The following is a 57,671-nucleotide window of genomic DNA, read 5'->3' as shown; positions in this document are numbered from 1 at the left end:
GAATGGTTCACCTGGCGCTACATCGCCCTGCTCGCGCTTACCGGTCGCGGCCGCCGCCTCAAGGGATGGATTCTCGAGCCAGCCGAAGGGGTCGCCGCGTGCAGATACGGCGAACTCCCCAACTTCACGGCCACCAGGACGGAGACCCCGCAATGAACGCGCTGTCCGGATTGCAGGAATACGAGGAGGTTCTCGCCAGAACGCAGTTTCCGAAGGCGGCGATACAGCGCGCCTTCCGCACGCTGATGCAGAGGCAGTTCATCTTCGGCAACGATTACGGCTCCAGGGACATCTACGAACTGCTGATCGACGATCAGGTCCGGCCGTTCGCGGAGCGGTTGTTCGACGTCTTCGGATGGCGGCTTCAGTTCAACACCTCGGGCAACATCAAGATGGTTTGCTTGATGCCGCCCATGGCCGAGTCTCCCGATACGCCGCGCGACAAACGGCTCGCCCATCAGGCGCCGCCGCTTCAGGTAGACCAAGCCATCGCCATCCTGCTGCTGCGGGCATTCTACGACAACGCGATCCAGACCACCGGGCTCGTGAACGGCCACGCCGAATGGCATACCGACGGTCTCCACGACCTCTGGAAGGAGAAGACCAGGAAGGATCCGCCCGGCAAGGGCAGGATGCTCGACATCCTGCGCTTCCTGAAGAACCACAGCCTCATCCAGGCGTCGCTGCCGCCCACCTTCCACGAAGGGATGCCCTTCACCGTGAGGCCGTCGATCAGCCTCGTGGCGGTGTCAGAGCCGCTCGAGGCGCTGAAACGCTACGCGAGGGAAGCACGGCCCGAGGGCGGCGAATCCGCCGGTGAGGAAAAGGCCGACGCATGACCGAGCCAGAACTCCAGGCACCGCAGATCGTCCGCCTTTCCCTGATCAATTTCTACCTGATCGAACGGGAAGACATCGAGCTTTCCGGCAACACCGTCTTTCTCGGCCCGAACCGCAGCGGCAAGAGTTCGTGCATCGACGCGATCCAGACCGGACTGACGGGAGGCTCGGGCGACCTCGTGGTGTACAACGCCGCGGCGGTGCGCCAGAACCGGCCGGACGCCCACAGGTCGCTGCAGGAATACTGCCTCGGCGTCGTCCGTCACGACGAGAACGAGAAGGCCAAGGTGGTCCGCAAGAACTCCATCACCTGGATCGGATTGTCGTTCCGCACTCGCGAGGGCGTCGAGGTCGCGGGCGTCGTGCACGTCGTGGCGCACGAACACCGCGAAAGGCCCAACAGCCGCTTCATGATCGTGACCGGGGGAAGCGTGACGACCGACGATCTCGTATTCCCGACCGACGAGGGCGAGATGGCGAAGGGCTTCGACCAGGCCATTGACGGTCTGCGGTCGATCGGCAGGAAGGTCGAGGAATGCGACAGCGCCTCTGACTACTCCACCTACCTCCTCAACCTGCTCACCTACGGGTCATGGCACGCCGACGCCCACTCCTACTACAAGGCGGTGAAGCGCGCCCTGGTGTTCCAGCCGGTCGGCGACATCACGGCCTTCATGCGCGCCCACGTCCTCGAGACCGAGTTCATCGACATCGGCCGAATGCGCGAGCGTCTGGCGTTCTATCGCGAGATCGTGCGCACCATCGAAAGCATCAACAAGCAGATCACGTCGCTCGGCGTCGTCGTCGGTCACTACTCGAAAGCCGCCGAGGACGATCGCGAGGCCCGCGGTCGCGTAGCCGCGGCGACGGAGGCAGCCGTCGGCCAACGCCGGTCCGAGATCGACGGCATCGAAGAGAAGCTGGTCAGCCTGCGGACCAAGGTCGAGGCCGCCGAGGAAGAAGAGAAAAAGGCGGACGAGCGCAAGAAGGAGGCTGCCCGGCGCGTCGAGGAGGCGCGCAGCTCCGGCGGTACCCAGGCGTTGGAAACTCGCATCCGAAATGCCGAGCGGGACCTTTCCGGCGACGACACCAAGCTGCGCGACATCCGCAAGGAGCTCAAGCGCCGCGCGGAGGCCATCGATGCGATACGCACCGCCGTGGGCTACATGAAGGACGCCGAGAGCCGCAACGTCCGCCGCGTCGCGGACGCCGGTGCCGACTTCCGTCGGGCCCAGGACGACGTCGAGATCGAATCCATGGCTTCCGATGCCGAGCTGTTGCAACGCGTCATCGACGAGGTCGGAGCGAACGCAGTGCGCGAACTCAATCGCGCCTACAGCGCCGCATCGGCCCGCGCGGAGCGGATCATCCAGACGCGCGAGGACCTCGCAAAAAGGGCGCGTTCGGAAGCCATCGACCAAGCCGTGCTGCGGCCGGAGGCGGACAACCTGCGCAAAGATCTCGCCGACGCCAAGATCGTCGCGACGCCGCTGTGCGATCTGATCGACATCGCAGAAGGAAAGGAGGAATGGAGGAATGCCGTCGAGTCGGTGCTCGGCAACGCGCGCGAGGCCATGATCCTTCACGCCCCACTCCAATACATCGATGCGATCAAGGTGCAGCGGCGCTCGACCCGCAGCGACGGCGTCGAGATCGTCAAGCCGTCGGTGCTGAGCGCGGGCGCGACGGCGCCGGCCGCGGACTCGCTCGCCGCAGTCGTCGAGGCCGAGAACGCCACTGCAGGCGCCTACGTCAATGCTATGCTGGGACGCGTCAAGCGGGTACGAACCGAGTCCGACATCGAGCGCGAGCCGAACGCCGTGACGACCGATCTCATGCGCGCGACCCGCTTTTCTTCCTACAAGATGCGGCCGCCGCGGTATCTCCTGGTCGGACGCCGCGGGCGTGCCCAGGCAGCCCAGAACGCCGTGGCCGAACTTCAGCGATTACATGGGGAACTGAAGGAGGCCGAGACCGACAGGAAGGTACTCGAGACCGCCAAGGACGCTTATCGGACGCTGATAGGGCAGTCGGGCAGCTCGCTGACGACGTTGGGTTCGGTCGTCGACGGCCTGCGACGGGCCAAGACGGCCGTGGACGATAGCCGCAGGGAATTGCAGAAGCTGCGCGGACAGCGGGATCCCGAGAAGGAGCAGCAGATACGCGAACTCGAAGCGCAACAGACGAAGGTCGACAAGGAATGGTCATCCGCGCTCCAAGCCGCCAACGACGTTCGCATCGCGATCACGCGAGCGGAGGAAGAGCTCAAGACCGCCGAGCAGCAGCTCGGCGCCGCGATGCTCGAGCGCGACGCGAAGGCGTTGGGCGAACACGACGCGGCGCAAGAGGTGCGACGTCGCTTTCTCGGCATCCTGACCGAGGCCAGGGACTTCTGGCGCGAGTACAAGCAGACGCTGGAGACGGCCGAAACCCGCGCCGAGGAGAGCCGCGCCGGGATAGCGCGCGGTCACGAATCGTGGGCGGAGCATGTGGCGGCCTTTCCGGAGGTGCCGATGCCGGTTCTGAGCGGGGACGCCTGGCGCGAGCGTCTCGGCGAGGCGCGGGCGATGCGCGATCTGTTGCAGAACTCGACGCTGCTCGACAAGACCGCGGAAGCGGAGGAAGCCGGCCGCCAGCTCTCGGATGCTTTCCGCAACGAGTTCGTCAGCCTGCTCGTCCATGCTTTCTCGAAGATCCGCGATACCCGCGACGACCTCAATCGCGAGATGGAGCGGCACGAGTTCTACGGCGAGAAGTACGAGTTCAGGATGAACCACGTCGAAAAGTTCGCGGCGATCGTGGATCTGGTCGAACGCGCGACGGAGGATCCGAACTGGGCCATGCCCGCGCTCCACGCGCTCGACGCCGACACCGAGCAGGCGCGCGCCGTCCGCTCCATCGCCGACATGATCGAGAGCGACGATCAAAGCGCGCTGAATGATCTGCGCGATCCGAAGGCGTACTGGACGTTCGATGTGCTGGTGAGGGACGCCGCTTCCGGCGACGTCGTCTCGACGCTGCGCCAGCGCATGAAGAAGGGCTCGATCGGAGAAGGCGTGGTCCCGCAGTACATCGCCATGGCGGCCGCGGTGTCGGCCAAGTCGTCGTCGCCGGACCGTAGGAACGGGTCGCTCGGCATCATCCTGCTCGACGACGCGCTCGACGGATTGGACACCGAGCACACCGTGAAGATGCTGAAGTTCATGAGCGACACGAATCTGCAGATCGTCGCCGCGGCTCCCGACACGAAATCCCGGGTGCTGGCGCACGGGATGGAGACGTTCATCAACGTCGCGCGGGACGGAGAGTACATCCACATCGTCCCGGAAAAGGTGTCCGAGGCACTTCGCGAAGATCTCGCCGACGAGGACCCGCGGGTCAAAGGGTACGATGCCTATCGCGAGCGCACCGTATCCGCGGACGAAGCTGCCGCGCTAGAGGCGGCGCAATGACGGTTTCCGGAGCCGAGTCCGCGCGCAAGGCGCTCGTGAGGCTGCTGGAATCCGCCGACCGCAACGCGACCGCGACCCGCACGCTGTCCGTCGCCGCCGGATCGCCGAAGGACCCGTCGCCGGCCGCGCAGCGGGCGTGGCGGGAGAGGCTCGAGGCGGCCGAGCGCTTCGGCGCGGTCGCGCTCGTCCGCGGCGCCGGTAATCGGCGCGAGGTCATCGAGCGCGTGCGCCTGCTCGACGCGGACCGCTTGGCGATCGACCTCGGCATGACGCGAGCCGGAACGCGAACCGCGGCAGCGGTGGCCGCGGCGCGGGAAGCCGCCGCCGGACACGGCGGGCTCGAGCCGGCGATCGACGATGCCGCCGAAAAATGGGCCAAGGGGGCCGAGTGGTATCGACTGCCTGCCGAACCGGAGCTCGTCCGCAGCGTCTTCGGCGCCGCCGCCGGCCTGCTGGACGTGGCGTTCGGGACGCATTTCCGAGTAGCCTCCGCACAGACGGCGGGGTCGTCCAAATTCCTGGAGCGAAATGCCGCGGCGGTTTGCGCCATCCTTCGCCGCGCGCTGGCGCTCCCCGAAGATGCGCGGCAGCACGAGATATGGGAGACGCTGGGACTCGTTAGATTCGGGCATCCGGTCTGTCTGCGTGCGCCGGTGCGTTTCATCGATCCCGCGGGGGTCGGAGTAACAGGACGTGCGGTTCCCTGGAGCGCGGTGAACCCCGACCTGGTCGCAGGCTGTACGGCGGACGGCGACCAGCCCGAATTCATCATCACGGTCGAGAACTGGACCAGCTTCAATGGCCAGTGCCGCGAGGTCGGCCGCGGCGCGGTGATCTACACGCACGGCTTTCCGCCGCCGCCGGTGCGCATGCTGGTGGGCCGCATGGCGGCGTTCTGGCCGCATGTCCCGATCTACCATTGGGGTGACGTCGATGCCGGGGGCCTGCTGATCGCCGACTCGATCCGCGAAGCGGCCGGCCGCCCCGTCAAATTGCACCTCATGACGGCCGCGCTCGCCGAGCGTCACGGCGCCCGGAGCCGATCCCTAGCCCGCGTAGCCGGGATAGCCGCAAGAGACGACGACTTCGGCGAGCTTGCCCGGTATCTTTCCGGCGATTCCTGCCGGACTTTCGAGCAGGAGCTGCTGAGACCGATGGATCCCCTGGAGATGGCGCAGTGAGCAGACAATTCACCGACGGAGAGATCGGAGCGGCGATCAAGGCGCTTGCCGCAGAGGGAGCGCCGCTGTCCCGGGCGAGCGTGCGGGAGCGCCTCGGCGGCGGCGGCTCGACCCGGATCTCCGCGATCCTAAAGGAGTATGCCGCCGGCGCTCACGGTCCACCGGACCGGTCCGGACCAAATGGACCGGTCCGGACCGGTCCGCAGAGGCCGGCGCCCGCAGCCGGAGAGCAAGGCGCCAGCCGCGCCGCGGCCGGTCCCGCCTCTGCGGTGGCGCCGACCACGACCACGGTCCCGGTCGCGGGAGGGGACCGCGAGCCGGAGGGCAACGTCGTCCGGCTGCAGAGTGAGATCCGGGTGCTCAAGATCCTGCTCGAGTCGGAACGCAACGCCCGCCGCGAGGAAGAGGCCAGGCACGCCCGGACAATCGAGGCCTTGCAGCGGGAGATCGAGCTCGCCAGCCGTGGCTGAGCCTGTCGGCCCCAAGGCTGCGTGGTGCTGGGCCTCCCGCTGCAGCCGCCGCCGGTCTGGCACATTCAATTCGATCGGGCCTCGTCTCGTTTGGTATCGTCCGGTGCGCCGACCAAACGGCGCGCGGTTCCCCGCCATGAGCCATTTTTCAAATAAAAATCAATGACTTATCCAAACGATAATCATCTGACAATAGGATGATCCCTACCCGATTCCGGGGCGATCCGGTGCCTTTTGGTCCATTTTCGCGCGATTTGAGCACCTTTGGCGGCTTATTCGAGGTCTGTTTCGGGCCCCTCCACCTACCAACGCGACGTCGGCACAAGCCGTTTTTAAAGGTTGTGGCAAAAAATATCAACAATCTAAAATAGTATTTCCGATCACGGCGCTCGGCCGCCGCCGGCACAACGAAAAAGCCCGCTGGCTGGGGGGCCGGCGGGCTTTGGGGCGGGATGCGGAAGTCTTCTTAGAGGCTGGCTACTTCCTCTTCCGGCGGGGCCGGAGCAGGGTCCTCTTTCGGGGGCGGCCGCGCCGCCGTTTCAGCAGACCGGCCTCCTGCCACCAGCGATGGGCCTGGCCGGATTTGATCCCGCAGCGCTCGGCGATCGCGACGCGCTTCCAGAGAGCGTGGGCGCTCTCGCCGGGCTTGCGGTCGGCGTACGCCGCGATCCAGATCCTCTTCCATTCATGGACCGGGCGCTCGATCGGGTCCGGCACCAGCCGACACAGTTCCCACCCCGTGATCAAGTGCTTGTTCGCCCGGAACAGTTCGACCACTTCGCAGAGCCTGAGCTTGCCCTCCACCTTCAGGCCATGGATGTGCGGGAAGTACTTGTCCCTCAGACCGAGGCGGAACTTCTTCCATTTCTTCTCGCTTTTCGGCCACGCGACGGCGCGCAGCTCGAGCACGACCGGGTCGACGTCGAAGGCCGGCGAGACGACCTTCCATCGGCGCTTGCGGGGCTCCGGCAGGTTCTTCGGCCGCTTCGCGATCCACGCCAGGCCGCGCTTGCCGGTGTAGGTGCTGGCCGCCTCCTTCAGGGGATGGTTGTCCTTCAGGAAACGGCGCAGCTTCGGAAAGGGCACTTCGTACCGGGGCGCGGCCAGCGGCGGCCTGCCGAGCTTGGGCCCGGATAGAGCGAAGATCATCTCGTCGCCGGTGCCCGGCGGAATGGCGAGATCGAAGAAGTCGTGCATGCGCATGAGGATGCTGCTGGTGTCGATGCCCATCCGCTCCCCGATCCTGGTGCAGATGAAGTGCAACGTTACGTGGCGCGACGTCGGCTCCCCGTCGGCGAACAGCAGGTCGCCGTCATTCTTGTCGTAGGCATCGCGGATCCGCCGGAAGGCGAGTCGTGCGATCGGAAGCAGATAGGCCGGCCGCGGTACGCGGTCGTCCGGCACCAGGAGGCGATCCGGCCGTTCGGGCGACCAGTGCTCGCCGATGCGGATCCGGCTCGCCTGTAGAAAGCCGACGCGCGCGCAGGCGGCGGCGGCCAGCAGGCCCGCGATCATCGTGGCGGCGCGCGGATACGGGTAGTTTTCCGGCATGATCAGTCTCGCCACGTCCGCAGCCGTCGGCACCGGGCACGGCGGTCGCTCGTCAGGGGGCGGCGCAGGAAGCGGAAACCGGTCGACGAAGCCCTGCATCATGCCGCCTCCCGTTCCTTCAGGTCCGCGACGAGTTGCACCACCAGTTCCGGTGCGAGCGACGTCGGAGACACGAGTTTGAGGTCCCGCCAGCGAATCTCGTCCTTCGGAATCGGGGCCACCATCTTCGCCACCTTCTCCCAATCGACGTGGGAGTAGTTTTCCTTGATGGTGGTCTCGTCGTTGCCGAAGACCTTGGCGACCTCCTCGAAGGTGACGCCGCAGTAGCCCAGCAGCGTGACGCCGCCGTGCTTGCATTTGTGGGAGGATTTCTTGACCCCGGACCGCGCCAGCGCCGCGACGACCTTCTTCTTGAAGTTCTTGGGCGGCACCCCCTTCTCGTGGATCACCCAGAGAGGCTTGAAGTTGTACTTGGCGCCAAGTCGCACGTCGTCCTCGTGCCATCCGCGCACGATCTCCGTCATCATCGCCAGCAGGTCGCTGCGGCGCTTGGGCTTTTGGCGCGACCTGACCGCCTGGGCACCGTTGCGCCAGATGACTCCGTTGTCGTAGTCGATGCAGCCGACGTGATCGTTGAAGCCCCAGGCCAGCTTGCCGTTGGCGTCGTATCTCGTGCCGGTGAGGAAGTAGAGCAGGAAGAACCTGACGAGCCAGCGCTGGACCTCCCGATCGACGTGCGTCCGCTTCCACCCTTTCGTGGCGTCGAAGCCCAGGCACGCCCACAGCAGGGCCATCATGTCGTCGTAGGTGTAGAACGGCATCTCGCGTTCGATGAAGTCGGGCCACGCGAATTTCGCCGGGTGCACCGGGAGCTTCTTCTTCGCGGCGAACCAGTCGATCGCCCATTCGAGGCAGGACAGCTCGTCGCCGATCGGCGAATCCTTGATGTTCTCGGGGTCGCGCTTGCCCTTCTTCAGTTCCTGCACGATGCGGCGGGCGTAGTAGTTGCGTCCGGTGTCGATGTCGATGTCCCGCAGCGCCGCGCCTTCGAAGATGCCGCACAGATGGTCGACGCAATTGCCCAGCGCCTTCCAGCGGATCATCTTCTTCTTGCGGTTGGGCAGGCCCTTCGCCGGCTTGATCTCTTCGAGCCAGCGCCGGAGCACGTAGGTGATCCGGAAGGACAACGGATCGCGCTGCGCGCCGTCGTCCTCCAGGTACTGACGCGCCGTCTCGTAGGCCCTGTGGTGAACCAGGGCGAGCGCGCTGGTTTCGGGCTTCATGTCGTCGGTTGCGGCATCCACGCCGGTGGATATCGGGTTTCCGCCGTCCATGATGACGATCTTCGGGGCGCGGCCTTTGTGACCTTTCCGGACGTCGAGATACGGTCCCGTCCCCGGCGCCCGCCGGCGCCTCCGGGACAGGTTGGCATGGAGCTTGAGGACGGCCGGGAGTTCGTCGTCCTTCCACCGCATGGTCACCAAGCCGCGCAACAGCTCTTCGATGATCGGCGAAACTTTGGGCAGGAACGCCGAGTTCGCGAGGTCTTCGGCATCAAGCTCCATGGCGCATCTCGCGGTCCTGCTTCGAGATCAGATTCACGATGCGGCCGTGCAGCGTCTCGATCCGGAACTGCAGGGCCATGAAGGATTCCGGATCCTTGGAGTAGACGCCCGATCGGGTAGGCACGGCGAGGCGGTCGCGCAGCTCGCAGCACTTGATCATCGCGTCGACCGCGGCGGCGAGCTCCGAAAGCGGAAGCTTGGCGGCGACGTGCGACGCGAGATCGAGGCCGCGGCGGGCGGCGCGCCCGTCTTCGTAGGCGCGGCGCGCCGGGGACATGGCTTCGATCGCCCTGCCGACGGCCGCGGGATCGACGGGATCGATCGTGCGCATCGCGCGGTTCGCCGGGCGGCCGGCGAAATCGAAATCCTCGCCGAAGTCCTCGGCGACGGCGCACAGGACCCGGCTCTCGCCTTCCGCGGTGGGCGTGACGTCGACCAGCGTCCCGGCCGGGCTGCGACACACCGCATGGAACTCGCTCATGAGAAAGAGCCGGTTCGCCCAGATCGCCCAAACATGGACGAGCGTCCCGCCGTTCCGTCGGATGTGCGCCTTCACATTGCGCTGGCACATGCCGAGCTCGGCGCCGGGGGAGGGCCGCACATCCACGAATTCGGCGTTTGAAACGCCAAGCTCCTTGCAGAAGGCGTCGACGTGGTCGTCGATCGCGTCGGGGGTCGATTGGAAGAACGGGTCGGCGGGCAGATACCCGCGGTAGGCGCCTACTTTGACGAGGGACACGGAACTCTCCTGGGCCGGCCTATCCGGCGCGGGGAGTCTTAAGGGGCCCAAGAAGGAATCGCAATGCGAAAAACGCAATGCTATTAATGTTGCATTGCTTTATTCCGTTGCAATGAGCACGATCCGCCCGATCCTGGCAATGGCGGATCGCTGGATCCGGAATGGCGGCTTGGACGGCCGCGCGGTGACCGAGACGCACTCCATCGAACGTTCGTCCGCATTCAGGCACCGCAGGATAGCGATACGGTTTTCCTCGGGCGACTTGAGCTTGACGTAGACGTCCGCGTTCGCGACCGCCGGCTTGTTCGGATGGACATAGAGCACCTCCCCGGCCCACGCCCTCGGGGCCAGGGAATCGTCCGGCAGGAAGATGCCGAACGCCCCCGTCACGCCGGCGCATTGAGGCGGACAGGGCCGGTATTCCACCGGGGGTCCGTTCGGCAGACGAAAATGATCCGGCCCGTCCGGCACGATCGGTCCCAAGATCGGAATGTCGGCGGAAAGACGCGTACGCGGTATCGGTCCGGGGAGGCCCCTCCTGGTCGTGGTGCCGTTCGCGAGCATGTCCTTCGCGGCGCCGTGCTCCACCTCGTCGAAGAACTTCCTGACCGTGCGGGCTTCTTCGGCCCCGAGCTTGCGGCGCCCGTCGAGCAGGCGACTCACGCCCGACGCGTCGATCCCCAGCACCCGGGCGACGTCCCGCTGGCTCTTGCCGGTGTGCTGGAGCCGGTCCCGGATCCAGGCGGCATCCACCAAATCGTCTTCGCTCAAGGATTTGCTCCGCTGGTCACCGGGACAATGCTTAACGCCCGAATGCGGAAGACGCAATGCGTTAGGCCGCCGATCCGACACTCATTCGCCCTTTAGCATGCGGCGGACGAGCTCCCGGTCCGAAGGCGCCTTGGCAGCCGGTTCCGGAGGCCGCGGCGGGGCCGAAGGCGTCGGCAGGGCGCGCGGGCCGCACACGCACATCCGTTCGATGGCCAGCTTGTTCGTCAGAATCTTACCCGCTATCTCCACCACGTCGAGGCGGCCATCGCGCACCGCAGTCCGCAGACTCGCCGTGGTTAAAAGACCGCTCGGAAAGAACAAGGCGGCAGCCTCGGCCAGGGACATCATTTCGGATTTTCCCCATTGATCCGGATCTTGCCGCGCACGCACTCGCTCTAGGCCGAGCGAATTCCCTGATTTCACCGAAGGGAGCCGGTCTCCCGCCGGATCGCGGACGCCGAGTTTGCTTTTCGAGATCTTAGTTCCAGTTGCCATACACGCACCTCCGTTCGACAGGGTTTCGGCGGACGCCAGGAGAGACCATCGGGCTTCGAGGACGTCAACGCCGGCCGCCGCCGTGCGCCGGCGGCGGGCCGCGCTACCGGGCTCTGAGATTGATTCCCGAAAATCAGGAATTCATGGATTCAATTTCCAAGGATTCGTTTTGGATAATTCGAATCCTTGAGATCGAATCCTTGAAATTGAGTCCTTGAAAAATTCGGATCCTTGAAAACCGAATCCTTGAAAGATGAATCCTTGAAAAAAAATCTCTGGGTGACAAAAAAGTTGTGGAGCCGGCGCGGCCGGAGCCACATGCCGGCGGCTGGGAGATCGGCCCCGCGGCGGCGGCAGGCGGGTGGGACGCCGGGCTAGGCCGGTCTCCGCACGGATCCATCGCTCACGGCGCCAGCCAGACGGCCCTTGGGCTGACGGGTGTCCATTTGCCGGGGGTGTGGGCGCCGCAGACCGTCTTCGCCGCGATCGAAGTCGAGGGAAAGGCCACGGCGACGGTCAGCCGCCGCCGGTCGGCGACGCCGGGGATCTCTGACAGGACCCCCGCGCTGAAGAGCTCCTCGCGGCGCGCCCGGGTGATGGCGTCGACGGAGCCGTTGGTCTGGGACCTGACCTCCGACAACGCGGCCACGATGAAGCGATCGCCGGCCCAGTAGCCGCGCGCCCAGAGACCGAGATACCGCAGTTCGAACTCCCCAGCGCCCAAGGGGGTCGTGGTGACACCGACGGTCATCGGGCCGTTGTCGTCGGCATCAGGGCAATTCTGTCCCGGAGGAGATTGCTCCTGCGGCCCGACGGGCTGTCCGTCGACGGACTGGAAGATGCGGCAACCGGCGTCCTGCAGCAGCCTCAGCGCGTCCGCGTAGATGCGGTCGTGCGTGGATGCGTCGGCCGCCGTCATTTGGGGCTGGACCGGATTTAAGCCCTTGGCGACCGTGACCGCGCCGCAGTCGACGGCCTGTCTCGTAAGCCTGAACTGGAAGTCCAACGCAAGCGACTTGTCGAACATCGATCCGTCGCAGCCGCCCACGACGAAGGCGTCCCGGGCGAAAATCTTCGAAGGATCGGTGGAGTGATCGGCCAGGCGGCGCGAGACGCGGGCGCTTTCGCCGACATAGGCGACCCGGCCGTCCGTCATGATGTAGGTGCCCGGCGCCGCAAGCAGGCCCGAGGCCGAGACGGCGGCGAGCGCGGACATCGGAAAGGCGTGGACCACGACGCGGCTCGCGCGGTCGCAGACCAAGCGGTAGCCCGAAAGGTCGCCATGCGGACGGTGGATGATGGTAGTGCACGGGGGCGAGGATTTTGTCATGTCTCTCCTGTGAGCTCGGTGATGGTTGAACTATCCTTCGGTGCCGCGCGGAAAGGCCCGACCGAGCCGTCACCGCCGGCGGCCCATCGCGGCTAGGGCGAATGCTTGGCGAAGATCCGGCGAACCTCGTCTCCGGACAGATGCCGCCGCTCGACGAGGGCGGTGGCGATGGCGTCGAGCGCCTTGCGATGACGGCGGACGATCTCGACCGCCCTCGCATGCAGCGTTGCGAGATCGCGGTCGACCGCCGCTTTCAGCTTCGGGTCGAACCGAAGCGCTTGCATGGCCGAAGCCGGGTCGCCCAGGTAAGCCAGCCCGTCGCCGAGACCCATCGAAACGCGCAGGGCGGCGACGGCCTCCGTCGATCTAGCCAAATCGCTGGATTCGCCGCCTCCCGCGTTCGCGGAGCAGTCGCCGTCGTAGATGACGACCTCCGCCGCGCGACCGCCGAGCTGGGCGACCACGCGGCTTTCGATGGTCGCGCGCGTCTCGATGAGTGTGTGCTGGCGCATCACCGTGCGCCCCAAAGCGCCGCGGTCGCCCCCGATATCGACGGCGACGACGTCGTCGACCGAGAGCGCGATGGCGGTCACCGCATGTCCGGCTTCGTGCTCGGCGATCCGCCTCAAGGTCCTGGCGTCGAGGTCGACGCGCGGCGCGAGCGCCTCGACGAGATCGTCGTAGGCGATCGCTCGCTTTGCCGCGCGGGCGGCGCTCCTGGCGGTTTTGACGGCGCCGGCGATTTCGGCCGGACTGCACCCGAGACCGAGCTGGCCGATCGGGGCCAGATCGACTCCGGCGAGCTCGCCGGCCAGATGGTGGCGGGCGATCGACACGATACCGTCCGGACCCGGCTCCGCGAAATGAATCACGCGATCGAGCCGCCCGGGCCGGATCAGCGCCGGGTCGACGCGATCCGGATAGTTGGTGGCGCCCCAGACGAACACGCCGGGGCGATCGCCACCGGCGGCGGAATCGAGCAGGGTCAAGAACTCCGCCACGACGGGCGTCCACCACGACGACAAATTGCTATTTCTACCTAAAGTTGCACGAGAAGGCAGCGCGTCGATCTCGTCCCATAGAATCGCGCACGGAGCGCTGGCTTCGGCTTTTGCGAAGGTGTCCCGAACGGCTTTGATGACCGAATCAAGATATCCCGCAGAAGTTGCAAAAGTCTCTGCTATCGATGTAGCGATTAGCGGGATGCCGAGGTGGGCGCATAGGATGCGGCAGTAGTACGTCTTGCCGAGCCCCGGCGCGCCCGCGAACAGCGCGTTTGCCCCGATGTCGCGGAACGCCAATCCCGAATTTTTCTGATATTCAGAAAAATCTTTGCCGAGAGCGAGCCCCCAGTCGCGGGCGCGTCCATATTCGATCGCGTCCGCCAAGAGCGGCAGGCGGTCCGTGCGCGGCGAGGAAAGACGCAGCGCCGTGCGATCGAGGCGTTCGACGATCTCCGCCGGTTTCGAGCCGCCTCGGAAAGCGGAAACGATGTCATGGAGATCGAGGTGGCCGAGCTTTTCGATCCCCTCCGGCGCCGTCGCGACTTCGGTGAACCGCGCAATCGCGCGGCCGACGATATCGGAGGCGATCTTCAGCTCGACGGTGAGGTCGGCGGCGGCGACGAGCGCGCGGGGAAGCATCGCGATCGACGGCGCGATTCCGACCACGGTGCGCCCCCTCGCGAGATGTCCCGCGACCTCGCCGTTGCCGACGTCGGACTTGTGCCCCGATTTGTTGGAGCCGTCGCGGGCGAAGACGCGCGCCCGCGGGTTCAGGCGCTCGATGGCCGTTTCGACGGGTGCCACCCATGCGGCCGCCGGCACGCGGATCACGACGGCGACCGCCTCCGGGCCCGACAGGCGGGTCCGCACGTCATCGGACAGCGCGGCATCCAGCGCTGCGTCCACGATGCAGCGGACGGGCTCAAGCCGCTCGCGCGGCGCGTAGTTCTCCGCTTCCTCGGGGGGCGCGACGACGGAATCCGAGTCCTCGCCCGCGATGTCCCAGTCGTCCGTGCTCCTCGGCTCTTGCGCCGCCGGCGCCCTGACGAGTGCCGCGAAGCCGCGCTTTCCGGACCGACGGGCGCCGTTCACGTTCGAGCCAGGGGGCATTCCGCCGTCTTCCTTCTGCTTGGACATATTGCTCCTGACGTGCCGTGTGGTCGGGATGCCGCCGAACTGGCGTGCAAGGATTCGAACGCAGCCGCCGCCGTAGTTCGGCGAACGTCGAGGCCGCCGAATTGAGAGACATGGCGCAAGGAATAGCGAACTACCCCGCGCGACCCGGTGCCGCGCGGGGTAGTCGGATAAAGGGAAACGTGAGGATTAGGCGCCGTGGGCGCGCAGGCCGGCAGAGGAGCCGGCGTGGCCCGACCGCACGATCGTGAGGTTGTCGAGCCCGTGGCGCAGGTCGAGCTCGACGGCACCTTCGCACGCCAGCGCGTAGACCAGCGCGCGCGCCTCGCCGCGCGTGCAGACCGTCTCGGTGAGCGGCGCCAGTCCGATCGGCCCGCGGCCTTCCAAGGTTTCGACGATTTCCGCGCGGTCGTCCGCGTGAATCCGGACGGCGCGATGGCTCCAGACCTCGCGTGCGGCGGTGCAGCGGGGCTCGGTGCGCACATCGCTCGAGCGGAGCTCGATGATCCCGTGGCACTTGCGCGCGAAGGCGAGCTGCATCAATGCCTCCGCCCGCGGGTCGTTGGCCGGACGCGCCTCGACGATGTCGACCGCATAGCGGCCGTCGAAGCGCTCGACGATGAGGCCGTCGGCGGCCGCGATGCGCCCGTCGATGTTCACGCTGTTCTGATACTCGATGCGATGGACGTCGCCGTCGAGCGTGGCCTGGATCAGAAAGTCCCTGGTGAGGTTGTTGTGAATGGGGATGGCCCGGCTGGCCTTGAACGAGATGAACAAGTTCTTCTGCATCTATCCTCGCTGATGTCGTCGATGAAACGGCGAACAGCGGTCGCCTCGCGCGGAATCGCGCCGGTGCGACCGAGGGGCGGCAAATTCTCCCATGTCAGAGATAAGCGTGTCGGCGGCACGGAAAAGATCACAAAAATCGCCGAAAGTCAAGCTAAAAGATATCTAATAGATATCTATTGGATATCTATTTGGGCCATTCGCTCGGGCGCGGTCAACAGCTTTGTCGGCGCCGCCCCTTAGCATGACTTAACCATGCTGTTATCGTCGGGCCCGATCCAGGAGGGATGCGACGAAGATGGCGAAGGCGGCCAAGACGAGTGTGACCGAGTCGAAGAGGCGCGATGGTCGCAAGGCGATGCTCGTCTACATGCGGCCCGAGCTTATCGAGGCCGTCAAAGACGCGGCTGAGGCTGGCGACGAGAAGGCCTGGCAATTCGTGGAACGAGCGGTCACCAAGGCTCTGAGATCGAAGAAGGCGTGACGATTGGCTTTCTTGAGCGCGCCTCGAATGCCGAGATCGGCACGCGGCTTCTTCCGGCCACCATGGCTCGATGCGCTCGATCATCGCCACGATCGAAGCCGTATCGTTGGACGCCGCCTTCGTGCGGTCTGCCGATCGGCAAAATGCGATTGCGCCTAAACCACAGCTAGATTAGGATTTATACTACAACCATGCTGAGGGGCGGGGGCAGGCGTGTGCAGCGAAACTGAATCGTTTCGACGACGAACGGCTGCGCTGTTTATTGGGGGACTTTCGTTGGCCGGATGCACGGCCATCCCGGAGATGCCGGGCGATTTCCAATTTCCGACTCAAGAGATCCTACGTTACAGCGTCTGCGAACTTCGCGACGCCTACGTCGAACTAAACGACGAGAGGAGCTTTCCGTACTTTCATGCGGAGAACTATTCCATAAAGATCGCCCTTCAGCCGAAAGTTGACCAGGAGGTGGATCTGAAGGCAGGGCTGACCGGAAAAAGCACCTCTCTCACCAAGCGGTACAGCAACTCCTGGATTGGTGGAGCATTCTCCGGGGGCGGCGGCCCCGGTGCGGGCGTAGATGTTCGCGGGCATCAAGATGGTACGGCAAACTTCATCATCAAGTCTCAAAACCTGATCTCGAAGAAGCTGGTCATAAATTGCGATGCCGGTTGGTCACCCGCGAAACATGCCCTCGCGCAGAACCTCGGGATACGTATGTGGCTGTTGAAATCCTCGTCCGCCGCGCAAAACGATCTTGAGAAGGTGACGATCGTGGATTCGCACGCATTTACGGCGGAAATTTACGTGAAATTCGACGCCGCAGGCCAATTCACGTACTTGTTTCCCCTCGGAACTGATTTCGCGTCCGCGGGTGGCCAGTACTATACCGATCAATTCCTGACCATCACCGTCACGAACGACCCTCCCAAGAAGCCGATCACGGTGCGGACCATCCCTGGGGATATTCCGGATGAGGAGGGGCGATTCCATCCCAACCGGGCGCAAGTCTCGGCAGCTTCCCCCTCTCCTAAACAAATATCGGATGAGGCACGAAGCAGATTGGATTTGCTGCAACTCCAACAGACGCTGAGCAACCTGCAAGTACACGTCGCGCAGTAGTGCTCCCGATAGTCGTCAAGATATTAGAGCGAACATGAAATACATCCTGTTCATGATCTTGTTGGTCACCTCCCCGGGCCAGTCCATTCCCAAAAAAGAAAGGGTGTACGCGCTGCAGTCCATGCAGACGGTGGAATTCGATAGCCCGGATGCCTGCAAGACAGCTCAAGGGGAAATCAAGGCGAGTTTGGATATCACCGATACGATAATAATGGTCAGTAGATGTCTCCGAAAAGGCGACGAACCCTCCGCGGACGCTGCGGAGCAGAAGCCGGAGACGAATCTTTTTCAAAAGAATTCCACCGAGCAGACCATAAAGAATTTCCGCGAGCAGTCGACCGAAGGAAAGCCCGAGTCCACCGACAAGAAACCGGAGTCTGGCGAAAAGGCGCCGCCGGCGGCCGCTGCAAAGAAGTCGTATCCTCCGGTCATTCGATTCAGCACCTTCTAGGTCCCGCGTGTGCGCTCGAAAAAAACGGGGACAGATGGCGGAAACGGCTTGAGAATCGCGACGAATGGCCTCAGCTACGGGACCAACCTTGAGGTTGTTGAGGCCGCAGGCGCAGCACCTCGGGCCTGAGCAGGCCGTCGGGCGGGACGTCAAGGGTGCGGCGCGGCCGGCGACGAGAAGGCTTGGTAATTCGTCGAGCACGCCGTGGCCAAGGCCCTGAAGTCGAAAAAGCCTTGGCGCAAATCCACCTGAGGACACGGAAGGTGCGTTCCAAACGGTTCGGTTTGGGATCGTCCGCGGGACCCGAGTAGCTATGCCCGAACGCCAAGACCCGGCGGAAGCCGCCGATCCGACCGTGCTTCCGCCCGGACCCTCATTCAGCGTCATGGCGGCGCGGGAAATTCCGAAGCCGAAGGACTGGCAGGATTTCCAGCGCGGCTGCGTGGTCCTGTTTCAAGCCGAACTGCGCGATCCGCACGCTCAGGAGTACGGACGCCACGGTCAGAAGCAGCGTGGCATCGACATTCTCGGCCGGCGCGACGGAATTCACGACCACTTCGTCGGCATCCAGTGCCGCCGGTACGTCGAACCGCTCAAGAAGGCCGACATACTCAAGGATTGCAGAGACGCGCTCGCGATCAAGGCCGGTCTCAAGGAGATCATCTTCGCCACGACCTGCCCCAGCGACACGAAGGCGACCGACGCGTCTCTCGAAGTCGAAAGCGAGCTCCGGGCCGAAGGGTTCGACTTGAAGGTCATCCTGTATTCCTGGTCCGACCTCGAGCTCAAGATCTGCCGGCATCCGGTTGCGCTCGCCTTCTTCTTTCCCGCCGCCGTCGCATCGACCGCGACGCAGGCCGTGAGGTTGGATCCCGGGTCCGTCTCGGCGATCGCCGAAGCACTGGCGCAAGTCCGGCTGTCCAACCATGCTGTCGTTCCTGCCGACGTGAAGGCGCCGACGGACAGCGCCGAAGACCCTGTCCTGCACGCCAAGATCGACGTCTGGCGGGACTTGTTCCGGAAGGGAAATTCATTCGGCGTCGCACGGGACGGTCTTCTCGAACTTCAGTCCAAGGAAGATCTTTCCGGCAAGCCGTGGGCGAAATTCCGGATCGAGACCAATCTCGGCGCGATCGCCATCAAACTTGGAAGGCTCGACGAAGCCGCCGTCCATTTCGAGAGCGCATACGGAATCCGACCGACCGACTGCAACGCCATCGCCAATCTCGCCTTGGCCAGGACGATACGAGGCGGCTTCGCGGAAGCGATGGAGCTCGCGAAGGTCGCGTTGAGCTCGACACCGCGGTCCGATCAGGCCGTCTCCTACCTGCTGCAGGCCGCGGCGCGCTCGTCGTGGGAGGGCGACCCGGAAATCCTGATTCCCTCCGACCTGGTCGGATCGGCGCACGCGGACCTCGGCCTCGTCGAGTTCCTGCGCAAGCGCAACGTACCGGGCTGGGCCGAGAAGACGCTGGCGGTGGCGCGAAAGCACGCCGACGTCTCGGAAATCAAGCTGGCCGCCGCGATCGCCGTGCTCGAATTGGCGTTGGGACCGGATGCCTTCCTCGGGAGGCCGGGCGCCGTCACCCGAGCGGAACTGGAAGACGCGGCCGGCGCGATGGCGTCGATGGCGGATAGTTGTCTGAGCAACGGCTTCGCCGACCGGCACGATCTCCTCGCCTTCGTCAACAATGCGGCGGTCCTGCTTCGGCTGACGGGCAAGCAGGCCGAATGCGAATCCCTTCTCGTTCGCGCTCTGCCCTCGCTTCCCGACCGGCCGCAGTTGAGAAGACTGCTCGCCCTGTCCCAAGCCGCGCAAGGCCGGTTCGACGATGCCGCGGCGACGCTGAACGGCGACCCGGATCCTGAGAGCAGGTTGCTCGCCGCCGAGATGGTGGCCCGACGGGACGACAACGAAGCGATCAAACTCGTCGAAGACGTCGAGACGGGGCGCGATCACGTCGGGGAATTGAAGTGGCGCATCCTGGGCGAGCTGGCTCTCCGGGTCCGCGACTTCGAACGCGTGGATTCGGCGATCACGAACCTCGCCGGCCTGCCTGCGGGCAAACTCGCGGCCGAACTCCTTCGGCTCCGGCGGGACGCCCGGCTCGACGTCGACGAGAAGGAGCGGCACGCACGGCTGACGGAGCTGGGCGGCGCGGAATTCACGCTCGCTCACAACCTGTCGCGCTATCTGGTCGCGGATGAAATGCGCAATCAGGGCCTGCCGGCCGAGGCGGCGAAGCTGATCGAGCCGATCGTCGATCTGCAGTCCCTCAACCCCGCGACCCATCTCTATCTCGGATGCCTCGTCGAAGCCCGCCGCGACGAAGCGTTCCGAACGGCGCTTGCGAAAGCCTCCGCTGAAGTCCGCAAGGATCCGGAAACGCTGTGGCTATCGGCGATCCACTCCTGGAACGTGGGCGACATGCCGGAATCCGGGCGGGCCGTGGACGCCCTTCTCGAAGGTCGCCCGGACAGTGCGACGGCGCGGCTCCTCAGGATCGAGATCCTGATACGGTCCAACGAAATCGACGAACTGCTGCCGGAGCTCGAACGCCCCGTCGAACGACTTGCATTCAACCGGCTGAGCGACAAGCTTCGGGTCGCCTCGCTGCTGGGCCACTTCGGGCAGATGGAGAGGGCCGTCGCCTACGCCTACCGGCTCCTATTGGAGAACAGGGAGAGCTCGCAAGCTTGGCTGTGCTTCCAGGGACTCGTCCTGAGCGAAGGTTCTAAGGTCGCGAACTCCGACGAACCTTGGAATCCCAAGACGATCGGCGAAAACGCCGCCGTCGACATCGAGTACGACGACGGCGAGAAGCAGTTCGTCATCGTCGAGCCCGACGCGGCGCTCCGTCGCCTCGACGAGGATTCCTGGGAGCCCGATCATCCGCTGATTGGGGCGATCACGGGATTGCCGGTCGACGCTGGCTTCACCAATCCGGCCACCGGCAAGCCGGGCACGATCAGGCAGATCCGGCACAAGTACATCGCCAAGTACCATTTCGTGTTCGCCAACCATGAAGCCCGCTTCCCGGACGTCGCGGCCTTCCGTTCGATTTCGGTCGACGTCTCGAATCCGGAGGGGCTCGCACCGCTTCTGGAACAGCTCAAGGCGAGGCGCGACTTCGCCTCGCAGGAGCAGGAAAATTACAAGACCGGCCCATGGCCGCTTGCGATCTTCGCCCACCGCGTCGGCTGCGACACCATCGAAACGGCGGACGGCTTGGCGGCCCAAGGGCTTCAGTTGAAGGTGGCGTTCGGATCGGAAGACGAGCGACGCGCCGCGATCGCGGCGATCGTCTCGAATCGTGCCGCCGGCTGCGTGCTGGACCTGTTGTCGTACTGGACATGCTGGCGGCTCGGCGCACTGGGCGCGCTCTCCCAGACATGCGGCACCGTTCACATTGCGCAGAGCACGATGGACCAGCTTCTCGCCCGACGGGAGCGCATCGCCCATTCCGCTCAAGCCGGCCTGAAAAGCGCACGCTACGACGAGGGGAGGATGGCGGTCGTCGAAGTGGCGCCCGAGGTGGTCCAGACGTGGCTGAGCGACGTCGAGGCGGCGATCGAATGGGCCAGAACGAACGCCATCGTCTGCCCTCTGATCGTGCCCGAAGAAATCCCCGACGTTCTCAGGGAATTCCTGCGCAATGGGCCATGGGAAATCTTCGACAGCCTGATCGTCGCCATGCAGCGGAAAATGCTGCTCGTCACCGACGACGCGCCGACGCGGGAATTTGCCAGAAGGTTCGGCTTCGACCTTAGCGCCTGGCTGCAGCCGGCATTCATGGTCGCCAGCAATCGGAACAAGATCGACTTCGACACCTACGTGAAATGGATCGCGCATCTCGTAGGCGCCGGTCACAATTACGTCTGCGTCACGGGCACGGTGTTGATACGCGCCGCAGCGATCGACGCGGAGGCGGGGGAATGTCCCGGCTATTTCTTCAGGCAGACGGTAAGGATGATGGGCGGCGCGCCCGCCGAGCCGGCGTCGCACATCCGCGTCGCGCTCGAATTCCTGCGGTACGCATGGACCGACCCTTCCGCACTTCGCTATCGTGAAGGAACTACCGGCTTCCTGCTCGAGCAGCTCGTCCGGGACCGGACGGCCGACTACGGCCGCATCCTACGGACGATCGTCCGGGCCTCTGCGGGCGTTCCCGAGTTGATCGAGTATCTGACGGCCTGGCTTCGAGGACATTTCATCGATCTGGCCGCATGACCTGCCGAGGCGGTGACCCGATCGCCCCTGGACCATTCGGCCTCGGTAAGATCGGAGCAAGCGAGGCCGGAGACAACCAGTGAGCACCACGCATTGACGATGATGACCGCGTCTCCTCCATCCCCGGCTCAAGCATTACTCGAGTTACTCGACCGATTATCCGGAAGCGCGCCTCCGACTGACGCGCAAGCGGATAAGGCGATGACAGAGTTCGTCGATCATCTTACGGAACTGGATCGGCGGCACAACCGCAAGAACCGGTCGGAAAGGTATCTCATCGAAACGGTCTTTGGGCGGGCGCGATTATTCAAGAACGACGTGGAAGTTTTGCAGTACTGCCGTTGTCACCTGCAGGCCGGCGTACAGGAACTATCGAAGCTCATGGTTGACCTGAAGAGTTCGTCGGGGAACAGCCTTACGACCGCTTCCCTCGTCACTTGGACCGACACGATCCGGGACTACATCTTTGATTTGGGGGAGGTCGTTCCCTTCCTGCAGCGCAACCAGCCCGACTACGTATATTTGAGGGGCCTCAAAAATCCGACCGTGCATAGCTGGGAGGTTTTTCGCCTCGCGCGTAGCCTTGCGTACCAGTCGGCCTTCCGCCGAGATGGCTTCGCTCTCGACCATAAGGCCGCGCAGATCGCGGCGATAGCCGTCCTGAGGCAAGCGCTCGAACTGCGCTTCGAACGACTGATCTCGGTTTATCCGACGGACAAAAAGGGCAAGTCGCCAAGATTGAAGCACGGCTTTCACCAGGACTTCATTGTCGCGAATCCTCGTTTCTTCCGAGCGCAGGGCTTTGGCATTCCGGAACTGAGGCCTGTCTACGATTGGTGCAGCGAAATCGTCCATCAGGCGTACCAGCCATACGCTTGGCAGATCGCCTGGGCGCTCGAGCTAAGCGGAAGGTTGCTGGGAGCGCGCGAGGCGCCGGCCGGCGCCGCTTGGTCGATCGCCAACGGCGTCGAAATCATCGACGTGCAGGACATGCAAACCGCTTTCGAGGCGCACTTCCTGGAGACCTACGATCACGGCGCATGGAAAATGACCAGGAGGCGTCCCGAGGCACTCGTTCGCAATTGGACCGACGCCATGGCGGTCACCGGCGAAACGTTCCGGCCGGTCAAACGCCGTCCGTCCCTGTGGCGACGTATCGCCAACTGTATCTCGCGCCTGTGGACGGGCGAGTGATGATTTCCCTGGAACCGTCTTAGGCCGACTTCCGCTGTGGCCGGGTCGCGGCCTTCTTCGCCGCGGCTTGCCTTCCTCACGCCAAACCGCTTTGCGGGCTTCATGCCCCAGGCCTTGAGGCGCGACCATTTCTTGGCTCGGTAAAGCAGAACGGTTGCGGCCTCGAACAGGTAAGTTCGGAGAAGTCGGTCGCCCCATCGGGATATCTTGCCGTTGGTGATCCACACTGCTTAGCGCGTGGAAGCTGGACCGGGCGGCCTCGTCGCAACCAGTTGAAACCCAGATCGCGAAAGAGGTTCTTCAACTTCCATCTGCATGTCTTCATAGCCGCCCAGTTCTGAAAGGCGAGCGTCGATGACCCTCCGTTGTCCGAGGTCCAACGAACGGTAGAAGTCCAAGACTCGCTGAAGCATCCACTGAGGATAGGGATAGACGCACCGCGTCCCGGTGCGGCCTCGCAGTACGAATTCGTGATTTCCGATCGTCTTCGGGAAAGGGAGCCCGGGATTGTTGTGAGCCCAAAGCTTTACTCTTGCGACTGTGTCGCGAAGAACCGGAAACTGATCGGCAAAGATCGCCCGCAAGATTGGGTCAAGCGTAGGAGGCACGAAGTCCTTTGCCAGAAATTCGCCAGCGTGGGGCGTTGGTTTGAGCATGTGCTCAACCCATTGAGCGACTCGCGGAGCAATTGCTCTCATCAAACGTCCCGATAGGGGATCTCGGTTCAACACTGCGTATAGTCCGCCGAATAGGCTGAAATCGGCGATCGAGGGGCGCGACCCGAAGAGAAATTCGCAGGCGCGGAGGTGGTCGTCGAACGCCCGGAGAAACTCTTCGTAGGCTTCCTCGATTGCTGGACCGGTGTTCTCGTCGATGCCGAAGCGGCCGACCCAGCCACCGAATACGCGCGCCTTCGCAAGACCGGCTTCGCGTTGTTCTTCTGACGATCCATCGGGGCGCGCCTGCCTTCCGAATTCGCTGATTGCAAACTCTCGGTTCTCGGGCTTGGTCCAGCGATAATGGATCGCCGTCATTATCAACCATTCGTCTCCGTAAAGCTCTATCAAGAGCGCACAGAGCCTTTGCCAGGGATCTGCAGGAATCACTGGTGCCTGCGGATAGCGGTGCTCCAAGACATCTATGATTTCGGTACTATCTTGCACGACGTGATCCTCGGGCGTTACGAGTGTCGGGATCATCCAAACACCCGTACGGGCGACGATTACGTTCCGGTACACCTCCTCGGTCGTCAAAATCTCTTCGTAAGGAATTGCCTTGTAGCGTAGGTACGCGCGAACCTTGGCCGTGTAATATGACGTGGGAGTGCCATACAGCTTGTAGATTTCACTCATTGCGTCGCCACCAATTTGTAGTGCTCTCGTTTCACCGGTCGCGTTATCTTGAAATCCAGCGCGCAGTCCGGTGCGATCGCTGAAAGCAACGATCGCATGTGCGCCTGGTCGCGACCGCTGGCGGATTGGAATGATGATAGTGGCCTCTGAACCATGTACTGGATGCAAGTCCACACGGTTCGATCCTCTGTCACTCCGTCGATGGTGAACGTCTGCGTGCCCAAGAAGCGCGGAACCGGTTCTTGAGGATTGCTCTCGATCCAGGCGGCCACGCGCTGGACGGTGTCGTACGCCACCGGCATGTATCCGTTGAAAGCGTGACGAAGCATCGGCAGCAACGACGTCGGTACCTCGTCGTGAGGCAGATAGGCTCCTTCTTGCTCGGGCGCGGAGTTCATCCTCTCCACCCAACGCATGACATTTGGTGCCAGCCGTTTCATCAACGCATGCGAGTATGGATCTCGATACAAATGGCCGTAAAGCGGTCCCATAAAGGTGAAATCGGCAGTGCAGGGCTTCGTACCGAGAAGGTACGGATGACGGTCGAAGTGTGCATTTAGCCAGCCCAGCAGCCGCTCGGTCCAAGCCACGAACTGCGGGATAGTTCTCGCTGTCACGCCGAGCGACGGCAAGCGGTCCCGTGTCCAAGCCGAACTGGTCTCTCCAAGTTGCACCTGGAGGTCCAAGCTCAAGGTCGGTTCGTACATTCGACCGAACTCTCGGACGAGATATTCGCGGTTGTACCGAGGAAATCCCCACCTGTAGTACATCGCGGGAATCCGCACCCAGTCGTGCGCGTAGGCCTCAAGCAGGAGCGCTGCGAGGCGTTGGCGGGGACTGGAAGGGTACACTGGCGCCTCAGGGAAGCGCCTCTCCAGCGTATCGATGATGTCTGTGGAATCTTGCAGCAGTTCGTCTTCGGGAGTCCGGACTACAGGCATCATCCTGAAGCCGATCGTCGGCACAAGGAGCTTTTCGTAGACAGAGTTCGACGCGACCACTTCCTGGAAAGGGATGCCCTTATATATCAGGTAGGATCGAGCCTTGGCGCTGTAGTTGGAAATCTGCGCGCCATACAGAGTAAAGATTCCGGTCATGTTCCCGATCTCCGAGGTCCAAACTCAATGCGACCTCTAACGAACCGTCAGATACGAGAGTGCGCGCCTACGATCGGACGCGCATTCTCCTTCGCCTCTATTGACCTGCTTGAGAATTCTTTACGAAGGGGCAACCGCCTTCGCTAATGGGGCGGAACGCGTCTCTTCCCGGAATGACGGACAGCAGCTTGTAGTAATCGAATGGATATCTGGATTCTGAGGGGCTCTTCGTCTGCATGACGTACATGTCGCGAAGCACTCTGCCGTCCTCTCGAACCACCCCGTCACGAGTATAGAAGTCGTTGATCGGCATTTTCTTCATCTGATCGGCCACGGTGGTTGCCTCGTCAGTCCCTGCGGCTTTGATCGCCTTCAAATAATGGAGAACTGCACCATAGACGCCAGCTTGCATCATATTGGGTACCTTTCCGCCGTTTCGCGACATGAACCGCTTGCTCCAAGCCCGCGTTTCGTCACTCATGTCCCAATAGAACGATGTCGTGACGACCAGGCCTTCCGCTGTCTTTAGGCTGAGGCTGTTGACGTCGGTGATTGTCACCAGAAGTCCCGCAAGCGTCTGGCCTGCCTGAGTGAGCCCGAACTCCGAAGCTTGCTTGATTGCATTCACAGTGTCGCCACCCGCATTCGCCAGAGCGACGACGTCGGCCTTCGAGGATTGGGCTGTGAGCAGGAAGGAGCTGAAGTCGGCTGTGTTTAATGGATGGCGAACGCCGCCTACGACCTTGCCGCCAGCGCTCTCGACGAATGCAGTGATATCGCGCTGCATGGCCTGCCCGAAGGCGTAGTCAGCCGCCAAGACGAACCAAGTCTTGTACCCCTTCGACGAGAGGCCCGAGACCAGCCCCTTCGACAAAGAGTAGGTATCGTATGTCCACGCGATACCGGTAGGTGAACAAAACTTGCCCGTTAGATCGGATGTACCCGGCCCGGACATCAGGAAGACCCGTTTCTTCTCTCGCGTAATCTCCTGGACGGCCAGTCCAACCGAGGATGTTGGTACATCCGCGATAGCGTCCACTCCGTCTTGATCGATCCACTTCCTGACAATGGCCGAGCCGACGTCGGCCTTGTTCTGGTGATCGGCGAAGATGACCTTGACCTGCTTGCCCAGCACCGTTCCGCCGAAGTCCTCGACCGCCATCTGTGCGGCTATGACGGATCCCTGACCGGTGACGTCCGCGTAAACCCCGGACTGATCGTTGAGCACCCCGATCTTGACGACATCGTCGGAGATCTGACTGAGAGCTTGGCCGGGCGACAGAAGCAGCCCTGCAAGAACCGCGGCGGCAGAAATTACGTCACGCGATCTGATCATTGTTCTCCCTTCCTGTTATGACCGGACTCGTGCCATGGAGAGGGCCGTTTTGTCAAATTTCGTATGATTATAGAAATACGAAATGACCGGAATCGAGAAAATCCCTTTAAAATCAACACCGGCGCTCGGCCGCCGTCATCTTGCTTGTGAGCAAATCGCATGATAATCAACATGCGAAATTCACAAGGGACGGTTTCGATGACGCAGATGGCCGAAAGCCCACCCGCTCAAACTGACGGAGCAGAGGTCGTTCTCGTCCGTCGGGAGAGGCATTTCGAGGGGCGGGCGGAAAGGGTCGTCAAATGCTTCGCAGATCGGCCCCCCACGCTGGACGAGCTGTTTGCATCGACCGCGCGACGGTTCCCCGGCGCCGAGGCGTTGGTCGCGGGCGGTGATCGCCTGTCCTACGGCGAACTCGACAGGCGCGTGAGCCAGGTTGGAGCTGGGTTACGATCTCTCCGTATTGAAAGTGGTCAGCGCGTTGCTTTTGCCCTGGGAAACAGCGCTGAATTCGTCGAGCTTCTGCTGGCCTGCGCGAGGATCGGCGTTGTGGCTGTTCCCCTGAACACACGGATGCGGCGCCCAGAGATATTGCATGCGCTGCGCGATTCAGGGGCCGCGGCAGTCGTATTCGAGGCAGAGCTTGCGGATCAGATTCCTTCAGCTTCCGAGGCGCCGGACTGTCGCGTTCGCGTTGTTGTCGGCGAGGGCGCCGACGAGCTCATCGCTTACCGATCAGCGTTTGAGGGCCACGATCTGTCCGGATTTGTCGCGACGCCCGCGGCTGAGGAGGCGGTGGCGGCCATTGTTTACACGTCGGGTACAACCGGCAAGCCGAAGGGGGCCTCGATCACTCAGATCGGCTTCATTCATTCCGCTATGTCTTTTGAGGTTGCCGCTGAGATGAAGCCGGGGGAACGAAGCGTAGCTGCCGTTCCCGTGAGTCATATCACCGGAATGGCTGCCGTCGTCTATCCCGTGCTGCATGTCGGGGGCTGTCTCATAATGATGCCCGAGTTTCACGCGGCATCCTTTGTCGATCTCGCCGTAGCGGAAAAGTGCACATATGCGTTTCTAGTTCCCGCCATGGCCAACCTCATTTTGATGAAGGTTGACTTGTCGGGCCGGGATCTGAGCTCGTGGAGGCTGATCGCCTTTGGTGGTGCGCCAATGCCACCGGCAACGATTGAAGCCATTGCCGCAAAACTTCCGCGATTGAGGTTGCTTCACGCCTATGGCGCGACTGAAACAACCGCTGCGGTAACCGCGGCAATGGTGCCTTCCGATTCTACGCTTGCGCGCTTTCGGAGCATCGGCCGGGTAATGCCGTGCGCCGAAATCAGGATCATGGATGAGGTGGGCCGCGAAGTCCCTGCGGGCCGTTCAGGAGAACTCTGGATCGGCGGTCCAAGCGTCGTCCCGTCGTATTGGGGAAATCCACCGGGAGCCGAAGAGAGCTTGCGCGGCGGCTTCTGGTGCTCAGGAGACGTCGGCTGGATGGACGAGGACGGCTACGTCTATATCGGCGACCGCAAGAAAGACGTGATCAACCGAGCCGGGTTCAAAATCTACTCGACCGAGGTCGAGGCCGTGCTCATGAGGCATCCCCTGATCGACTTCGCGGTCGTAGTCGGTCGCCCGGATCCCGTGCTCGGCGAAAAGTCGCACGCGTTCGTGGTTGGCAAAGTGGGATCCGATCTGGACGCGATACGAGATTACTGCGCCACCCAACTCTCCGACTACAAGATCCCAGATGCATTTACGGTGCTCGAAGGCGACGATCTACCGAGAAACGCTTCAGGAAAGGTCCTGAAAGTTGTCCTGCGCGAGCGTTTGCTATCGCCGCCGGGTATCGAGGCCCAACGGTCAATCACCGCATAAACGAGGAAGCCGAAACGATGAAACCCGACACCCAAGATTGGCGCAAGCTGGCAAAGCACCTCTCCATCAGGAGCGACGCGTTTATCGACGGAAAATATGTGAAGGCTGTGTCCGGAGAAACATTCGAATGCCGAAGCCCTGTGGACGGCGCGCTGCTGACCACGGTGGCGGCCTGCTCTAGCCGAGACGTTGATCTCGCCGTCGCGGCCGCTCGGCGTGCTTTTGACGCGGGCGTTTGGCGCGACCTGCCGCCGAAAGAACGCAAGAGAGTGCTCTTGCGCCTTGCGGACCTTCTCGTCGAGAAGAGCGAAGAACTCGCCCTGCTTGAAACGCTCGACATGGGCAAGCCGATACGCTTCTCCGCGGCGGTCGACATACGAACGGCCGCTAACTCAATCCGTTGGTCGGCCGAAGCGATCGATAAGCTCTACGGCGAAATCGCTCCGACTGGACCGGATGTGCTTGCCTTGGTTAGCTGGGAGGCAATCGGCGTTGTCGGTGTCGTCGTTCCGTGGAATTTCCCGCTAATCATGGCCGCTTGGAAGGTTGGGCCTGCGCTGGCTGCTGGTAACAGCGTGGTGCTTAAACCTGCTGAGCAATCGCCGCTGTCGGCAATCTATCTGGCCGAGTTAGCGGTTCAAGCCGGGATTCCCGCCGGTGTTCTGAATGTCCTGCCTGGTTTCGGACAGGCCGCCGGAAAAGCGATTGGTCTGCATCCTGACATCGATTTCGTCGGCTTTACAGGTTCGACCGAAGTCGGGAAGCTGTTTCTGACCTACTCGGGTCAGTCAAACATGAAAGGCTTGAGTCTCGAGTGCGGAGGCAAGTCCCCGAACATTGTGTTCGCCGACGCTCCCAACTTGGACGCCGCCGCCAAGGCCGCCGCATTCGGCATATTTTTCAATCAGGGAGAAATGTGCACTGCCGCATCAAGATTGCTCGTCCAAAAGAGCATCAAGGACGAATTTCTCGAGAGAGTGATCGCAATCGGAAAGACCATGCCGGCCGGCGATCCGCTCGATCCTAAGGTCAAGATGGGAGCGATAGTCGACGGGCGCCAGATGGATCGCGTCCTTGGCTACATCAAGAGCGGCGTTAGCGATGGCGCACGTCTCGCGCTAGGAGGTAAGCAGGTCCGAACCGAGACGGGTGGATTCTACGTCGAACCGACGATATTCGACAATGTCGCTGCCGACATGAAGATCGCACGGGAAGAGATCTTCGGGCCCGTTCTGTCCGTTCTCTCCTTCGAGGATGCAGAGGACTCTTTGCGGATCGCAAATGACACGATCTATGGCTTGGGCGCCGGTGTGTGGACGAAGGACTTCGCCACGGCGCACCAAATTTCTCGCCGGCTGCAATCCGGCACTGTTTGGGTCAATTGCTACGACGCAAGCGACGACACTGTACCCTTCGGAGGCTTCAAGCAGTCCGGAATCGGCCACGACCGTTCGATGCATGCGTTACGCAAATTCTCTCAAATGAAGACGACCTGGATGAACATCGGTGCCTGAGCCAGAACGGAAGACACACATGACCAAGCGAGCAGAGCAGAAGGTCGAGACGCGAAATCGCATAGTCGACGCAGCCGCGAAGCGATTCCTTGCGGAGGGAATGGAAGGGGCGACTATCTCGAAAGTCCTCGGGGATGCCGGACTAACGCATGGGACGTTCTACGCTCATTTCCAGTCAAAGGAGACCATGCTGGCCGAAGCCTTCCTGACGGCCGCGGCGGAGACGTCCGAGCGCTGGATTGCGGGGGTTCCGGACCTGACGACCAATCAGGGCGTTGGCCTTCTGCTCGCGCGCGCTCTCGGAACGGCCCATCTGAAACACCCCGAAACGGGATGTCCGTTCGTGGCTGCCGGCTCCGAGGTTTGGCGGAGCCACAGTGACATCCGCAAAGCGTACGAGGATGGAATGCTCGCCGTAGCGGCAAAGGTCGCGGGGTCGTTGGGGAATCAAGACGATATCGAACATGCGATCGCAATTCACGCGATTTGCATCGGAGGGCTGACGATGGCCCGCTCGGTAGCCAGCGAGGACGTCGCGCTAAAGGTTCTCAGGGCGTGCCGACGGTTCGTGCTCAAGAGATTGCAGAGAAGTGTCGAGGCGGAATCGGCGTGAAGGTGGAGGCGGGAGTGTCGGTCAAGAACCTCAACGTAATCGAACTCGAGGCGCTATCTGATGAAGCGCCGGTACTCATGGTAAACTTGATGCGTTTCAAGGAAAAGGCGTCTAGCGGCGATGGAACGGGTTGGGAGGCATACGAGAAGTACAGTGCGGCCACGGCGCCGATGATCAAGGCACGCGGCGGTACGATCGTTTGGGCAGGGCGGGTAGAGGCAGTCGCGCTGGGCGTGCCGGGAACGGATGGGTGGGATTTCGTCGCACTGGTCAGATATCCATCCCGCGCCGCGTTCATCGACATGATGACGTCCGACGAGTACGTGCAGTTGGCAAACCCGCATCGCATCGATGGAATCGCCGAGCATGTCATTCTTGCTACCCGCGAAACTTACAGCAAGTTCAAGGGAGCTTAAGCGGTGGTTGCTTCCAAGCATGGCACGCTGGCCGTGAATGGCGTGCGCTTGCACTTCGTTGAGCAGGGTGATGGCGCGCCAATCCTCTTTTTGCACGGATTTCCGGAATATTGGGGCGCCTGGCGCAGAGTCATGGAGGAACTTGGCGACCAATTTCGATCGGTGGCGATTGATACGCGTGGCATCAATCTTTCGGAGGGACCTGCACGCCTCCACGGCTACGATATGCGAGAACTTGTCAAGGATGTCAGGCAGGCGGTTGCGATGCTTGGCTACGAAAAGGTGACGCTTGTCGGCCACGACTGGGGCGGCTTCATCGCGTGGGAGACAGCGATACGACACCCCGAAGTCCTGGAAGGGCTCGTAATCATCAACACCGCGCACACTGGCATATTCGATCGGGAACTTCGTAAGGACGGAGCTCAAGCCGCGGCGAGTAGATATATGCTGGCCTTCCGTTCATCGCGCGGCGAGGAACTGGTCTCGAGAAACGATTTTGCCGGGTTCCGGCGGGAAATCATCGATCCCCATCTTGCATCGGGAATGATGACTAAGGAAGAAGCCGCCGAATATCTCGCAGTTTGGCAGGACGCGAAGAGTCTGACGGCGGGCCTCGACTACTATCGTGCAAACAAGAGTGGGCCGCCGAGCGGCGACGATCCCGAACCAAGGCATGTGCCGGATACCGTCGTAAGAGTGCCCACTTTAGTCATCTGGGGCGACAAGGATGTCTACTTCACCCCGGACAATGTGGATCTTATGCGGGAGGTGGTGCCAAACCTGACGGTGCACCGCTTTGCTGAGAACAACCACTGGATCGTGCACCAGAAGCCCAAGGAGATCGCAGCGCTGATAGCGAAATTCGCGTTGGGCAATCGGCGGTCGGGCGTGCATTCCGAGTCTTCATCTACGCCGACGCAGATTAAGAGGAAGGCAATCGACGAGGTCGAGTTTTTGTCCGTCGCGTCGGAAGCCCTTCGCACATACGATCAGGACTTCCAGACATTCTTCCTCGCCAAGCTGTTGGACGCGGAAATAGCATTCGGTGTGGATACGTGTACGGTCACGATCCCCGTTCGCGACTTTCTTAGGAATCCGCAGGGGACGTTGCACGGCGGCATCATTGCAACGCTCTTCGACATCTCGATGGGTCATCTCCTCAAGCACGCCTCGGGCGATGCTGGAACTACTCTGGAGATGAAAGTGCAATATCTGAGGCCAGCGCGCGCCGGATCTGTCACATGCGAGGCCAGGTTCAACAAGCAAGGCCGAACGATCAGTTATCTTGAGGCGAAAATGTTCGACGCCACAGGGATGCCGGTTGCTGTGGCGACGTCGACCTGGCAGCGGCTTTCGCCGCGCGATGCGAACCGATCCTGATATTCGGACAAGTGTTCAACAACAACAGAGGAATTTTGCTATGGACTTGAACAACAAGCGTGTGCTCGTAACCGGCGGATCTAGCGGCATCGGATTTGCCATTGCGGAAGCGATGGCCGGAAAGGGCGCCCGTCTCCTCATAGTCGGTCGTCGGGAGGCGGAACTTTCCGCGGCTGCAGCGAAGCTATCGGCGCTCGGCAACAAGGCCGAATTCGTAACCGGCGATGTGACGGTGGAGGCTGACCGCCGCCGCATCCTCGCAGAAGCGACCGCGAAGCTCGGAGGGTTGGACGTCCTCGTCAACAACGCGGGCGCCGTGCGTGCAGCGCGCCTCGAACTGATCTCCGAGGATGATATCCGCGCGATGGTAGAGGTGAATCTGGTAGCCCCAATTCTTTTCATCAGGCAGGCATTGCCTCTGTTGCGAGAAGGTGGCGACGGGCTCATTGTCAATGTGACTTCAGCGGCGGCCCTCACGGGCATGCCGTTCTACGGGGCCTACGCTGCGACCAAGGCGGGGTTGGCGCGATTCGGTGAAGCCCTCCGCCGAGAACTGAAAGGCGAGGGCATCCATGTCATCACCGTTTACCCGGTAGCGACGGAGACCCCCATGATGGCCAGTTCGAAGGCAGGCGCGGATCTCGGATTCGGGCGCGAGTCCGCTGCGGATGTCGGAAAGGCGGTCGTTGAAGGGATCGAGGCTAATGCAATTGAAGTCTCCCGCGGGGGGGAGGCGCGAGCAAAGGCGGTCGCCCTTAACCGAGATAACCCGTTGGCGTTGGACGAGCGCTTCATGGGCCTGAAGGCCGCCCTGGAAGAGGCTACGCGTGACCACCGGTCGTTCTGATGATGTATGATTATGCCGTCATTGGCGGCGGGATCGTAGGCATCTCGACGGCGCGTTCGCTACTGCTCAATAACCCTAGATGCAAGGTTGTCGTCTTCGAGAAGGAAGACGACGTAGCGAAGCATCAGACGGGCAGAAATAGCGGGGTCATTCACGCAGGCGTCTACTATCAGCCTGGCAGCCTCAAAGCGTCGTTTTGCAAGGAGGGGGCAAAGGCAACGCTGGAATTTTGCGAAGAACGCGGAGTTCCAGTCGAGCGCTGCGGGAAGTTGATCGTTGCGACCAACAACCTCGAGCTTGAACGTCTTCATGGACTGGAAGAAACGATCTCCGCGAATGCTATCGGCTTCGAGCGCATCGACCAGGTCGAGCTTCGACGTCGCGAACCGCGAATCGTGGGCTTGGGAGCCATCTATGTTCCGTCGACTGCGATTGTGAGCTACACCGCCGTTGTACGTGCCATGGCCAAGGAATTCACATCGGGCGGTGGCGAAATACGGCTACGAGAGAAGGTCGGGGCACTGGCGGAGGAAGCGCAGCACGTGACGGTTGCTACCGATCGTGGCGAGACGCGGGCACGTCGACTGATTGCCTGCGCCGGCCTTTTTGCAGACCGCGTCGCTAGGTGGTGTGGGATTGAAGACGATTTCAAGATCGTACCTTTTCGGGGCGAGTACTACAGGTTGGGAGATGACAAAAACGGAATCGTCAGCCACCTGATCTATCCGGTTCCGGATCCGGCGCTGCCATTTCTCGGCGTCCACCTGACGCGAATGATAGACGGTAGCGTGACGGTTGGCCCAAATGCCGTGCTCAGCTTGAAGCGGGAGGGCTACAGTCGCTTCGCCTTCAGCGCGGCTGATGGCATCGAAACTCTTGCTTACCCCGGCTTCTGGCGCGTGATGAGACAGAACGCTCGCTCCGGTTCGGAAGAACTGCTGAACTCGATCTTCAAACACCGATATCTGGCGCAGTGCAAAAAGTACTGTCCCGAGTTACGTGCGGGTGACCTTTACGATCATCCTCCTGGCGTCAGAGCGCAGGCCGTCATGAAAGACGGCACCCTTGTACACGATTTTCTCATTCGTCGTACCAAGCGGACGATCCATGTTTGCAACGCGCCGTCCCCGGCAGCCACATCGGCGATTCCAATCGGACGAGAGGTCGCGAGGCAGGCGGAGGGTCTTGCCGGATAAGGGGTGAGGGCCGGCCGGCGAGCGGTCGTTGCCTGGCGACCGGGCCGGCAAACAAGTGGAGATGAGACACCGGCGTCCCCTACGGCCGGGTTCGGCGCTGCGCGCCGGGCGGGCTACGTAGAGGTGCTGAGGCTGCCCATGGCATGAGATCGAGTGCTCCCGCTGCAAGTCGCAGCGCGACGTCGATCTGGTTGCGCTGCGGCACCCGCCGACCACATTCGTCCACGACCTGGCGAGACGCGTTCTGGGGGATGCTCGGAATGCATTCCGGTATGGAATAGCAGTTGTCGCTCGGACCGATACTCTTTTCACTTTTTAACACAAAACTACTCGTCAGCGCGTGCTTGTTTGCAGAAACCTTTGCTGCCGCTTTCCGCCGCTCTGTCCGCGGTCGCGGTTGGGGCTCGAGACTGCCGAGCGATGAGCAGGGGGTACTAACATGCACAGGGCGAATTTCTTTGCGGCATTGGGAGTGTTGATCGCTTCGCCCGCCGTTGCGCAATCCACCGGCGGCGATCCGGAAATTGCACTACTCAAGCAGCAGCTAAAGAACCTCGAGCTGAAAATCGACAGGCTGCAAAAGCAGGGAAACGCGACCGCCGCGACTGCCGCAAGGGCGAGCATCAATGCGAAGACCGCAGAAGTGAAAGCCACGAGCGTCGCGAACGCCAAGGGCCCCGTCGTGCCGTCCGGTGCCGTGGTGACGATGCCGAACAATCGGCCGACCATTTGTTCCTCCGATCTGGAGAACTGCATTGCCATTACGAGCCGAGTGCACTGGGATGTCGGCGGCTACGACTACCGACCGAACTCCGCGGCTACCGCGCCGCAGCGGCTGGACGACGGCGAAAATCTTCGTCGCGCCCGCATCGGTCTCATCGGCAAGTTCCTGGGAGACTGGAACTTCGCGCTGATCTACGACTTCGGCGGCTCATCCGATGGTTTCGGGGGTCTAGCGCCAGGATCGCTTCCGGGCGGTGGAGTATCGGGCATTGAGAACGCCTATCTGAGCTATACCGGTTTCAAGCCGTTCGGCGGCACGCTGGCGCTCGAGGGCGGCATCTTCGACCTGACCTACACGCTCGACGAAGCCACGAGCTCGAACGACATCCTCTTTATGGAGCGTTCCTCTGCCAGCAACGTCGCAACCAACATCGCCGCGAACGACTTTCGTTCTGCCGTTGGCGGGCATTGGTACAACGACGTCTTCTGGGCCGGCGCGTACCTTACAGGACCGACCGCTGGCTCGATCCACTCTGCATCGAGCGTGACACCGAACGGATCGACCGAACAACTCGGCGCCGTCGCCCGCGTCGCAGGCCAAGTTCTGAGCGGCAAGGATTACTCGCTGCATCTAGGAGCCGACGCGGAATGGTTGATCGATCCGCCGCATAATCTGGTGACCGGCGCAAAGACGCTCACGCTCAGTGATCGCCCCGAATTGCGCATCGATCCGACCGTGCTGGCTTCGACCGGTGCGATCGCCAACGTTTCGGGCGCGCAGGTCTACAGTGTCGAAGCGGCCGCGACCTATGGTTCGGCAATCCTGCAAGGTGAGTACTACTGGTTCAACGTTGACAGAGGTGCCGCGACCGGCCTGCTACCAATTGGTGCGCCTAGTCTGCAATTCCAGGGTGGCTATGCGCAGGTCGGCTACGTTCTGACAGGCGAGACTCACGCATACAACGCGGCATCCGCATCCTATGGCGGCATCAAGCCGACCCATCCATTCTCCCTTCATGGGGGCGGTTGGGGGGCGTGGGAAATCGCGGGCCGGGTGAGCACCATCGATCTCAACAGTCAACTCGCGACCGCCACCGGAATCGCCGGCGGCCGGCAGACCGTCTATACTGCGGCGCTCAACTGGCACGTCAACGGCAACGTTCGCTTCATGTTCGATTACCTGCACGGCAATGTCGATAGGCTCGCCTCACCGACCTCGTCGGTGGATGCAGGCGCGAAATTCGACGCCGTCGCGATGCGCACCCAGATCGCGTTCTAGAGCACGGCCGGCAACAGATCGTCACTGAATCCAACGATCCGTCCGGAGGCGAAGCCGGTGATCCTGGCGACGGGTCGAGAAAGAGAACGCGCGCCATAGGATGAGGCCTACGCTCCTTTTTTCATCCTGTCATGGGCAGCCAACTCGGCCATCATTCGTGGGCGATCTATCTCAGCCTTTCTTTCGATAGAACCGAAGCAGTTGCGCGTTGATGGCCACAATGACCGTACTCGCCGACATGAGCGCCGCCCCGACGGCCGGCGTCATCGTGAAGCCGGTACCGAAGGTGATGCCGGCTGCCATGGGGATGGCGACCGCGTTGTAAGCGGTCGCCCAGATCAGGTTTTGCACGATCTTCGCGTAAGTTGCGCGTGACAGGCCGAGGATAGCTGCCACGTCTCGCGGATCATTGCGGACCAACACTACATCGGCGGATTCGACCGCCACATCCGTACCCGCGCCGATCGCAACTCCAAGGTCGGCCTCGACAAGCGCGGGAGCATCGTTGACGCCATCGCCGATCATGGCGATGCGCAAGCCGCGATCACGCAGTTGCTTGATCTTCGCTGCCTTCTGATCGGGCAGTACCTCCGCAATGTATTCTTCGATGCCGAGTTCGGCGGAAACAGCCTTAGCGACTCCTTCCGCGTCTCCGGTCAGCATGATCGGACCTATTCCAAGCTTCTTTAGCTGGCCCACGGCTTCTTTGGATTCCGGCCGCACAACGTCGGCAAGCGCGAACAGTGCGTGGGGTTCGCCGGCGCGAAGCAAAACCACAACGCTCTTGCCCTGCGACTCGAGCTTACGGAGACGCGGATTGTCTATGGTTCGGCCCAGCCTTGTGAGATAGCCCGGGCTGACGACGCGGACCTCTTGACCTTCCACGTCGGCGACAATCCCTTCACCTGCGATATTGCGGACGCTGGCCGGATGAGGAACGGGGATGCCACGTCCCTTTGCAGCGGCCACGATGCCTTGTGCGATCGGATGTTCGGACTGGCTTTCGGCGGATGCGGCGAAGCGCAGCTCCTCTGCCTCGTTTCCGTCCGCCAACACGACGATGTCACTCACGCCGAACCGGCCTTCCGTCAGGGTTCCGGTCTTGTCGAACACGGCCGCCGTCAGATCGCGCGCCCTCTCGAAGGCGGCGCGATCACGGATCAAGAGGCCGTGCCTCGCGCCGAGCGTGGTCGAGACGGCGACGACCAGCGGTACAGCCAGTCCGAGCGCATGCGGACAGGCGATGACCATCACCGTCACCATGCGCTCGACGGCGAATTGGTAGGGTTGCCCGGCGAGCAGCCAAAAGCCCAGTGAACCGAAGCCGGCGATCAGGGCGATGTATGTCAGCCAGCCCGCGGCGCGGTTGGCGACGTCCTGGGTGCGCGAACGGCTCCCCTGAGCCTGCTTGACCATCCCGATGACCTGCGAAAGGTAGGTCGTCTCGCCTGTGGCCTTGACTTCGACGGTCACAGCGCCGGCCCCGTTTATGGCGCCGCCGATCACGACATCTCCGGGCTTCTTCGAGACCGGAAGGGACTCGCCCGTCAGCATTGCCTCGTTGAAAGAGGATTCCCCTTCCGCGATCGCGCCGTCGACAGGAACCTTGGCACCTGGCCGGATAAGCACCCGGTCACCCGGCTGCAAGGCGTTCACCGAAACCTCCTGCGTATTACCTTGCGCATCGAGCTTCAGGGCAGTGTCCGGCAGTAGTCGAACCAGTTCTTCCAGGGCGCGTGATGCTCCCATAACCGAACGCATCTCGAGCCAATGGCCGAGCAGCATTACGTCGATGAGCGTCACCACTTCCCAATAGAAGGACTCGCCTTGAAAGCCGAAAGTCACCGCCGCGGAATAGAAAAAGGCGACCGATATCGCAACCGCGATCAGCGTCATCATGCCCGGTTCGCGGTTCCTGAGTTCAGACAAGAGGCCGGTAAGGAAAGGCCGGCCGCCATAAACATAAGCGACCGCTGAAAGCGCGAAGAGCAAAAAGTCGTCACCTCGAAACCTCAGCTCATCACCGAGTCCCAGACCCTGCTGGATCGTCGGCGACAGGAGAAGGACTGGCGGGGTCAGTGCAAGACAAAACCAAAACCTGCGGCAAAAATCCGCCACCATCGCGGTGTGATCACCATGTCCGGCATGTGCATGCATTGCGCCTGCCATCCCTGTTGCGGAATGTTCTCGCGCTTGGTCTGGTTGTTGATGTCGGTGTTCATGGGCGTGCGCGTGATCCATGGCGTCCTCGTCTTGTTACGGTTCTATCGTCTCGTCGATCGACTACGGCCGAAAATTCCCCCCACGCCTCACATCATTGCGTTTAACTTGACCGTTTGCCGCATCACCCACGGCGGGACCGGTAACACATGTAAATCAGCATCATCATTATGGCCGGTATAAATTCCAGGATTGGAAACAACCTGGCGGCCGCTTGCCAACCCCAATTCGCAACACCAGAAGCAAGTACGGCACTGGCGAATAGATACGTTCCGAGACCGTCCCGACCGAGATATCGACTGATGGCTTCGCGCTGCGGGTTGCGCGATTCGCGAACTGCGTCGGTTTTATGGGTGATGATCATGTGATTGCTCGTCGCTTGGCAAAATGGAGATGATGTTGCGGACGGGTTGCGGTTGCGATGATCGACATGTCTCCGCAACCCTTTCCGCTTGTGGCGACACATTGCGCGCCCGGAATTGAGCAAGCACATCGTGCCCTACGTCACTTCCGTTCGGTGTCAGCGGGATTTAGGGCCGCCTTGATAGTGCCAGGCGGACGTAGCGTCGTTGGTGCTCATTGCAGGCTGCAAGCTCGAGGTTCCGCGGTCGTAGGCGAACGCGGAATTCAAATCGCTTTGCGGGCTCACGGTTTTGCTTTGCGCGCTTTGCCTAGCCTCACTCGGCCAATAGCGCGTGTCCGAGATCGTCGCGCCCGCGCGCGCCGCCGCAGATAGCGCCGTCAGCGGCAACAAAAGCGAAAACGTGACAAGAGTTTTCTTTAACATCGTCCGGCTCCACCATTCGTTCGAAGAGCTCGATTGCGCTTCTAATGGTGAGTTCGGAGCAAAGTCTCCGGCGGTCACAGACTCACGCTGACGTGATGCCTGACACTTGACTACCAACGCAACAATCGCGGTCCCAATACGGTGCCGGCCAGGGTGCACAGGACGATCGTGCCGCCGTACCAAACCGCAATGAACGGCAATGAATCGTCGGTGCAGTGAAGCGCATATGCCATCGCGCTTACCCCACCTGCAGCAAGGCCGGCGAAGGCGCCTGCGCGCGCGAGGTCCGTCGGTGCGGCTTTTCGTACGACCCACATCGAGATGGCGAAGGGGACTATCGCAATGATCGGGATGGAAATCAGGCATTCCAGCCACTGATCGCCCGCCATCATCTTTTCCCAGTGCGAACTGGGCGCCATCGCTAGGCTGATCCCGGCAAGCACCATGATGACCAGAAACGGAATTATGACGAGGAGCGACGGAGCTTTCCGCTCCCCACCGGGACGCGCCAATTTTGTCAAGTAAACCAGCGCGAGACCGACGATCCCGAATGCGAAGGCGAGCTTTATTGCGAGAAAGATGAAGGCATGGGCCGTGGTCAGATCCGAGCGCAAGCCCAACCCGACGAGTGAAAGAGCCAGCGCCACGATCGAACCTGCGGCGAGAGCGACACACAGCGTTCGCGCGATCGACCGGCGATCGACCGGCTCAAGGTTTGTGCTCAGAAGGGTAACCAGCTCATCGGTCTTCATGCTTTGGTTTCCCGGGCAATCATGGCGGCCAAAGTCTTGAGGCCTCGATGAATACTCATTTTGACCCCCGACTCTGAGATTCGGCATCGCGCTGCCGCTTCAGCTATGCTCAATCCGTCCAGCTTCACGGCCTCGATAGAGCATCGCATGTTTTTTGGAAGCCGCTCCATTAGTCTCCCGATGTCGAGGGTGCTCTCGGCGTCTACATTGTCGTCGTGTCCCGCGATGGCATCGGCCTCGTCTATCGGCACATTGGCAAGCGAAGCACGGGTTCGACGCAGGAAATCAATCAACTTGTACCGCGCTATCGCGTGCACCCACGGTGTCAGGGGTTCGGCCGGGTCGTAGGTATGTCGCTTCAGGTGGATGGCCAATATCGCCTCCTGAACTAGATCCTCGGCCTCTGCCGTTCCCCTCCCAATTCTGGCAAGCTTGCCCCGGTAGTATGCCCTCAATCGGCCGCTCAGTCGGCTTAACAACGCGTGGTGCGAGGCCGCGTTGCCTTCGAGACTGGCGAGCATCAAGGATTTGAGGTCAATCTCTTCGGTCGTCATGCCTGCGTATCTCAATTAGTTCGCTGGTATCGCCGGTTTAGTCACAGGGTACGAGCAGTTTATTCCGCCGCTTCAGGACGGTCGGGGACCGGTCCGGCGACCGGATCACGACTGGCCTTATCGGCCAAGGCATGCGCACTCGGTTCGCTCGGCAGCCGAAATCTCTTGACCAGGCTGAAGATGGCCGGAATCACGATCGGCGTAAGCAGGGTCGACGAGATCATGCCGCCGATCATCGGAACGGCGATGCGCTGCATGATCTCCGAGCCGGTATCAGGAGCGGGCGCACCACGTCGACCTATCCGCCCGACGGGCCGAAGCGTTCGGTCCTTATACCGAGCGGCTCGTATCCAAGCTCAACGAGCGTCGCCGCGGTGCTCTCGACGAACCCTGTGGGGCCACACACATAGATTGCCGGCTCTTCGGCAGGCGCGAAGCAATTGGCAGCAAGCACGTTCCTGTCGATCCGTCCTCTATGGCCGGTCCAGTCGGGTGGAATCTCGCGGGTGAGTGCCTGGACAACGTGTAAGGTGGTATCTCGGCGGATCATCTCACCGATTTCCTCGCGATAGATGACATCCTGCAAGCTTTTGGAGGAGTAGATGAGCACAGCGGGGCAGCGGTTCGTCGCCCTGTACCGGTGGCGAAGCATCGACATCAGCGGCGTAATTCCCGATCCACCCGCGATAAGGCACAATGGCCTATTCTCGGTGCCTGTCCAAAGGAAATAGCCGCCGATGGGACCGCGCAGCTCGAGGCGATCGCCGATAAGAAGTGTGTCGAGGAGATAGGGCGATACCTCGCCGTCCTCAACTCGCTCAACGGTCAAATCAAGCAGTTCATCGCCGGGTGGAGAGGCAATCGAGTAGCTGCGCTCGGCGTGGTAACCGTCTTCCGCAGTGAGCCGAATGTCGACGTGCTGGCCGGGAAGGTGTCCAGCCCATCCGATTGCCTTCAGACGAATGGTTTTGACGCGAGGCGTTTCGACGACGATGTCGTGGACCGTCAGGAACTGCCACTCCAGTCGTTGTCTCGACGACGCGGTCGATTCAATCGCCATCGTACCTTTGCTCCTTCCAGGGATCCCCGTAGTTGTGATACCCGCGTGACTCCCAGAAGCCACGCTCGTCCGCCGTCATGAAGCGAAGCCGTCGTATCCACTTGGCGCTCTTCCACAAGTAGAGGTGTGGCACGAGCAGCCGGGCCGGACCGCCGTGCGCCGGCGCAATCGGCAACCCGTCATATCGGGTCACGATCATGCCCTTGCCGCCGACAAGGTCCGCAACGGGAACGTTGGTGGTGTATCCACCATCGCAGTGAGCCATGATGTAGGGTTCAAGGGGTCGTGAGATGCCCGAGCTATCGAAGAGATCGTCGAATGTGACCCCCTGCCAGCTTGTATCGAGCTTGGACCATTTGGTGACGCAGTGAATGTCGGTCTTGATCGTAGTCTGCGGCAGCGACTCTAAGTCTTGCCAATTCCAGGTGCGAACCAAGGATCCGCCCAACTGGAGAGCCAGCTTCCAGTTCTCGATCTTGATCTGTGGCGTAGGTCCTGCCGAAAGAATCGGGAAGTCAACCGTCACATGTTGTCCGGGCGGGACGCGTTCTTTTTGCGTCTCGTTTCGTCTCTTGGGTCTGAAGCCGTGTGAGATGTGATCCTCGTCCATGTAACTCTTCCTTTGATCCGAGTTAGGGCGGCTCCCGCGCGCACTCGCCGTCGAGCGTCCGGCAACTAGACGTGATGCACAGGCGCCCGGATGTCGACAGCCGCCGCGCTCGTTACGCCAAGAATGATAAAGTGATGGCAATAGCCGACGCGCGCGATGCGCCCCCGTCCTGTATCCCAAGCATTCCTGATGAAAGCTCGTCGCCCATCGACGAGACCAGACGTCGGCTAGGAAAGCAGGAGAGGCAACGATGCGTATTGGATTTCGCGCAGTTTCCGTGGTCATCGCAACGAGCGCGTTCGCGGCGACCTTGCTATTCGGGTCGCTAAAAAGCGGCGTCGCCCAATCGGTGAAGCGCTATTTGCCGGAGTACACGGCGGACGGACAGTTGCTTCTGCCGAAGAACTTTCATGAATGGGTTTATGTCGGATCGCCGTTGACGCCGAACGGCTTGAATGGCGGCCAAGCCAACTTTCCTGAATTTCACAACGTCTACATCGAGCCTGGTTCGTACGAGATCTACCAGAAGACCGGCGAGTTCCCCGAGGGGACGATCCTTTTCAAGGAATTGCAGTTGACGTTGCCGGGCGAAAATCCGGACGGATCGCGCACCGAACCATCCGGCAGGGGCTATTTCCCCGGGAAATTTAACGGCGCCGACGCGACCGTGAAGGATTCCAAGCGCTTCGCAGCCACGAACGGCTGGGGGTACTTCAACTTCAATCATCATGAACCGAAGGCGCCGATGGCCAAAGTAAAGGATAAGAGCGAGTGCGCCTACTGCCATATCGCCAGCGCCAAGAAGGACGAGGTCTGGACCCAGTTCTATCCATTGTTGGACAAGTGATCGAACGAGCGTCGACCGGGCGAGGACAAAGGGATGAGAGCAGTGGTTGCCGCGAGCGCATTGATCGTCGTCGGAATCGCCATCGTCGTCACACACGAAGGTTGGCAGGCCGCCGAAGCATTCGATCGCGATCCGATGGCGGAGGCCGTCGTCGACGTGCGCGGAAATCTGCGTGTGCCCGGCGATTATCGCACATCCTATCAGTTCTTGGGAAGCTGGGCGATAGCTGCCGGTAGCGGCGGGGGATCAAAGGAAATCCACGTCGTCTTTGCGTCACCGGAAGCTGCCGACGCGTACCGCAAGGATGGTCACTTCCCCGACGGCACGGTGCTTGTGAAGGAGGTCTACGGCGCAACAACAGGCGAGATGACGACGGGGTCCGTAAGCCGTGCCGACAATCTCAAGGGATGGTTTGTGATGGTGAAAGGTGACGCCAGTCGCTTTCCTGATAACGCCTTGTGGGGGGACGGCTGGGGTTGGTCGTGGTTCGACACGACGAATCCGAGGGAGACGACGTCGACCAACTACAAGTTTAACTGCAAGTCCTGCCATGTACCGGCCCAGGCAACCGACTGGGTCTACGTCGATGGCTATCCAGTCTTGAAGCGGTAGCGCGCCGGGGACGCCCGCATCGAGCCAGATCACCCCCCGAGAACTTAATCGATACTGACGAAGGAGCAACGCGATGGCCAACGAATCGACGATGATGTCAAAGGGACAGCCCGGGCATCTCTATATTCAGACCAACGAGATCGAGAATGCGATCATCCACTATCAGCGTGGCGCGAATGGCATGCTGACAGAACTGGAGCGCGTGCATACGGGTGGCGCGGGCTCCGGCGTGTTCAAGCCGATCAGCGGGCAGGACAGCGCGCCAAACGCGTTCGAGGGTGCGAGCAGCATCGTCATTACATCGGATCGGCGTTTTCTCTTTACGACCAACGGCGGCGACAACTCGGTGTCGAGCTTCGGCATCGGTGACAACGGCAAGCTGAAGCTGATCGACGTCAAGTCGACGGGAAATCCGGTCGAGGGGAGGAGCGGGACGGCCAAGTCGGTTGCCTACAGGTCCTCGAGCAAGACGTTGTATGTGCTCCACTCGTTTGGGCCGGATCATGTTCGTGTCATGTCGGTCAGCGCCGACGGCAAGCTTTCGCTGCGTCCCGAGCGGCACACCATCAACACCCACGACAAAACCAACCGCGTGTCGACCATGGTCGTCGTGTCGCCGAACCAGAAGCATCTCTTCGTCGGTACGACCTTCGACGAGCCGATTGTTACCACCGGCTTGTATCCGGATGGCTCGCCCATTCTCTGGGTTCAGCGAAAGGGTGGCGCATACCACTCGATTGCGTCGAATGCTCCGGATCCCGATGGTCTTGCCATCTTCCCGATCGGCGAAGACGGCTCTCTCGGCACCGGCAGGTTCGTCGACGGGAAGGGTGGCTCTCCCTTCTACATCGCCTTCCTGCACTCCAAGCCCAATACATTCGTCATCGGATATGCCGTCGGCGACGGGATGACCATGGGCACCATCGACGACGACGGTCGAGTCGACATCGGGCCGCTTGTCAAGATCGACACGAGTGCCGGCGTGCCGACCGAGCTATGCTGGGCCTCCGTTTCGTCTGACGACAAGATGGTGTACGCGACGAACTTCGGGTACAGCAATGTCAGCAGCTACCGCATCAACGGTCAGGGTCTGGAGATCGCGAGCGATCCGGCGTGCCCGAAGGTTCCTGGAGACGGGACCGCCAGGGGCCTGAACGGCACCGTGACGAGCGGTCCGGCCGATAGCTGGCTCAGCCCGGACGACGCGTATCTCTACCAGATCTACGGCAACGCCGCGAAGCTGGTGTGCTACGCCACGCAGACCGATGGCTCGCTCAAGGAAGTCAGCCACGTGAAGATTCCGTACAACTGTCCGCAAGGCCTGGCGGGCTTCTGATACGCCGCCGACCGCGGAGGGCGTGACCGACTGTTCAGTGGTCACGCCCCTCTCCGGATGGCTGTGTCGTTGCGCTGGGCGCCAGCTTCCTTCTCGGTATCTGATCTCGCGATGTTCGAAACACCAAACGGCAGCTCAACTTGGACCGATGGCAACGCCAGGTCGGCGCATTCCATACTGCGCGATGCCGACCTGGAGCGGGCAAGTGGAGTCGGTCGTATCGTTTTTGACGGGGGAAAACGAGCGGCACGTGTCGTAAACATCTACGAGAAATTTCCGACGCGTATCATGTTTCCTCAGATTTCGGATGATACCGCGCGAGAAGCCGTTCTCGTCAACGCGGCGGGCGGTGTGACCGGCGGAGACCGATTCGACCTCGACATCAGTGCGATCGGCGATGCGCGCGTCGCGGTGACGACGCAGGCAGCCGAGAAAGTCTATCGGGCGTTGGATGAGCCTGCACGTGTTTCCACCCGACTGAAGATTCGCGACACGGCAAAGTTGGCGTGGCTCCCGCAGGAGACCATCATCTTCGACCGAGCCCGAATCCGCCGACAGATCGAAATAGATCTGCACTCAGGTACAGAGCTTATGGCGCTTGAATGGCTTGTACTCGGCCGCGCCGCCCATGCAGAGGAAATTCGAAGCGGACATATTCGCGATAGCTGGTTCGTACGACGAGACGGCCGGTTGATTTGGGCGGATAGCTTCTTTGTGAGCGACTGCACGTTTCCGCACCTCAGCAGAAAGTCGTTGCTCTCGGACCGCAGGACCATCGGTACCCTGATCTACTTCGGTCTCGACCTGGATCGTAGACTGGAGACGCTTCGCGATGCCGTGCAGTCGCAGCAGTGCGATACTGCGGTGACGATGGTCGGCGGATTGATCGTCGTGCGGCTCGCTTCCAGGGGCTCATCCGACTTGAGAGGCGCCCTGACCAAAATGCTTCACCATTTCGCACGAGAGCTCGGACCAGGACCCTTCAGGGTGCCGAAAATGTGGTCCTGCTGAACCGAATCGAGACAAGCAGAGGTCCCTATGAACCTGACGCCCCGAGAACGAGACAAGCTGATGATCGCGGTCGCCGCGATGGTTGCCAGGGCACGGCTCGAAAGAGGTGTCAAGCTCAACTACCCGGAAAGCATCGCGTTCATCTCCAATTTCGTTATGGAGGGCGCTCGCGATGGAAGGTCGGTGGCTGAGCTTATGTCCGCAAGCGGCACGATTCTTTCCCAAGATCAGGTCATGGACGGCATTCCGGAAATGATCCGCGAGATGCAAGTGGAAGCCACGTTTCCCGATGGAACGAAGCTGGTGCCCATTCACAATCCCATTCGATAGGAGCCTGATGATGCGACCCACTCTAGCATGCACGGTTCTCGCGGCCGCGATTCTGGTTCTCGCCTTTGCTCATCCAAACAACGGCGACACGCATTCGTTCGCGGCCGGTGTTATCCACCCGCTTTCCGGCATCGACCATACCTCTGTCATGGCACTCGTCGGAGTGTGGGGCGCACTCGTCGGTGGACGCGCGATCTGGGCGTGGCCCGCCATCTTCATCGTAGCGATGCTAAGCGGCTTCGCTGCTGCTGCGTGGGGGCCGCAACTCGGCTTTGTCGAGCCTGCGATCGCGACGTCGATCGTCCTGCTCGGATTGTTTGCTGCGCTTCGGATCCGACTGCCCATCGGGCTCGGCGGCGCGGTCGTCGGTCTGTTCGCCGTTTTCCATGGCCACGTGCATGGAACGGAGGCGGCCGGCGCGGATCTAGCCTCGTACGCTGCGGGCTTTACGCTCTCTACGGCATCCCTTCACGTGGCCGGTATCGCCATCGGCCTGAGCATACGGCGTTCCCTCGAAAAGATCGCGGGTGAACGCAAGAGGTTCGGGAGGCGGACGACCAGCTCGGTCTCCCGAGGAGAATTGCCGTGATTCCGGGTGAGATATTCCCCGCTCCGGGCGAGATTGTCCTCAACAAGGATCGTACGGCCGTCGTGCTCGAGGTTTCCAATACCGGCGACCGGCCAATCCAAGTCGGCAGCCATTATCACTTCGCCGAGGCCAATGAGGCGCTGGCGTTCGATCGACAGGCGGCGCGCGGTCATCGTCTGGACATTCCGGCGGGCACCGCCGTTCGGTTCGAGCCAGGACAATCAAGGCAGGTGTCCTTGATCCCCTATGCGGGCGACGGCCTCATTTTTGGATTCCGCGGTGCGGTAATGGGCTCGCTTCGATGAGGCCCGAAAGTCGAGCAAAATTGGTTCCGGTGAGGTAACCGCGCATGCCTAATACCATGAGCCGCGCGGCTTACGCGCAGATGTTCGGTCCCACAGTCGGCGATAAGGTTCGCCTAGCGGATACGGATCTTGTCATTGAGGTCGAGAAGGACTTCACGACGTATGGCGAGGAAGTGAAATTCGGCGGCGGGAAGGTCATTCGCGATGGCATGGGGCAATCCCAGCGAACTCGCTCCGAGGGAGCGGTCGATACCGTCATCACCAACGCGCTGATCCTAGATCATTGGGGGATCGTCAAGGCGGACCTTGCGATCAAGGACGGGCTCATCGCAGCTATCGGCAAGGCCGGAAATCCCGATGTGCAGCCTAACGTGGACATCGTGATTGGTCCGGGAACGGAGATCATCGCTGGCGAGGGCAAGATCATTACGGCCGGTGGGATCGACACCCATGTCCACTTCATCTGCCCTCAACAAATCGAAGAAGCGCTCTTCTCCGGGCTGACCACATTGATAGGCGGGGGCACCGGCCCGGCGGCCGGGACGACAGCGACGACCTGTTCGCCGGGACCCTGGCATATCGAGCGGATGCTAGAGGCCGCCGATGCGTTTCCCATGAACCTCGGGTTCTTTGGCAAGGGAAACGCAACCTTACCTGCTGCGTTGATCGAACAGATTGAAGCAGGAGCCTGTGGCCTGAAGCTGCACGAAGACTGGGGGGCGACCCCAAGCGCGATCGATTGCTGTCTCTCGGTGGCCGACGACATGGATGTCCAGGTTGCTATTCATACCGACTCCCTCAACGAGGGCGGATTTGTGGAAGCCACTATCGCGGCCTTCAAGGGGCGGGCCATCCATACCTTCCATACCGAGGGCGCCGGCGGCGGCCATGCACCCGACATTATCAAGGTGTGCGGCGAGGAGAATGTGCTTCCTGCCTCGACCAACCCGACGCGGCCCTACACCGTCAATACGCTCGATGAGGCGCTCGATATGTTGATGGTCACCCACCATCTCGATCGCCGCATTCCCGAGGACGTCGCCTTCGCCGAAAGCCGGATTCGCAAGGAGACGATCGCGGCGGAAGACATTCTACACGATTTGGGCGCGTTCTCGATCGTGTCGTCCGACAGCCAAGCAATGGGACGCATTGCCGAGGTAATAACCCGGACCTGGCAGACCGCGGACAAGATGAAGAAGCAATTCGGGCGTCTATCGGAAGAGAGCGGTGAACACGACAACTTCAGAGCTCGGCGCTACGTCGCAAAATATACGATCAATCCGGCGATTGCTCAGGGCATATCCAGTTACGTCGGTTCGATCGAGGTCGGAAAGCTGGCGGATATTGTCATCTGGGATCCGATGTTCTTCGGAGTGAAGCCCGATATGGTGCTCAAGAGCGGCACGATCGCTGCGGCGATAATGGGTGACCCCAACGCGTCCATTCCAACCCCGCAGCCGGAGTATTATCGGCCCATGTTCGGAGCGTTCGGTCGGTCACTGATAAAGAGTTCGGTGACCTTCGTCAGCCAGGCCTCACTGGAACGAACGAGGGCGCTCGGGTTGGCAAAGAAGCTCCTTCCGGTTTCGAACACGCGGAAGATCGGCAAGCGTTCGATGGTCTTGAATAACTCGACCCCACGGATGGAAGTCAATCCAGAAACCTACGAGGTGAGGGCCGATGGCCGGCTGCTGACCTGCGAACCCGCAAAGGTTCTTCCTATGGCTCAGCGTTACTTCATCTACTGACATGCCGGAAACTCATTCACATGCCGATGAGGGTAGCGGTCGCTATTCCTGTTCGCCTCGATCACTACTGCGGTTACAAACGTGGTTGTCGCCGACGTTTCCCGTCGGGGCGTACAGCTACTCGCACGGCATTGAGTGGGCGGTCGAGGCCGGAGATGTTGACAGCCGCGACAGCCTGATCGACTGGTTGGATGCGGACCTTCGATACGGCTCGAGTCGTAACGAAGCGATCTTTTTCAGCCAGGCGTATCGCCATACGGTCGACGACAATCCAGCGGCGCTCGTTGAAGTGGCTCAACTCGCAGCCGCATCCCGTGGAACGTCGGAGTTCGCGCTTGAATCGGCGCAGCAAGCTGGTGCCTGCCTAGCGACGCTTAGGAAGACGTGGCCCGATCCCGCGCTCGATTTCTTATCAAGTATGGAGATATCCCTAACCCCGGCCGTAGTCCTCGGAGTGCGATCAGCCACCGAAGAGATCCCAATTGATTTGGCTCTGCCGGCATTCCTGCACAGCTATATCGCCAATCTGGTCAGTGCGGGTGTCAGGTTGATCCCTCTTGGCCAAACCGATGGTCAATTTGCAGTTTCCGAACTCGAACTATCCGTTCTGTCGCTTTCCGCGCAGGCCTCGGATGCATCGCTCGACGAGATCGGATCCGCAGGCTTCAACGTGGAGCTCGCTTCCATCCGGCATGAGACCCAATACACGAGGTTGTTTCGGTCATGACAACGATACACGGTGAGAACCAGCTTCATCGCAATAGCGTCATTTCGACATTTGGCCCTTTTCGCGTCGGAATTGGGGGGCCAGTCGGATCTGGCAAGACGGCACTTGTAGAGGCGCTTTGCAAGCACCTCCGGGACTACTACGAGATCTACGTGATTACGAACGACATCTACACAAAGGAGGACCAGCTCATTCTCACACGCGCGCAAGCACTGCCGGCGGAACGCATCATGGGCGTGGAAACCGGAGGCTGTCCGCACACCGCGATCCGCGAGGACGCCTCGATGAACCTGGCTGCGATCGCGGACATGAACGCAAGATTTCCTCAAGCAGAGCTATGCTTCGTGGAATCGGGCGGGGATAATCTCGCGGCGACCTTTAGTCCGGAGCTGGCCGATCTGACCGTCTATGTGATCGATGTTGCCGCAGGTGAAAAAATTCCACGTAAGGGCGGTCCGGGTATCACCCGGTCGGATCTTCTTGTCATCAACAAGATCGACCTGGCTCCTCTGGTCGGAGCCAATCTTCAGATCATGGAAGCGGATGCGCGAAGGATGCGCAACACGCGCCCCTTCGTCTTTTCGAATTTAAAGAGTGGGCTGGGGCTGGCCGAGATTGCGGCCTTTATTCTTCAGAAGGGCGGATTAGACGCGAAGGCGCTGTAAGCCTCGTCGATGTATCAACCAGCGTCAGGTGAGATTTCGGAGAGTGCGCGGCCCAGTCGTCGGCGCGCGCCCGAGCAGAACATCGGCTAATGCGGCTTCTCGGACTGGCCGGGAGGATGGCTACCGCGGGCATCTCGAGAACTTCAAAATCGACCGGTGCGTCATGAAACCACTTGCTGGTCTTGGCGCCGGATGGATTTGTTGAACCAGCGTCCTTTGTCCGGATGAACGTTGCGCACGGCCAGTGCAAGTCCGCAAGACTTGTCGCGGCTTGCGCCGGAGTGTCAGGCCGCAGGCGCCATTGACGTCGGATCGCAAGAGAGTGCGCGTTCGCCGCAACCTTAAATCGGGATATCTCTACGCGGATTGCGGGGCCGAAATCGCTCGTCCGAGTAAGCTGCTTCTCCTAGGATACGAGCGTCCAGTCCAAGCTTCTCTGTTTCTGCATCCACGCGAATCGGAGTGACGCGGTCAATTCCCCACAGCGCCGCATAACTAAAGGCAAACGCCCAGCACGCACATGCAAAAACGGCGATGCATTGCCAAACAAAGAATTGAGTACCACCTGACAATAAGCCCGTCGCCCCGTTCGGATTCCAGCTCTTCGTGGCAAACACTCCAAGCAAAATAGAGCCCATCGCTCCACCGACACCGTGTACCCCCCACACGTCCAACGCGTCATCCCAACCGGCAATCTTCTTGACCGCAACGGCGTAGTAGCAGACCAGTCCAGCCAAAACGCCGATTAAGGGCGCGACATCGAATGACACGTACGCCGCAGCGGGGGTGATTGCCGCCAGACCCGCAATTGCGCCGGTCAGTAGCCCGACAAAATTGGGGCGTCTAACGTTGGTCCACTCCAGAATGAGCCAGGTGAATCCGGCGAAAGCCGCTGCCAACTGCGTGTTTACGAAGGCTAGGACAGTGGTCCAATCGACGCCAATTTCCGATCCTGCATTGAAGCCAAACCAACCAAACCATAGCAATCCGGCACCCAGCGCCATCAATGGCACATTGTGAGGCGTATCTGCAGTGTCGCATCTGCGTCCTACGAACATGACGGAGGCCAGAGCGCCGAACCCCGCTGTCGTGTGCACAACAATACCGCCGGCGAAATCCAACACCCCCATCTTCGAAAGCAGGCCGTCGGGACTCCAGGCCATGTGGACGAACGGAAAATAAACAAAAATCAGCCACGCGGTCAGAAAGAGCAAGTACGCGCCGAAATTCACACGATTGGCAAATGCTCCGGTTATAAGGGCCGGGGCGATGATTGCGAACATCATCTGATATACGAAGTGTACCGCGAGAGGAACTCCCGCGTTGTTTCCTGCGTAAATCGTCTTCAAGTTGATGCCGTGCAAGAAGGCAAAATATGTCGGGTCACCCACTATTCCGTGCCAGGTCGGTCCAAAGCACATCGAGTAACCAATGGCGAACCAGAGTATCGTTGTCCAACACAGAGACGCGAAGCTCTGAATCATGACCGTCAGCACGTTTTTCTTCGTAACGAGACCGCCGTAGAAGAACGCGAGGCCGGGTGTCATCAGCATCACCAAGGCCGAACACACGAGCATGAATGCCGTGTTTCCGACATTGAGATCGAGCGAGTTGACCATCATGATCCGTGCGCCTTGCAAATAGAACGATAGCGGAGGTTCTGGTTGCAAGTTGCTGTGCATCCCTTCGACCTTCAAGTCAGGTCCTCCACAATCCAGCAAACTTGAGACATTCACCGCAAGCGGAAGGGTCTTTGCGGGCTTCGGACCGCAGGTCGTGCAGTTCTCTCGTCCGGTCCGCTCAGAATTCAATCCACGGATCTCGACAACTTTTACACGATCGCAGCAATGCAGCCAAAGACGACATCACGCACCTGGATTACCGTGGTGATTGACCGGCTTGTCGTCTTCCGTCGCCGGAGCCGTATTGGAAGACAGCGTGCGGATGCCGCCAAATGTTGGGCAGCGTCGGTTTCAGCTTGAGGTGTCCCATGAACTATGACGCGTACTTCTGCAAGCGCTTGGAAGAACTGCGTAGCGAGGGTCGTTACAGGATCTTCGCGGATCTAGAGCGCGTGGTGGGTAAGTTTCCTCGCGCCACACACCATGCCGCCCATGGGAAAAGGGAGGTAACGGTCTGGTGCTCGAACGATTATCTTGGAATGGGGCAGCATCCGACCGTGCTTGCAGCGATGCACGAGGCGCTCGACCGCTGCGGCGCGGGGGCTGGTGGCACGCGCAACATTTCAGGAACCAATCATTACCACGTGCTCCTCGAGCGTGAGCTCGCAGATCTTCACCAGAAGGAGGCGGCGCTTCTGTTTACTTCGGGCTATGTTTCAAATTGGGCTGCGCTTGGCACACTTGCGTCGTGCATGCCGGGTTGTGTGGTACTGTCTGACGAATTGAATCATGCTTCGATGATCGAAGGGATCCGAGGGAGCCGTGCTCCGGTAAGAATCTTCGCACACAATGACCCCGCCGATCTTGCGCGTAAGCTCGCGGAGGTCGACACAGATGCGCCCAAGCTGGTTGCCTTCGAATCGGTCTACTCCATGGACGGGGATATCGCGCCGATCGCCGAGCTGTGCGATGTTGCCGACGCGTATGGCGCCATGACCTATTTGGACGAGGTTCATGCTGTAGGTCTCTACGGACCGCAGGGTGGTGGCGTTGCCGCCCAACAGGGTCTGAGCAATAGGCTGACTGTGATCGAAGGCACGTTGGCCAAGGGCTTTGGAGTTGTTGGCGGCTACATAGCAGGCTCTGCAGCGTTGTGCGACTTCGTGCGAAGTCATTCGTCAGGGTTCATTTTTACTACCGCTCTGCCCCCACACGTCGCGGCGGGAGCTCTCGCCAGTGTACGCTACCTCAAGTCAAGTTCGACTGAACGGGAAACGATGCACAGTCGGGTGGCTCGGCTGAGGACTCGGCTTGACAATATCGGCGTGCCGCATCTGCGCAATCCAAGCCATATTGTCCCCGTAATGGTTGGAAACGCCGACCTTTGTAGGCAGATCAGCGACATTCTTCTCAATGACTATGACATCTACATTCAACCCATAAACTACCCGACGGTCCGACGCGGCACAGAACGACTTCGCATCACCGCGTCGCCATTTCATTCGGAGCTAGACATCGAGCGCCTGACGACTGCGCTCGCTGAGATCTGGTCGAGCTCGTTGGTCAGAGATTCCGTCGGCGGACTGCGTGCATCATTTCGTACCATGGAGGTGGCTCACGTCGCGGACATGGCGGGCGCCGGCTAAACCATGGGTGGTGTATCGAAGCCGATCTCAAAGTGGCTGGGAATCCCGAAACGCTGTCAGAGCAGGCGCGCAAGACAGCAACGGTGCATGACCGTTCCGATCGGGATTGGAGAGCCGTGTTGCTGACCGAGCTGGCCAATCCGACCAGGTTTCTGGCGCTAACCGGGCGCATCCTGCCATGGCTCGCGGGTATGACCGCGATCCTGCTCGCGATCGGCCTCTACCAAGCGGCCATAGCGCCCGACGATTACCAGCAGGGCGCCATCGTCAAGATCATGTTCATTCACGTCCCGAACGCCTGGCTTTCGATGTTCGTCTGGGGTGTCATGAGCGTGGCCGCGCTCGGTACCTTGGTGTGGCGCCATCCGCTGGCGGATGTCGCTGCGAAGGCTGCAGCGCCGGTCGGGGCTGCCTTCACCTTCCTTGCACTGGGTACCGGCTCGCTTTGGGGCCGGCCGATGTGGGGCACGTACTGGGAGTGGGATGCACGGCTGACCTCGGTGCTGATCCTGTTTCTGATGTATCTCGGCCTGATAGCGTTGTGGCGAGCGGTGGAAGACCCCTCGCGGGCGGCACGGGCCGCGGCGATCCTCACCTTGGTGGGCGGGATCAATATCCCGATCATCAAGTTCTCGGTCAATTGGTGGAACACGCTGCACCAGCCGGCCTCCGTGATCCGGATGGGCGGCTCGACACTCGATGAGGCGTTCTTGTGGCCGTTGCTAGTGATGGCGCTCGCGTTCACGCTGCTCTTCATCACTTTGCATCTGGCGGCGATGCGCAACGAAATCCTGCGCCGGCGCGTCCGCAGCCTGCAGATGATGCAAGCCAGCGCGCCGAGGGCATGACTCATGTCGCTCGGTACCTATGCTCTGTTCATCGTAGCGTCTTACGCACTGGTCACGACCGTGGTGGCGCTGCTGATCATCTGGATTGTCGTCGATTATCGCCGACAGCGGGCTCGCCTCAAGGTGATCGAGGCCAGCGGCTTGACGCGGCGCTCTCGCCGCAGCGCGAGAGACGTCCGATAAGCGAGCAGTCGACGGAATCCCCGTCGTTGGGCCGGCGCTGGCCGGCGGAGATACTGCTGATCATCTTTCTCGGGCTTGCCGGGCTGTTCCTGCTGCGGCTCCATGGCGGCGATCCCTCGAGAAGTCCGTCGGCGCCGATCGGCCAGGCGAAGATTGATGGCGTCGCCCTACCGCTGAAGAGCGGCAAGAGCTGCGGGCTCTTGAGCCTTTAGGCTCATCTCCACAGCAGTCGCGCCCCAGAATGCCGCGGGAAGGAATTGTCTGTTTGCCTGGCAGAATCCAAGCATATCCGTCATCCGCGCCAGATCGACGATAGTACGCGTCCCCATCTTGCACATGGTCCGGCCAATGTGAACACGAGCGGTGTGTGTGCAGACTCCCAATTTGCCCGCAATCTCCTTCGGTCCTTGTCCTGATGAGAGCAATACCAACGTCTCTCTTTCGCGCGCCGATAGTGACGCGAGCTTAGCGCGCAACTCGTCGAGCGTCTGTTTTTGCAACCGCTGCGCACAATCGCGCTCGATGCCACGGTTCACTGCATCGAGCAGCTCTTCGTCTTGAATGGGCTTGACAAGATAGTCGATAGCCCCGGCTTTCATGGCTAGAACGGAAGTCCTTACATCGTCATACCCGGTAAGAAAAACCAAGGGCGTCTTGCGGTCAGCCCTTGCTTGTCGGGATTGAAGGTCGAGGCCGCTCATTCCTCGCAATCGTACATCTAGTACGATGCAATGGGGTGAATGAGACCAGCTTCTCGTAAGGAACTCCTCGGCCGAACTGAAAAGCGCGACCGCAAGACCAGCCCCTCCGAGCAACATCTCCAGTTCCGCTCGAAAGGACGCGTCGCTATCGATAACAGCGATGAACGGCAGGTCAGCGGTCATAAGTCGCACCGAGCATCGTGCCACTGCGGCGGACAAGCCTTCTCGTTGCAAGTCGCCGCCAGGCGCGGATGCCTTTGCCTTCCCAACAGAGCTCGCCTGCTCCGCAGTCCGAAGGAGTCGCACTGATGAGCGCGGCCGATGATTCAGCCATCCTTCAGGCTCCTCTCCGATAGTTGCTTGGGCTCTCACCCGTCATCTTGCGGAAGGCGAGACTAAAAGAACTTGCTTGCGAATATCCGACGGCCAGGCCGGCATCAGTGATCGACATGTCACCATCCGCTAGTAATTGCTTGGCGTGCTCAATGCGCCTCTTCACGTGATACTGGTGAGGCGGCGCTCCAAATGACTGCTTAAACGCTCGACAAAAATGGTGTCGGCTCAACTTGACCAACTCAGCGAGAGTCGTCAGGCATATTTGGTCGGCGAGATGATCTTCAATGTAGGAGATCACGGCGCGCTTTTGCCAGCTTGCAAGGCCTCCCTTGCAGACAATGGTTGACCGGCACCCACTCACGTCTGCACGAGCTAACTCGTGCAGAAGTACCTTCGAGAGAGCATTGATGTATGACAGCGGCTTGTCTGCACCGCTCTCAAGCGCCTGCGATAGCTTTGCCGCCGTTCCCCAGACCAGCGGGTCCTCGAAGTGTACGTTGGCGGTTGGGGGACTTTCTGTCTCCTCGCGCTGATCTGCAGCCAAGTAGAGGAACGTAGCCCTGGTCGTCGAACGAGCCTCATACACTTCGCGAAAGTGACTGCCGGCGGGCACAAACGTGAGCCGGCTAGTCACACTTCGCAGCTTCGAAGCTGGACATCCCGAAACCGTCGCCTGCCCATCTCCGCGACACCCCTCGTGATAGAGAACGAGAAAGTGCAGCGGACCCGCGAACGAGATCGCAGCTCGAGTGCGAGCCGGCACAGATATAGTCTCCGTAAAGCAGGTAGGAACGCCGGAGATCGATCTCCTGACAGTGTCTACCGGGGAGATACTCGCAAGTTCAGCGCCATTCCTCGAATCAAGGGTTGCAACGGTGCATTTTCCGTTATTGGCCAAGAGGTCTTGGTCCGCTACGGCGAGATCCGGCTCCGACCATCGCGCGACTTCGTCGCGTCGACCCGCTCCGAACGTTTCCACCATGATCACTCCCGTTTCCAATCTCGTGAGAGCGCGCCGGGCTCACTCGATTGCCGGCGTAGCGGCGATGTGCCGCTCAAGCTCTTCTGCATCGTGGTTCTAACGTGGCCGGGGATCGATCAGGTGTTAATTTGAAAAATGCTGAGTTAAACGATGTTGGACCCGCGTAAAGGACCCTCGTAGGGAGATAGAGAACGCATGCGTACGCAACAGGTGCGAAGCGTCTTCGAGTAGGCCAAACGATCTTCTGCCGCCGCACACACGTATATCAACTTTGTCATCAGAGATCGGCTTCGTATAGTCGGCCTAGACTCACGTAAGCATCCGCGAGATCTCGGCCGCGAGTGCTGAAGATCGCAGCCGGGGTCTCAAAGCTGCCACCTTACTGACCAGGGTCGTCCTACGCGCTGATCTACGAAATGAAACGCAGGTTGCACTATCGGATGCCACCAAGGCCGCCGGCATGTCGGAGGTTGCTGACGTAAAAGGTGAGTTGCTTGCCCGCAAAAGGGTGGTCACCCAAACCAGTATCGTCTGGGCGGACAGGCCTGTCGTCGGAGGAAACGCGCCTCCGGGCAGCGGGGCCGCGAAATCCGCTCCTGGGGGCCCCCGGAGCTAATCTGGCCGCCTGGGAGCGAGGCCGGGGTCGTTCGCTTTCGACCGTCCAGGGACCATCCACCCTCAGAGGGTGTGAATCTTTTGACTGCTTGCAAGCAAGTATAGCGGATCGCCGGTACATATGATTCTCTTCGCGATGGATTGGCGGGAGGCGG

At 61.2% G+C, this 57,671-nt stretch carries 53 protein-coding genes and 2 pseudogenes (1 of these 55 running past the window's edge); 31 read left to right on the top strand and 24 right to left on the bottom strand.

All coding sequences use genetic code 11. The features are described 5' to 3' along the window. The 5 genes in view from ABIC09_RS24580 to ABIC09_RS24560 are tightly spaced (each overlapping or abutting the next) and all read left to right on the top strand, a layout consistent with a single transcriptional unit that may run on beyond the window. Window positions 1-156, top strand: partial view of a Wadjet anti-phage system protein JetA family protein gene (locus ABIC09_RS24580; protein ID WP_354110869.1) — the end only. Its footprint begins 1,173 nt before the window's first position; only the last 156 of its 1,329 coding nucleotides appear in the window; its start codon lies beyond the left edge, outside the window; it ends in the stop codon at window positions 154-156. Continuing rightward, on the top strand, window positions 153-839 hold the full coding sequence (locus ABIC09_RS24575) for a DUF4194 domain-containing protein (RefSeq protein ID WP_354110868.1): 687 nt from the start codon (window positions 153-155) through the stop codon (window positions 837-839). Before ABIC09_RS24580 ends, ABIC09_RS24575 begins: the two co-directional genes overlap by 4 nt. Beyond that, window positions 836-4,291 (top strand): SbcC/MukB-like Walker B domain-containing protein, encoded by a 3,456-nt coding sequence (locus ABIC09_RS24570; protein ID WP_354110867.1) that lies wholly within the window; start codon window positions 836-838, stop codon window positions 4,289-4,291. Before ABIC09_RS24575 ends, ABIC09_RS24570 begins: the two co-directional genes overlap by 4 nt. Next, window positions 4,288-5,472, top strand: coding sequence for a Wadjet anti-phage system protein JetD domain-containing protein (locus ABIC09_RS24565; protein WP_354110866.1), 1,185 nt, complete (start codon window positions 4,288-4,290; stop codon window positions 5,470-5,472). Before ABIC09_RS24570 ends, ABIC09_RS24565 begins: the two co-directional genes overlap by 4 nt. After that, the gene (locus tag ABIC09_RS24560; protein WP_354110865.1) at window positions 5,469-5,942 is read left to right on the top strand and encodes a DNA-binding protein; all 474 of its coding nucleotides are present in this window, start codon (window positions 5,469-5,471) and stop codon (window positions 5,940-5,942) included. The genes ABIC09_RS24565 and ABIC09_RS24560 overlap by 4 nt, the downstream gene beginning before the upstream one ends. Before the next feature lie 477 nt (window positions 5,943-6,419). Here the strand turns inward: ABIC09_RS24560 and ABIC09_RS24555 are convergent, their stop codons facing one another. The 8 genes from ABIC09_RS24555 to ABIC09_RS24520 all read right to left on the bottom strand — a co-directional run bounded on the left by ABIC09_RS24555 (window position 6,420) and on the right by ABIC09_RS24520 (window position 15,308). After that, complete coding sequence (locus ABIC09_RS24555; protein WP_354110864.1) at window positions 6,420-7,595, bottom strand: hypothetical protein; 1,176 nt, start codon at window positions 7,593-7,595, stop codon at window positions 6,420-6,422. Then, window positions 7,592-9,058, bottom strand: coding sequence for a hypothetical protein (locus tag ABIC09_RS24550; RefSeq protein ID WP_354110863.1), 1,467 nt, complete (start codon window positions 9,056-9,058; stop codon window positions 7,592-7,594). The genes ABIC09_RS24555 and ABIC09_RS24550 overlap by 4 nt, the downstream gene beginning before the upstream one ends. Then, the gene (locus tag ABIC09_RS24545) at window positions 9,048-9,797 is read right to left on the bottom strand and encodes a hypothetical protein (protein ID WP_354110862.1); all 750 of its coding nucleotides are present in this window, start codon (window positions 9,795-9,797) and stop codon (window positions 9,048-9,050) included. The genes ABIC09_RS24550 and ABIC09_RS24545 overlap by 11 nt, the downstream gene beginning before the upstream one ends. 99 nt (window positions 9,798-9,896) lie before the next feature. Continuing rightward, a complete protein-coding gene (locus tag ABIC09_RS24540) occupies window positions 9,897-10,568 on the bottom strand; it encodes an XRE family transcriptional regulator (protein WP_354110861.1) in 672 nt (223 codons plus the stop codon). Window positions 10,569-10,649: 81 nt separating this feature from the next. Then, on the bottom strand, window positions 10,650-11,063 hold the full coding sequence (locus tag ABIC09_RS24535) for a hypothetical protein (RefSeq protein ID WP_354110860.1): 414 nt from the start codon (window positions 11,061-11,063) through the stop codon (window positions 10,650-10,652). Between the two features lie 403 nt (window positions 11,064-11,466). Further along, a complete protein-coding gene (locus ABIC09_RS24530) occupies window positions 11,467-12,393 on the bottom strand; it encodes a DUF4357 domain-containing protein (RefSeq protein WP_354110859.1) in 927 nt (308 codons plus the stop codon). Between the two features lie 92 nt (window positions 12,394-12,485). Then, complete coding sequence (locus tag ABIC09_RS24525) at window positions 12,486-14,534, bottom strand: AAA family ATPase (RefSeq protein WP_354110858.1); 2,049 nt, start codon at window positions 14,532-14,534, stop codon at window positions 12,486-12,488. A gap of 186 nt (window positions 14,535-14,720) precedes the next feature. Next, the gene (locus ABIC09_RS24520) at window positions 14,721-15,308 is read right to left on the bottom strand and encodes a hypothetical protein (RefSeq protein ID WP_354110857.1); all 588 of its coding nucleotides are present in this window, start codon (window positions 15,306-15,308) and stop codon (window positions 14,721-14,723) included. 307 nt (window positions 15,309-15,615) lie between these two features. Here ABIC09_RS24520 and ABIC09_RS24515 point away from each other — a divergent pair, with 307 nt between their 5' ends. The 5 genes from ABIC09_RS24515 to ABIC09_RS24495 all read left to right on the top strand — a co-directional run bounded on the left by ABIC09_RS24515 (window position 15,616) and on the right by ABIC09_RS24495 (window position 22,796). Then, window positions 15,616-15,801: a hypothetical protein gene (locus tag ABIC09_RS24515; protein WP_354110856.1), complete on the top strand. Its 186-nt coding sequence runs from the start codon at window positions 15,616-15,618 to the stop codon at window positions 15,799-15,801. Between the two features lie 213 nt (window positions 15,802-16,014). Beyond that, window positions 16,015-16,920 (top strand): hypothetical protein, encoded by a 906-nt coding sequence (locus ABIC09_RS24510; protein ID WP_354110855.1) that lies wholly within the window; start codon window positions 16,015-16,017, stop codon window positions 16,918-16,920. Between the two features lie 34 nt (window positions 16,921-16,954). After that, a complete protein-coding gene (locus tag ABIC09_RS24505) occupies window positions 16,955-17,371 on the top strand; it encodes a hypothetical protein (protein WP_354110854.1) in 417 nt (138 codons plus the stop codon). Between the two features lie 385 nt (window positions 17,372-17,756). Continuing rightward, the gene (locus ABIC09_RS24500; RefSeq protein ID WP_354110853.1) at window positions 17,757-21,602 is read left to right on the top strand and encodes a PIN domain-containing protein; all 3,846 of its coding nucleotides are present in this window, start codon (window positions 17,757-17,759) and stop codon (window positions 21,600-21,602) included. 201 nt (window positions 21,603-21,803) lie between these two features. Then, a complete protein-coding gene (locus ABIC09_RS24495) occupies window positions 21,804-22,796 on the top strand; it encodes a hypothetical protein (protein WP_354110852.1) in 993 nt (330 codons plus the stop codon). Window positions 22,797-22,864: 68 nt separating this feature from the next. Here the strand turns inward: ABIC09_RS24495 and ABIC09_RS24490 are convergent. The 4 genes and pseudogenes from ABIC09_RS24490 to ABIC09_RS24475 all read right to left on the bottom strand — a co-directional run. Continuing rightward, window positions 22,865-23,008, bottom strand: a pseudogene (locus ABIC09_RS24490) (IS110 family RNA-guided transposase); the annotation flags it as partial. Window positions 23,009-23,026: 18 nt separating this feature from the next. Beyond that, entirely contained in the window at window positions 23,027-24,148 is a 1,122-nt protein-coding gene (locus ABIC09_RS24485; protein WP_354110851.1) for a glutathione S-transferase family protein, read from the bottom strand. Continuing rightward, on the bottom strand, window positions 24,145-25,245 hold the full coding sequence (locus ABIC09_RS24480) for a glutathione S-transferase family protein (protein ID WP_354110850.1): 1,101 nt from the start codon (window positions 25,243-25,245) through the stop codon (window positions 24,145-24,147). Before ABIC09_RS24480 ends, ABIC09_RS24485 begins: the two co-directional genes overlap by 4 nt. A 97-nt stretch (window positions 25,246-25,342) precedes the next feature. Further along, window positions 25,343-26,581 carry an ABC transporter substrate-binding protein gene (locus tag ABIC09_RS24475; RefSeq protein ID WP_354110849.1) on the bottom strand — a complete coding sequence of 413 codons (1,239 nt, stop codon included), beginning with the start codon at window positions 26,579-26,581 and terminating at the stop codon, window positions 25,343-25,345. A gap of 159 nt (window positions 26,582-26,740) precedes the next feature. Between ABIC09_RS24475 and ABIC09_RS24470 the strand changes: the two genes are divergently transcribed. The 8 genes from ABIC09_RS24470 (at window position 26,741) to ABIC09_RS24435 (ending at window position 36,430) form a co-directional block, all read left to right on the top strand. Then, on the top strand, window positions 26,741-28,462 hold the full coding sequence (locus tag ABIC09_RS24470) for a class I adenylate-forming enzyme family protein (RefSeq protein ID WP_354110848.1): 1,722 nt from the start codon (window positions 26,741-26,743) through the stop codon (window positions 28,460-28,462). A gap of 17 nt (window positions 28,463-28,479) precedes the next feature. Further along, on the top strand, window positions 28,480-29,976 hold the full coding sequence (locus tag ABIC09_RS24465) for an aldehyde dehydrogenase (RefSeq protein ID WP_354110847.1): 1,497 nt from the start codon (window positions 28,480-28,482) through the stop codon (window positions 29,974-29,976). A 19-nt stretch (window positions 29,977-29,995) separates the two neighbouring features. Then, on the top strand, window positions 29,996-30,589 hold the full coding sequence (locus ABIC09_RS24460) for a TetR/AcrR family transcriptional regulator (RefSeq protein ID WP_354110846.1): 594 nt from the start codon (window positions 29,996-29,998) through the stop codon (window positions 30,587-30,589). A gap of 14 nt (window positions 30,590-30,603) precedes the next feature. Continuing rightward, entirely contained in the window at window positions 30,604-31,005 is a 402-nt protein-coding gene (locus tag ABIC09_RS24455; protein ID WP_354110845.1) for a DUF1330 domain-containing protein, read from the top strand. 3 nt (window positions 31,006-31,008) lie between these two features. After that, window positions 31,009-32,385 (top strand): alpha/beta fold hydrolase, encoded by a 1,377-nt coding sequence (locus ABIC09_RS24450; RefSeq protein WP_354110844.1) that lies wholly within the window; start codon window positions 31,009-31,011, stop codon window positions 32,383-32,385. A 40-nt stretch (window positions 32,386-32,425) separates the two neighbouring features. Continuing rightward, window positions 32,426-33,232 carry an SDR family NAD(P)-dependent oxidoreductase gene (locus tag ABIC09_RS24445; RefSeq protein WP_354110843.1) on the top strand — a complete coding sequence of 269 codons (807 nt, stop codon included), beginning with the start codon at window positions 32,426-32,428 and terminating at the stop codon, window positions 33,230-33,232. Further along, a complete protein-coding gene (lhgD, locus tag ABIC09_RS24440; protein WP_354110935.1) occupies window positions 33,229-34,428 on the top strand; it encodes an L-2-hydroxyglutarate dehydrogenase in 1,200 nt (399 codons plus the stop codon). The genes ABIC09_RS24445 and lhgD overlap by 4 nt, the downstream gene beginning before the upstream one ends. 439 nt (window positions 34,429-34,867) lie before the next feature. Beyond that, on the top strand, window positions 34,868-36,430 hold the full coding sequence (locus ABIC09_RS24435; RefSeq protein ID WP_354110842.1) for an OprO/OprP family phosphate-selective porin: 1,563 nt from the start codon (window positions 34,868-34,870) through the stop codon (window positions 36,428-36,430). A gap of 171 nt (window positions 36,431-36,601) precedes the next feature. Here the strand turns inward: ABIC09_RS24435 and ABIC09_RS24430 are convergent, their stop codons facing one another. The 9 genes and pseudogenes from ABIC09_RS24430 to ABIC09_RS24390 form a co-directional block, all read right to left on the bottom strand. Further along, on the bottom strand, window positions 36,602-38,551 hold the full coding sequence (locus tag ABIC09_RS24430; protein WP_354110841.1) for a copper-translocating P-type ATPase: 1,950 nt from the start codon (window positions 38,549-38,551) through the stop codon (window positions 36,602-36,604). Beyond that, window positions 38,506-38,652 carry a hypothetical protein gene (locus ABIC09_RS24425; RefSeq protein WP_354110840.1) on the bottom strand — a complete coding sequence of 49 codons (147 nt, stop codon included), beginning with the start codon at window positions 38,650-38,652 and terminating at the stop codon, window positions 38,506-38,508. The genes ABIC09_RS24430 and ABIC09_RS24425 overlap by 46 nt, the downstream gene beginning before the upstream one ends. Before the next feature lie 122 nt (window positions 38,653-38,774). After that, a complete protein-coding gene (locus ABIC09_RS24420) occupies window positions 38,775-39,014 on the bottom strand; it encodes a hypothetical protein (RefSeq protein WP_354110839.1) in 240 nt (79 codons plus the stop codon). 156 nt (window positions 39,015-39,170) lie between these two features. After that, entirely contained in the window at window positions 39,171-39,437 is a 267-nt protein-coding gene (locus ABIC09_RS24415) for a hypothetical protein (protein ID WP_354110838.1), read from the bottom strand. Between the two features lie 110 nt (window positions 39,438-39,547). Next, entirely contained in the window at window positions 39,548-40,189 is a 642-nt protein-coding gene (locus ABIC09_RS24410) for an NrsF family protein (RefSeq protein WP_354110837.1), read from the bottom strand. Then, window positions 40,186-40,743 carry a sigma-70 family RNA polymerase sigma factor gene (locus ABIC09_RS24405; RefSeq protein WP_354110836.1) on the bottom strand — a complete coding sequence of 186 codons (558 nt, stop codon included), beginning with the start codon at window positions 40,741-40,743 and terminating at the stop codon, window positions 40,186-40,188. The genes ABIC09_RS24410 and ABIC09_RS24405 overlap by 4 nt, the downstream gene beginning before the upstream one ends. Window positions 40,744-40,802: 59 nt before the next feature. After that, window positions 40,803-41,015: pseudogene (locus ABIC09_RS24400) on the bottom strand (hypothetical protein); the annotation flags it as partial. A gap of 26 nt (window positions 41,016-41,041) precedes the next feature. Then, entirely contained in the window at window positions 41,042-41,803 is a 762-nt protein-coding gene (locus ABIC09_RS24395; protein WP_354110835.1) for a ferredoxin reductase, read from the bottom strand. Further along, entirely contained in the window at window positions 41,793-42,413 is a 621-nt protein-coding gene (locus tag ABIC09_RS24390; protein WP_354110834.1) for a sulfite oxidase-like oxidoreductase, read from the bottom strand. Before ABIC09_RS24390 ends, ABIC09_RS24395 begins: the two co-directional genes overlap by 11 nt. Before the next feature lie 250 nt (window positions 42,414-42,663). Here ABIC09_RS24390 and ABIC09_RS24385 point away from each other — a divergent pair, with 250 nt between their 5' ends. From ABIC09_RS24385 to ureG, 10 genes are all read left to right on the top strand, one after another. Continuing rightward, window positions 42,664-43,260, top strand: coding sequence for a cytochrome P460 family protein (locus ABIC09_RS24385; RefSeq protein WP_354110833.1), 597 nt, complete (start codon window positions 42,664-42,666; stop codon window positions 43,258-43,260). Window positions 43,261-43,293: 33 nt separating this feature from the next. Then, window positions 43,294-43,872, top strand: a complete 579-nt coding sequence (locus ABIC09_RS24380; protein ID WP_354110832.1) for a cytochrome P460 family protein — start codon at window positions 43,294-43,296, stop codon at window positions 43,870-43,872. A 73-nt stretch (window positions 43,873-43,945) separates the two neighbouring features. Further along, complete coding sequence (locus ABIC09_RS24375) at window positions 43,946-45,208, top strand: beta-propeller fold lactonase family protein (RefSeq protein WP_354110831.1); 1,263 nt, start codon at window positions 43,946-43,948, stop codon at window positions 45,206-45,208. A 111-nt stretch (window positions 45,209-45,319) separates the two neighbouring features. Further along, window positions 45,320-46,219 (top strand): urease accessory protein UreD, encoded by a 900-nt coding sequence (locus ABIC09_RS24370; RefSeq protein WP_354110830.1) that lies wholly within the window; start codon window positions 45,320-45,322, stop codon window positions 46,217-46,219. Window positions 46,220-46,246: 27 nt separating this feature from the next. Further along, window positions 46,247-46,549, top strand: a complete 303-nt coding sequence (locus tag ABIC09_RS24365; protein WP_354110829.1) for an urease subunit gamma — start codon at window positions 46,247-46,249, stop codon at window positions 46,547-46,549. 7 nt (window positions 46,550-46,556) lie between these two features. Then, window positions 46,557-47,138: a HupE/UreJ family protein gene (locus tag ABIC09_RS24360; RefSeq protein ID WP_354110828.1), complete on the top strand. Its 582-nt coding sequence runs from the start codon at window positions 46,557-46,559 to the stop codon at window positions 47,136-47,138. Then, window positions 47,135-47,443 carry an urease subunit beta gene (locus tag ABIC09_RS24355; protein WP_354110827.1) on the top strand — a complete coding sequence of 103 codons (309 nt, stop codon included), beginning with the start codon at window positions 47,135-47,137 and terminating at the stop codon, window positions 47,441-47,443. Before ABIC09_RS24360 ends, ABIC09_RS24355 begins: the two co-directional genes overlap by 4 nt. Before the next feature lie 44 nt (window positions 47,444-47,487). Next, complete coding sequence (gene ureC, locus ABIC09_RS24350; protein ID WP_354110826.1) at window positions 47,488-49,191, top strand: urease subunit alpha; 1,704 nt, start codon at window positions 47,488-47,490, stop codon at window positions 49,189-49,191. A gap of 85 nt (window positions 49,192-49,276) precedes the next feature. Beyond that, entirely contained in the window at window positions 49,277-49,918 is a 642-nt protein-coding gene (locus tag ABIC09_RS24345; protein ID WP_354110825.1) for an urease accessory protein UreF, read from the top strand. Then, window positions 49,915-50,583, top strand: coding sequence for an urease accessory protein UreG (gene ureG / locus ABIC09_RS24340; RefSeq protein ID WP_354110824.1), 669 nt, complete (start codon window positions 49,915-49,917; stop codon window positions 50,581-50,583). Before ABIC09_RS24345 ends, ureG begins: the two co-directional genes overlap by 4 nt. A gap of 341 nt (window positions 50,584-50,924) precedes the next feature. Here the strand turns inward: ureG and ABIC09_RS24335 are convergent, their stop codons facing one another. Beyond that, window positions 50,925-52,280, bottom strand: a complete 1,356-nt coding sequence (locus tag ABIC09_RS24335; RefSeq protein ID WP_354110823.1) for an ammonium transporter — start codon at window positions 52,278-52,280, stop codon at window positions 50,925-50,927. A gap of 293 nt (window positions 52,281-52,573) precedes the next feature. Between ABIC09_RS24335 and hemA the strand changes: the two genes are divergently transcribed. From hemA to ccmD, 3 genes are all read left to right on the top strand, one after another. Continuing rightward, complete coding sequence (gene hemA, locus ABIC09_RS24330) at window positions 52,574-53,851, top strand: 5-aminolevulinate synthase (protein WP_354110822.1); 1,278 nt, start codon at window positions 52,574-52,576, stop codon at window positions 53,849-53,851. A gap of 116 nt (window positions 53,852-53,967) precedes the next feature. Then, window positions 53,968-54,699 (top strand): heme ABC transporter permease, encoded by a 732-nt coding sequence (locus ABIC09_RS24325; RefSeq protein WP_354110821.1) that lies wholly within the window; start codon window positions 53,968-53,970, stop codon window positions 54,697-54,699. A gap of 3 nt (window positions 54,700-54,702) precedes the next feature. Then, entirely contained in the window at window positions 54,703-54,882 is a 180-nt protein-coding gene (ccmD, locus tag ABIC09_RS24320; protein WP_354110820.1) for a heme exporter protein CcmD, read from the top strand. A 167-nt stretch (window positions 54,883-55,049) separates the two neighbouring features. On the opposite strand, the gene ABIC09_RS24315 is transcribed toward ccmD, so the two are convergent. Further along, complete coding sequence (locus ABIC09_RS24315) at window positions 55,050-55,766, bottom strand: response regulator transcription factor (RefSeq protein WP_354110819.1); 717 nt, start codon at window positions 55,764-55,766, stop codon at window positions 55,050-55,052. A gap of 154 nt (window positions 55,767-55,920) precedes the next feature. After that, the gene (locus ABIC09_RS24310; protein ID WP_354110818.1) at window positions 55,921-56,463 is read right to left on the bottom strand and encodes a helix-turn-helix domain-containing protein; all 543 of its coding nucleotides are present in this window, start codon (window positions 56,461-56,463) and stop codon (window positions 55,921-55,923) included. Window positions 56,464-57,671 lie beyond the last annotated feature (1,208 nt).

This window comes from Bradyrhizobium sp. S3.12.5 (assembly GCF_040548225.1).
GTDB classification, from domain to species: Bacteria; Pseudomonadota; Alphaproteobacteria; order Rhizobiales; family Xanthobacteraceae; genus Bradyrhizobium; species Bradyrhizobium cytisi.
Note: the sequence above shows the minus strand (reverse complement) of the source record. Positions and strands in the feature narration are given on the sequence as shown.

Coding starts and splice junctions, on each gene's coding strand:
- ABIC09_RS24575 (WP_354110868.1), top strand. CDS start 153: ATGAACGCGCTGTCCGGATTGCAGGAATACGAGGAGGTTCTCGCCAGA.
- ABIC09_RS24570 (WP_354110867.1), top strand. CDS start 836: ATGACCGAGCCAGAACTCCAGGCACCGCAGATCGTCCGCCTTTCCCTG.
- ABIC09_RS24565 (WP_354110866.1), top strand. CDS start 4,288: ATGACGGTTTCCGGAGCCGAGTCCGCGCGCAAGGCGCTCGTGAGGCTG.
- ABIC09_RS24555 (WP_354110864.1), bottom strand. CDS start 7,595: ATGATGCAGGGCTTCGTCGACCGGTTTCCGCTTCCTGCGCCGCCCCCT.
- ABIC09_RS24550 (WP_354110863.1), bottom strand. CDS start 9,058: ATGGAGCTTGATGCCGAAGACCTCGCGAACTCGGCGTTCCTGCCCAAA.
- ABIC09_RS24535 (WP_354110860.1), bottom strand. CDS start 11,063: ATGGCAACTGGAACTAAGATCTCGAAAAGCAAACTCGGCGTCCGCGAT.
- ABIC09_RS24530 (WP_354110859.1), bottom strand. CDS start 12,393: ATGACAAAATCCTCGCCCCCGTGCACTACCATCATCCACCGTCCGCAT.
- ABIC09_RS24525 (WP_354110858.1), bottom strand. CDS start 14,534: ATGTCCAAGCAGAAGGAAGACGGCGGAATGCCCCCTGGCTCGAACGTG.
- ABIC09_RS24515 (WP_354110856.1), top strand. CDS start 15,616: ATGGCGAAGGCGGCCAAGACGAGTGTGACCGAGTCGAAGAGGCGCGAT.
- ABIC09_RS24505 (WP_354110854.1), top strand. CDS start 16,955: ATGAAATACATCCTGTTCATGATCTTGTTGGTCACCTCCCCGGGCCAG.
- ABIC09_RS24500 (WP_354110853.1), top strand. CDS start 17,757: ATGGCGGCGCGGGAAATTCCGAAGCCGAAGGACTGGCAGGATTTCCAG.
- ABIC09_RS24495 (WP_354110852.1), top strand. CDS start 21,804: ATGACAGAGTTCGTCGATCATCTTACGGAACTGGATCGGCGGCACAAC.
- ABIC09_RS24485 (WP_354110851.1), bottom strand. CDS start 24,148: ATGAGTGAAATCTACAAGCTGTATGGCACTCCCACGTCATATTACACG.
- ABIC09_RS24480 (WP_354110850.1), bottom strand. CDS start 25,245: ATGACCGGAATCTTTACTCTGTATGGCGCGCAGATTTCCAACTACAGC.
- ABIC09_RS24475 (WP_354110849.1), bottom strand. CDS start 26,581: ATGATCAGATCGCGTGACGTAATTTCTGCCGCCGCGGTTCTTGCAGGG.
- ABIC09_RS24470 (WP_354110848.1), top strand. CDS start 26,741: ATGATAATCAACATGCGAAATTCACAAGGGACGGTTTCGATGACGCAG.
- ABIC09_RS24465 (WP_354110847.1), top strand. CDS start 28,480: ATGAAACCCGACACCCAAGATTGGCGCAAGCTGGCAAAGCACCTCTCC.
- ABIC09_RS24460 (WP_354110846.1), top strand. CDS start 29,996: ATGACCAAGCGAGCAGAGCAGAAGGTCGAGACGCGAAATCGCATAGTC.
- ABIC09_RS24445 (WP_354110843.1), top strand. CDS start 32,426: ATGGACTTGAACAACAAGCGTGTGCTCGTAACCGGCGGATCTAGCGGC.
- ABIC09_RS24435 (WP_354110842.1), top strand. CDS start 34,868: ATGCACAGGGCGAATTTCTTTGCGGCATTGGGAGTGTTGATCGCTTCG.
- ABIC09_RS24430 (WP_354110841.1), bottom strand. CDS start 38,551: ATGGTGGCGGATTTTTGCCGCAGGTTTTGGTTTTGTCTTGCACTGACC.
- ABIC09_RS24425 (WP_354110840.1), bottom strand. CDS start 38,652: ATGAACACCGACATCAACAACCAGACCAAGCGCGAGAACATTCCGCAA.
- ABIC09_RS24420 (WP_354110839.1), bottom strand. CDS start 39,014: ATGATCATCACCCATAAAACCGACGCAGTTCGCGAATCGCGCAACCCG.
- ABIC09_RS24415 (WP_354110838.1), bottom strand. CDS start 39,437: ATGTTAAAGAAAACTCTTGTCACGTTTTCGCTTTTGTTGCCGCTGACG.
- ABIC09_RS24410 (WP_354110837.1), bottom strand. CDS start 40,189: ATGAAGACCGATGAGCTGGTTACCCTTCTGAGCACAAACCTTGAGCCG.
- ABIC09_RS24405 (WP_354110836.1), bottom strand. CDS start 40,743: ATGACGACCGAAGAGATTGACCTCAAATCCTTGATGCTCGCCAGTCTC.
- ABIC09_RS24395 (WP_354110835.1), bottom strand. CDS start 41,803: ATGGCGATTGAATCGACCGCGTCGTCGAGACAACGACTGGAGTGGCAG.
- ABIC09_RS24390 (WP_354110834.1), bottom strand. CDS start 42,413: ATGGACGAGGATCACATCTCACACGGCTTCAGACCCAAGAGACGAAAC.
- ABIC09_RS24385 (WP_354110833.1), top strand. CDS start 42,664: ATGCGTATTGGATTTCGCGCAGTTTCCGTGGTCATCGCAACGAGCGCG.
- ABIC09_RS24380 (WP_354110832.1), top strand. CDS start 43,294: ATGAGAGCAGTGGTTGCCGCGAGCGCATTGATCGTCGTCGGAATCGCC.
- ABIC09_RS24375 (WP_354110831.1), top strand. CDS start 43,946: ATGGCCAACGAATCGACGATGATGTCAAAGGGACAGCCCGGGCATCTC.
- ABIC09_RS24370 (WP_354110830.1), top strand. CDS start 45,320: ATGTTCGAAACACCAAACGGCAGCTCAACTTGGACCGATGGCAACGCC.
- ABIC09_RS24365 (WP_354110829.1), top strand. CDS start 46,247: ATGAACCTGACGCCCCGAGAACGAGACAAGCTGATGATCGCGGTCGCC.
- ABIC09_RS24360 (WP_354110828.1), top strand. CDS start 46,557: ATGATGCGACCCACTCTAGCATGCACGGTTCTCGCGGCCGCGATTCTG.
- ureC (WP_354110826.1), top strand. CDS start 47,488: ATGCCTAATACCATGAGCCGCGCGGCTTACGCGCAGATGTTCGGTCCC.
- ureG (WP_354110824.1), top strand. CDS start 49,915: ATGACAACGATACACGGTGAGAACCAGCTTCATCGCAATAGCGTCATT.
- hemA (WP_354110822.1), top strand. CDS start 52,574: ATGAACTATGACGCGTACTTCTGCAAGCGCTTGGAAGAACTGCGTAGC.
- ccmD (WP_354110820.1), top strand. CDS start 54,703: ATGTCGCTCGGTACCTATGCTCTGTTCATCGTAGCGTCTTACGCACTG.
- ABIC09_RS24315 (WP_354110819.1), bottom strand. CDS start 55,766: ATGACCGCTGACCTGCCGTTCATCGCTGTTATCGATAGCGACGCGTCC.